General features: G+C 59.2%; 49 protein-coding genes, 2 tRNA genes, 3 rRNA genes and 1 pseudogene (2 of these 55 only partly in view). 27 read left to right on the top strand and 28 right to left on the bottom strand.

The window, feature by feature from the left end; all coding sequences use genetic code 11:
- On the top strand, positions 1 to 1455 hold the 3' portion of the coding sequence (locus AB7M23_RS21255; protein WP_454241954.1) for a TonB-dependent receptor family protein. It extends 645 nt beyond the left edge of the window; 1455 of the gene's 2100 nt are visible here — the last part of the coding sequence; its start codon lies beyond the left edge, outside the window; it ends in the stop codon at positions 1453 to 1455.
- A 124-nt stretch (positions 1456 to 1579) separates the two neighbouring features.
- Positions 1580 to 2899, top strand: a complete 1320-nt coding sequence (trhP, locus tag AB7M23_RS21260) for a prephenate-dependent tRNA uridine(34) hydroxylase TrhP (RefSeq protein WP_454241955.1) — start codon at positions 1580 to 1582, stop codon at positions 2897 to 2899.
- Between the two features lie 40 nt (positions 2900 to 2939).
- Here trhP and AB7M23_RS21265 read toward each other — a convergent pair whose 3' ends face one another.
- The gene (locus tag AB7M23_RS21265; protein ID WP_065758527.1) at positions 2940 to 3128 is read right to left on the bottom strand and encodes a hypothetical protein; all 189 of its coding nucleotides are present in this window, start codon (positions 3126 to 3128) and stop codon (positions 2940 to 2942) included.
- A gap of 149 nt (positions 3129 to 3277) precedes the next feature.
- On the opposite strand from AB7M23_RS21265, the gene AB7M23_RS21270 reads away from it, so the two are divergent.
- The 4 genes from AB7M23_RS21270 to AB7M23_RS21285 all read left to right on the top strand — a co-directional run bounded on the left by AB7M23_RS21270 (position 3278) and on the right by AB7M23_RS21285 (position 5761).
- Entirely contained in the window at positions 3278 to 3739 is a 462-nt protein-coding gene (locus tag AB7M23_RS21270; protein WP_454241956.1) for a hypothetical protein, read from the top strand.
- Between the two features lie 301 nt (positions 3740 to 4040).
- Positions 4041 to 4430: a Mor transcription activator family protein gene (locus tag AB7M23_RS21275; protein ID WP_454241957.1), complete on the top strand. Its 390-nt coding sequence runs from the start codon at positions 4041 to 4043 to the stop codon at positions 4428 to 4430.
- A 46-nt stretch (positions 4431 to 4476) separates the two neighbouring features.
- On the top strand, positions 4477 to 5121 hold the full coding sequence (locus tag AB7M23_RS21280; protein WP_454241958.1) for a DUF2589 domain-containing protein: 645 nt from the start codon (positions 4477 to 4479) through the stop codon (positions 5119 to 5121).
- 67 nt (positions 5122 to 5188) lie between these two features.
- Positions 5189 to 5761 (top strand): DUF2589 domain-containing protein, encoded by a 573-nt coding sequence (locus AB7M23_RS21285; RefSeq protein WP_065758523.1) that lies wholly within the window; start codon positions 5189 to 5191, stop codon positions 5759 to 5761.
- A gap of 1 nt (position 5762) precedes the next feature.
- Here the strand turns inward: AB7M23_RS21285 and AB7M23_RS21290 are convergent, their stop codons facing one another.
- The 3 genes from AB7M23_RS21290 to AB7M23_RS21300 form a co-directional block, all read right to left on the bottom strand.
- Positions 5763 to 9437 carry a translocation/assembly module TamB domain-containing protein gene (locus AB7M23_RS21290; RefSeq protein WP_454241959.1) on the bottom strand — a complete coding sequence of 1225 codons (3675 nt, stop codon included), beginning with the start codon at positions 9435 to 9437 and terminating at the stop codon, positions 5763 to 5765.
- Positions 9434 to 11173: an autotransporter assembly complex protein TamA gene (locus AB7M23_RS21295; protein ID WP_454241960.1), complete on the bottom strand. Its 1740-nt coding sequence runs from the start codon at positions 11171 to 11173 to the stop codon at positions 9434 to 9436. Before AB7M23_RS21295 ends, AB7M23_RS21290 begins: the two co-directional genes overlap by 4 nt.
- A 63-nt stretch (positions 11174 to 11236) precedes the next feature.
- A complete protein-coding gene (locus AB7M23_RS21300; RefSeq protein WP_330523553.1) occupies positions 11237 to 11887 on the bottom strand; it encodes a GNAT family N-acetyltransferase in 651 nt (216 codons plus the stop codon).
- Positions 11888 to 12047: 160 nt separating this feature from the next.
- On the opposite strand from AB7M23_RS21300, the gene xthA reads away from it, so the two are divergent.
- Positions 12048 to 12860 carry an exodeoxyribonuclease III gene (gene xthA, locus AB7M23_RS21305; protein WP_454241961.1) on the top strand — a complete coding sequence of 271 codons (813 nt, stop codon included), beginning with the start codon at positions 12048 to 12050 and terminating at the stop codon, positions 12858 to 12860.
- Between the two features lie 113 nt (positions 12861 to 12973).
- On the opposite strand, the gene AB7M23_RS21310 is transcribed toward xthA, so the two are convergent.
- Positions 12974 to 13396 (bottom strand): hypothetical protein, encoded by a 423-nt coding sequence (locus AB7M23_RS21310; protein WP_454241962.1) that lies wholly within the window; start codon positions 13394 to 13396, stop codon positions 12974 to 12976.
- A 307-nt stretch (positions 13397 to 13703) separates the two neighbouring features.
- Between AB7M23_RS21310 and AB7M23_RS21315 the strand changes: the two genes are divergently transcribed.
- Positions 13704 to 15026 (top strand): substrate-binding domain-containing protein, encoded by a 1323-nt coding sequence (locus AB7M23_RS21315; RefSeq protein ID WP_454241963.1) that lies wholly within the window; start codon positions 13704 to 13706, stop codon positions 15024 to 15026.
- On the opposite strand, the gene AB7M23_RS21320 is transcribed toward AB7M23_RS21315, so the two are convergent.
- Positions 15020 to 16252 carry an acyl-CoA dehydrogenase gene (locus AB7M23_RS21320; protein WP_454241964.1) on the bottom strand — a complete coding sequence of 411 codons (1233 nt, stop codon included), beginning with the start codon at positions 16250 to 16252 and terminating at the stop codon, positions 15020 to 15022. The genes AB7M23_RS21315 and AB7M23_RS21320 overlap by 7 nt on opposite strands.
- 139 nt (positions 16253 to 16391) lie before the next feature.
- Between AB7M23_RS21320 and AB7M23_RS21325 the strand changes: the two genes are divergently transcribed.
- From AB7M23_RS21325 to mapR, 5 genes are all read left to right on the top strand, one after another.
- Entirely contained in the window at positions 16392 to 17318 is a 927-nt protein-coding gene (locus tag AB7M23_RS21325) for a LysR family transcriptional regulator (RefSeq protein ID WP_099775301.1), read from the top strand.
- A gap of 94 nt (positions 17319 to 17412) precedes the next feature.
- Positions 17413 to 17838 carry a MerR family transcriptional regulator gene (locus AB7M23_RS21330; protein ID WP_065758515.1) on the top strand — a complete coding sequence of 142 codons (426 nt, stop codon included), beginning with the start codon at positions 17413 to 17415 and terminating at the stop codon, positions 17836 to 17838.
- Positions 17835 to 18734: a hydroxymethylglutaryl-CoA lyase gene (locus tag AB7M23_RS21335; protein WP_065758514.1), complete on the top strand. Its 900-nt coding sequence runs from the start codon at positions 17835 to 17837 to the stop codon at positions 18732 to 18734. The genes AB7M23_RS21330 and AB7M23_RS21335 overlap by 4 nt, the downstream gene beginning before the upstream one ends.
- A 766-nt stretch (positions 18735 to 19500) precedes the next feature.
- Complete coding sequence (gene ccoG, locus AB7M23_RS21340; RefSeq protein ID WP_454241965.1) at positions 19501 to 20913, top strand: cytochrome c oxidase accessory protein CcoG; 1413 nt, start codon at positions 19501 to 19503, stop codon at positions 20911 to 20913.
- 39 nt (positions 20914 to 20952) lie between these two features.
- Complete coding sequence (gene mapR, locus AB7M23_RS21345; RefSeq protein ID WP_454241966.1) at positions 20953 to 22362, top strand: GntR family transcriptional regulator MpaR; 1410 nt, start codon at positions 20953 to 20955, stop codon at positions 22360 to 22362.
- A 12-nt stretch (positions 22363 to 22374) separates the two neighbouring features.
- On the opposite strand, the gene AB7M23_RS21350 is transcribed toward mapR, so the two are convergent.
- The gene (locus AB7M23_RS21350) at positions 22375 to 23121 is read right to left on the bottom strand and encodes an SDR family oxidoreductase (RefSeq protein ID WP_454241967.1); all 747 of its coding nucleotides are present in this window, start codon (positions 23119 to 23121) and stop codon (positions 22375 to 22377) included.
- Between the two features lie 286 nt (positions 23122 to 23407).
- Between AB7M23_RS21350 and AB7M23_RS21355 the strand changes: the two genes are divergently transcribed.
- Together AB7M23_RS21355 and AB7M23_RS21360 are read left to right on the top strand one after the other, a co-directional pair.
- The gene (locus AB7M23_RS21355) at positions 23408 to 23836 is read left to right on the top strand and encodes a DUF411 domain-containing protein (RefSeq protein WP_065758511.1); all 429 of its coding nucleotides are present in this window, start codon (positions 23408 to 23410) and stop codon (positions 23834 to 23836) included.
- Positions 23837 to 23846: 10 nt separating this feature from the next.
- A complete protein-coding gene (locus AB7M23_RS21360) occupies positions 23847 to 24281 on the top strand; it encodes a YqaA family protein (RefSeq protein WP_065758510.1) in 435 nt (144 codons plus the stop codon).
- 13 nt (positions 24282 to 24294) lie between these two features.
- Here the strand turns inward: AB7M23_RS21360 and AB7M23_RS21365 are convergent, their stop codons facing one another.
- The 3 genes from AB7M23_RS21365 to AB7M23_RS21375 all read right to left on the bottom strand — a co-directional run bounded on the left by AB7M23_RS21365 (position 24295) and on the right by AB7M23_RS21375 (position 26410).
- Positions 24295 to 24876 (bottom strand): DinB family protein, encoded by a 582-nt coding sequence (locus AB7M23_RS21365; protein WP_454241968.1) that lies wholly within the window; start codon positions 24874 to 24876, stop codon positions 24295 to 24297.
- Between the two features lie 10 nt (positions 24877 to 24886).
- Positions 24887 to 26005 (bottom strand): cell division protein ZapE, encoded by a 1119-nt coding sequence (gene zapE, locus AB7M23_RS21370; protein ID WP_454241969.1) that lies wholly within the window; start codon positions 26003 to 26005, stop codon positions 24887 to 24889.
- Between the two features lie 78 nt (positions 26006 to 26083).
- Positions 26084 to 26410, bottom strand: coding sequence for a hypothetical protein (locus tag AB7M23_RS21375; RefSeq protein WP_454241970.1), 327 nt, complete (start codon positions 26408 to 26410; stop codon positions 26084 to 26086).
- 153 nt (positions 26411 to 26563) lie between these two features.
- On the opposite strand from AB7M23_RS21375, the gene AB7M23_RS21380 reads away from it, so the two are divergent.
- Complete coding sequence (locus AB7M23_RS21380) at positions 26564 to 27040, top strand: LEA type 2 family protein (protein WP_065758506.1); 477 nt, start codon at positions 26564 to 26566, stop codon at positions 27038 to 27040.
- Positions 27041 to 27081: 41 nt separating this feature from the next.
- Here the strand turns inward: AB7M23_RS21380 and AB7M23_RS21385 are convergent, their stop codons facing one another.
- The gene (locus AB7M23_RS21385; protein WP_454241971.1) at positions 27082 to 27336 is read right to left on the bottom strand and encodes a hypothetical protein; all 255 of its coding nucleotides are present in this window, start codon (positions 27334 to 27336) and stop codon (positions 27082 to 27084) included.
- A gap of 128 nt (positions 27337 to 27464) precedes the next feature.
- Between AB7M23_RS21385 and AB7M23_RS21390 the strand changes: the two genes are divergently transcribed.
- Positions 27465 to 27785, top strand: coding sequence for a DUF883 family protein (locus AB7M23_RS21390; protein ID WP_065758504.1), 321 nt, complete (start codon positions 27465 to 27467; stop codon positions 27783 to 27785).
- 27 nt (positions 27786 to 27812) lie between these two features.
- On the opposite strand, the gene AB7M23_RS21395 is transcribed toward AB7M23_RS21390, so the two are convergent.
- Together AB7M23_RS21395 and AB7M23_RS21400 are read right to left on the bottom strand one after the other, a co-directional pair.
- Positions 27813 to 28445, bottom strand: coding sequence for a response regulator transcription factor (locus AB7M23_RS21395; RefSeq protein ID WP_065758503.1), 633 nt, complete (start codon positions 28443 to 28445; stop codon positions 27813 to 27815).
- A 13-nt stretch (positions 28446 to 28458) separates the two neighbouring features.
- Positions 28459 to 30249, bottom strand: a complete 1791-nt coding sequence (locus tag AB7M23_RS21400; protein WP_454241972.1) for a PAS domain S-box protein — start codon at positions 30247 to 30249, stop codon at positions 28459 to 28461.
- 192 nt (positions 30250 to 30441) lie between these two features.
- Here AB7M23_RS21400 and AB7M23_RS21405 point away from each other — a divergent pair, with 192 nt between their 5' ends.
- Positions 30442 to 32064, top strand: a complete 1623-nt coding sequence (locus AB7M23_RS21405) for an acyl-CoA synthetase (protein WP_454241973.1) — start codon at positions 30442 to 30444, stop codon at positions 32062 to 32064.
- A 32-nt stretch (positions 32065 to 32096) separates the two neighbouring features.
- Positions 32097 to 33866, top strand: coding sequence for an acyl-CoA dehydrogenase C-terminal domain-containing protein (locus AB7M23_RS21410; RefSeq protein ID WP_454241974.1), 1770 nt, complete (start codon positions 32097 to 32099; stop codon positions 33864 to 33866).
- Between the two features lie 121 nt (positions 33867 to 33987).
- Here the strand turns inward: AB7M23_RS21410 and AB7M23_RS21415 are convergent, their stop codons facing one another.
- Positions 33988 to 35307 carry a Na+/H+ antiporter family protein gene (locus tag AB7M23_RS21415; RefSeq protein WP_454241975.1) on the bottom strand — a complete coding sequence of 440 codons (1320 nt, stop codon included), beginning with the start codon at positions 35305 to 35307 and terminating at the stop codon, positions 33988 to 33990.
- 575 nt (positions 35308 to 35882) lie between these two features.
- Here AB7M23_RS21415 and AB7M23_RS21420 point away from each other — a divergent pair.
- Together AB7M23_RS21420 and AB7M23_RS21425 are read left to right on the top strand one after the other, a co-directional pair.
- A pseudogene (locus tag AB7M23_RS21420) lies at positions 35883 to 36851 on the top strand (HAMP domain-containing protein); the annotation flags it as partial.
- Between the two features lie 102 nt (positions 36852 to 36953).
- A complete protein-coding gene (locus AB7M23_RS21425; RefSeq protein ID WP_371917235.1) occupies positions 36954 to 37709 on the top strand; it encodes a methyl-accepting chemotaxis protein in 756 nt (251 codons plus the stop codon).
- 29 nt (positions 37710 to 37738) lie between these two features.
- Here AB7M23_RS21425 and AB7M23_RS21430 read toward each other — a convergent pair whose 3' ends face one another.
- The 4 genes from AB7M23_RS21430 to AB7M23_RS21445 are packed head-to-tail and all read right to left on the bottom strand — an operon-like array spanning position 37739 to position 40360.
- On the bottom strand, positions 37739 to 39073 hold the full coding sequence (locus AB7M23_RS21430) for an ATP-binding protein (RefSeq protein WP_454241976.1): 1335 nt from the start codon (positions 39071 to 39073) through the stop codon (positions 37739 to 37741).
- Positions 39070 to 39738 carry a response regulator transcription factor gene (locus AB7M23_RS21435; protein WP_065758496.1) on the bottom strand — a complete coding sequence of 223 codons (669 nt, stop codon included), beginning with the start codon at positions 39736 to 39738 and terminating at the stop codon, positions 39070 to 39072. Before AB7M23_RS21435 ends, AB7M23_RS21430 begins: the two co-directional genes overlap by 4 nt.
- Positions 39738 to 40052: a PepSY domain-containing protein gene (locus AB7M23_RS21440; protein WP_454241977.1), complete on the bottom strand. Its 315-nt coding sequence runs from the start codon at positions 40050 to 40052 to the stop codon at positions 39738 to 39740. Before AB7M23_RS21440 ends, AB7M23_RS21435 begins: the two co-directional genes overlap by 1 nt.
- The gene (locus AB7M23_RS21445; RefSeq protein WP_454241978.1) at positions 40052 to 40360 is read right to left on the bottom strand and encodes a PepSY domain-containing protein; all 309 of its coding nucleotides are present in this window, start codon (positions 40358 to 40360) and stop codon (positions 40052 to 40054) included. Before AB7M23_RS21445 ends, AB7M23_RS21440 begins: the two co-directional genes overlap by 1 nt.
- 155 nt (positions 40361 to 40515) lie before the next feature.
- Between AB7M23_RS21445 and AB7M23_RS21450 the strand changes: the two genes are divergently transcribed.
- Entirely contained in the window at positions 40516 to 41598 is a 1083-nt protein-coding gene (locus AB7M23_RS21450; RefSeq protein WP_454241979.1) for a patatin-like phospholipase family protein, read from the top strand.
- A 50-nt stretch (positions 41599 to 41648) separates the two neighbouring features.
- Positions 41649 to 42005 carry a 6-carboxytetrahydropterin synthase QueD gene (queD, locus tag AB7M23_RS21455; protein ID WP_083199754.1) on the top strand — a complete coding sequence of 119 codons (357 nt, stop codon included), beginning with the start codon at positions 41649 to 41651 and terminating at the stop codon, positions 42003 to 42005.
- Between the two features lie 128 nt (positions 42006 to 42133).
- Here the strand turns inward: queD and rrf are convergent.
- The 5 genes from rrf to AB7M23_RS21480 form a co-directional block, all read right to left on the bottom strand.
- Positions 42134 to 42249, bottom strand: a 5S ribosomal RNA gene (gene rrf / locus AB7M23_RS21460).
- A gap of 136 nt (positions 42250 to 42385) precedes the next feature.
- Positions 42386 to 45276: ribosomal RNA gene (locus AB7M23_RS21465) — 23S ribosomal RNA — on the bottom strand.
- A 253-nt stretch (positions 45277 to 45529) separates the two neighbouring features.
- Positions 45530 to 45605 (bottom strand) — tRNA-Ala (locus AB7M23_RS21470).
- Positions 45606 to 45611: 6 nt separating this feature from the next.
- A tRNA-Ile gene (locus AB7M23_RS21475) sits at positions 45612 to 45688 on the bottom strand.
- Positions 45689 to 45772: 84 nt separating this feature from the next.
- Positions 45773 to 47309 (bottom strand): 16S ribosomal RNA (locus tag AB7M23_RS21480).
- Together the 16S, 23S and 5S rRNA genes with 2 tRNA genes alongside form the textbook arrangement of a ribosomal RNA operon.
- A gap of 603 nt (positions 47310 to 47912) precedes the next feature.
- Between AB7M23_RS21480 and rhtA the strand changes: the two genes are divergently transcribed.
- The gene (gene rhtA, locus AB7M23_RS21485) at positions 47913 to 48800 is read left to right on the top strand and encodes a threonine/homoserine exporter RhtA (protein ID WP_454241980.1); all 888 of its coding nucleotides are present in this window, start codon (positions 47913 to 47915) and stop codon (positions 48798 to 48800) included.
- A gap of 183 nt (positions 48801 to 48983) precedes the next feature.
- Positions 48984 to 49265 (top strand): hypothetical protein, encoded by a 282-nt coding sequence (locus AB7M23_RS21490; protein WP_065759932.1) that lies wholly within the window; start codon positions 48984 to 48986, stop codon positions 49263 to 49265.
- 61 nt (positions 49266 to 49326) lie between these two features.
- Here AB7M23_RS21490 and AB7M23_RS21495 read toward each other — a convergent pair whose 3' ends face one another.
- The 4 genes from AB7M23_RS21495 to AB7M23_RS21510 all read right to left on the bottom strand — a co-directional run bounded on the left by AB7M23_RS21495 (position 49327) and on the right by AB7M23_RS21510 (position 55007).
- On the bottom strand, positions 49327 to 51135 hold the full coding sequence (locus AB7M23_RS21495) for an aminopeptidase P family protein (protein ID WP_454241981.1): 1809 nt from the start codon (positions 51133 to 51135) through the stop codon (positions 49327 to 49329).
- A gap of 57 nt (positions 51136 to 51192) precedes the next feature.
- Positions 51193 to 52353 (bottom strand): aminotransferase class V-fold PLP-dependent enzyme, encoded by a 1161-nt coding sequence (locus AB7M23_RS21500; RefSeq protein ID WP_454241982.1) that lies wholly within the window; start codon positions 52351 to 52353, stop codon positions 51193 to 51195.
- A gap of 173 nt (positions 52354 to 52526) precedes the next feature.
- Positions 52527 to 53948: an FAD/NAD(P)-binding protein gene (locus tag AB7M23_RS21505; RefSeq protein WP_102051737.1), complete on the bottom strand. Its 1422-nt coding sequence runs from the start codon at positions 53946 to 53948 to the stop codon at positions 52527 to 52529.
- Positions 53949 to 54026: 78 nt separating this feature from the next.
- Positions 54027 to 55007 (bottom strand): GlxA family transcriptional regulator, encoded by a 981-nt coding sequence (locus AB7M23_RS21510; RefSeq protein ID WP_454241983.1) that lies wholly within the window; start codon positions 55005 to 55007, stop codon positions 54027 to 54029.
- A gap of 106 nt (positions 55008 to 55113) precedes the next feature.
- Between AB7M23_RS21510 and AB7M23_RS21515 the strand changes: the two genes are divergently transcribed.
- The gene (locus tag AB7M23_RS21515) at positions 55114 to 55671 is read left to right on the top strand and encodes a cysteine hydrolase family protein (protein ID WP_102051739.1); all 558 of its coding nucleotides are present in this window, start codon (positions 55114 to 55116) and stop codon (positions 55669 to 55671) included.
- Positions 55672 to 55686: 15 nt separating this feature from the next.
- Here AB7M23_RS21515 and AB7M23_RS21520 read toward each other — a convergent pair whose 3' ends face one another.
- Positions 55687 to 56250, bottom strand: a complete 564-nt coding sequence (locus AB7M23_RS21520; RefSeq protein WP_065759926.1) for a helix-turn-helix domain-containing protein — start codon at positions 56248 to 56250, stop codon at positions 55687 to 55689.
- Positions 56251 to 56332: 82 nt separating this feature from the next.
- Between AB7M23_RS21520 and AB7M23_RS21525 the strand changes: the two genes are divergently transcribed.
- Positions 56333 to 57155: the 5' portion of a DMT family transporter gene (locus AB7M23_RS21525; RefSeq protein WP_454241984.1), read on the top strand. Its footprint extends 119 nt past the window's final position; only the first 823 of its 942 coding nucleotides appear in the window; its start codon is at positions 56333 to 56335; its stop codon lies off the right edge, out of view.

A 57155-nucleotide genomic window follows, 5' to 3' on the forward strand; every position in this document is an offset into this window, starting at 1 on the left:
AGCGGCAGCAGCAAAGGCATCGCCGCCAACGTCGGCTACCGCTTCAACCCGAACCTGGAAACCCGCTTCTACCTGCGTTATCGGGAAACCGAGAACGACCTGGCCGGGCGCCTGACCAAAGCACAGATCAAGCATGATCCACGTGCTGCGAACCCGGTCTACCTCTCCCGTGACGCCAGCCGTCCACAGCCGGGCAGCACCTGGCTGGCGAACAAGACTACCTTCTTTCTGGATGACGATTCACGCCTGGAGGCCGGGTTGGTGTATCACGACTACCCGATGGACCTGCGTGAAGGCCTGAACCGCCTGAAAGTGGCCTACACCGATGTCAGTGGTACGTTGAACTACTTCCGTCGAGACACCCTGTTCGACCGCGAGAGCAACACCTCGATCGGCTGGCGGTCGACCAAGCACCTGCCCAATAGCGGCGCATCCGAGTATGTACGGGTGCAACAGGGTACTAACCTCAACACCCCAATCGGTACCAAAACCCGCGACTTCAGCTATCAGGGCTCTGACAACGTATTGCACGCCAGCAACGAGCTGGAGCTGGTGCCGGACCTGTGGCTGACCACCGGCATGGCGCTGATCTACACCCGCCGGGAAAGCGATGTCAGCTATCCCGCCGATGGCGGCAAGGTCAGCCAGCACGACTGGGACTATGCCCCGCGCGTCGGTCTGCGTTACGCCTTCAACCCGCAGTTGGAGGTCTACGGCAACCTCAGCCGCTCGGTCGAGCCGCCACACCCATGGGCGTTGATCTGGAGTGCCAACGAACGCTTCACCGGCGGCCCAGCCGCCAAACTTCAGAAAACCCCCGTCGAACTGCAGAATCAGACCGCCACCACCCTTGAACTCGGCGCTCGTGGCGACTCGGCACTGGGGCGCTGGGATCTGGCCTGGTACTACGCTGCGGTACGCCATGAGTTGCTGACAGTAGAGACTGGCCCCGGCACCTGGGCCGAAATCAACGCCAGCCCTACGATCCACCAGGGCATCGAAGCCGGCCTGAACAGCCTGCTCTGGGAGCGTGCTGCCGTGGGCAAGGTGTCGTTGCGTCAGGCCTACACCTTCAGCGATTTCCACTACCGTGATGACGACGCCTTCGGTGACAACCGCTTGCCCGGCATTCCGATGCATTTCTACCAGGCCGAAGTGCGCTTCGATCATCCGACGGGCTTTTACGCCGGGCTCAATACGCAGATGGCCTCCAAGGTACAGGTCGACTACGCCAACTCTTACCCCGCCGACGCCTATGCACTGCTGGGGGCGACATTTGGCTTCAACGCGCCGAAAAACGACTGGCAAACCTGGCTGGACCTGCGCAACCTGACCAACAAGCGGTATGCCGCCACCGTGACGCCGGTCTACAACGTCCACGGCAATGACATCGCCCGCTCGACACCCGGCGAGGGCTTCGGTGCCTACGTTGGCGTGTCCTACAGCCTGCGCTGAACCATTACCCATAGCGGGGCCACCTGATCCCATGGCGCCGCACCCGGGCATTGCTGTAGATCAATAAATGCGGCGGCGCAGTGAGGTAGCCTCTGCGCCTTTTTCAGCTGCGACCCGATCTCCCATGACCAGCCTCGCCAAACCCGAATTACTTGCCCCTGCCGGCACCCTCAAGAACATGCGCTATGCCTTCGCCTATGGCGCCGACGCGGTCTATGCCGGGCAACCGCGCTATAGCCTGCGGGTGCGCAACAACGAATTCGACCATGAGAATCTGGCCATCGGCATCAAGGAAGCCCAGGCCCAGGGCAAGCAGTTCTATGTGGTGGTCAACATCGCACCGCATAACGCCAAGCTGAAAACCTTCCTCAAGGACCTGGAGCCGGTGATCGCCATGGGCCCGGATGCACTGATCATGTCCGACCCCGGCCTGATCATGCTGGTTCGTCGGCATTTCCCCGAGATGCCGATTCATCTTTCCGTACAGGCCAACACGGTGAACTGGGCCAGCGTGGAGTTCTGGCGTGGGCTGGGCCTGACCCGGGTCATTCTGTCCCGTGAGTTGTCGCTGGAGGAGATCGAGGAAATTCGCCAGCAGGTTCCCGAAATGGAACTGGAGGTGTTCGTTCACGGCGCGCTTTGCATGGCGTATTCCGGGCGATGCCTATTGTCCGGCTACCTCAACAAGCGTGACGCCAACCAGGGCTCATGCACCAATGCCTGCCGCTGGAAGTACAGCGCCACACCGGCCACGGAAAATGTAACCGGGGAGATCGTCCGCGAAGTCGAGCCGACACTGGGCCTGGGCGCGCCGACCGATGAAGTCTTCCTGCTGGAAGAAAGCAACCGTCCTGGCGAAGAGATGCCGGCATTCGAAGACGAGCACGGCACCTACATCATGAACGCCAAGGACCTGCGGGCGGTACAGCACGTCGGGCGCTTGACCAAGATGGGCGTTCACTCGCTGAAAATCGAGGGCCGCACCAAGTCGCACTTCTATTGCGCACGCACCACTCAGGCCTACCGCCAGGCAATTGATGATGCCGTAGCAGGCCGCGAGTTCGACCGCTCGTTGATGCTTAATCTGGAGTCACTGGCGCAACGGGGTTACACCGAGGGGTTTCTGCGCCGCCATGTGCATGACGAGTACCAGAACTACCAACGTGGCAACTCGCAGTCTGATCGCCAGCAGTTCGTTGGCGAGTTGACCGGTGAGCGGGTCGATGGGCTGGCCGAAGTGCAGGTGAAAAACCGCTTTGGCCTTGGCGATCACCTTGAACTGATGACGCCACGTGGCAACTACCATTTCGACCTGCATCAGTTGCGCAATCGCCAGGGCCAACCGATCGAGGTTGCCCCTGGCGATGGCCATACCGTCTACCTGCCGATTCCTGAGCAGGTCAACCTGGAGTACGGCCTCCTGCTGCGTGACCTGACCCTGTAACGGCCGGTGTCGGCCAGCCTCAGCGCTGGCCGACCTGGAGTCAGAGTTTGACCTTGCGGCGCATGATGCCGTTGACGATGACCACGACGACCGCCACGCCGATGGCGATGTACTGGAACACCTTTTCGCTGATCACACCGTCTTTCTGCAGGTAGGACAGCCCCAGCATGGTTGCCAGCACCAGCAGGGACAACAGGATGGAGTATTTAAGGCGTTGGCCTTGAGTCATGTGGGTTTCCTTGACGCGTGGAAGACAAAAATCAAACGCGAATAATACAACGTCCAATCCTCTCACAAGGATATTTTCCCGGTTCTGCCCTACCGACCAACTTGCAAACATGAGCGCTCAAGCACTAACGTCCCTCGCGGAGCATCCTCATGCGCATACCCCACCTGCTCAGTACAGTCGGCCTGCTGGTCTGTATTGAGGCTCAAGCACTGCAAACCATAGACCTCGACCCCTCGCACCTGAAAGCACTCGGAACCGGCCTGGCGAACAGCGCAGGCAACAGCCAATGGCAGCAATTGTGGCAACGTTCTCGACAGGCCGGGCACCTGGGTAGCCCGGAAACACGCGAAGCCTTCACCATCCCCATGCAGGAAGTACCGTCACTGGTAAAAGCCACGCTGGCCTCGGCTGAACGGGTTCAAGGGTTGAAAAAAACCCAGGCGTTGTACCGACGCGACTTCGCACCTCAGGTCGTCGGCGCACGCGGCAACAGCCCACTCACCGCTGTCTGCCTATGGGTTGATTGGCGTTCCTTCCCCGACAATGCGCTGCCTCGCCAAACCGCATTGATGGCTCAGGTCAGCCTGTTGGTCACCCACCCTTGCGACTGACGCTGGTAGCGCCAAGCAGCGGCTATGCCGTTGTGGTGGCGGGCCGAAAACCGGGGCTTTGCGCCTGTTACGCCGCGGAATACCCACATCCCTTCGCCATTTTTCCCACCGAACATAAGCAGGAACAGCTACTGGTACAGACCCGCTTGCTACCTAGATCTTTTGTCGCGCAGTGCCCGAGAATCAACCCATGACGCCGACCAACGCAGCCAGCCGATACGGCACTGCTGATCACGCTGAATGCTGACGGCTAACACCTACTGCAGGCCCAAATGGCTTGCTCATTGACAAGGAAGTGATCATGGAACTCTGCGACCTGAACCGCATCGACATCACCCAACTGCCTCATTCCCTGCAAGCCTTGATCGCGTGTGTCGGGCTGGAAAGCGCGTATCGCTTGACCTGCATCTACGGCGGCAGGCCCAAGTACATTCCCAAGCACCCAGGCCGCACCACACTGGCCGACGTACTGCCCAATGAACAGCTTGAGGCCTTGATCAAACGCTATGCCGGTACGGCCCTGGAGATTCCCAAACCCGACCACTTCAACCGGCAACTGCGCAACCAACAGATTCAACAGGAAAGCTCGCACGGCCTGTCCCGTAGCGTGCTAGCCGACAAATACGGCCTGAGCCTGCGCCAGATCGGCAATATCCGGCGTCAAGAGGCTCACGTCCGCCACACCGCGTAACGGTAACCGCGCACTCACGCGCACTTCACGATAAGGAAATCTCAACATGGCAACTATCGATAACAGCCTCATCGGCTCGGTCATGAACGCACTGCCACTGGACCGGATGATCTCCGGGCCACTGCAGGCCATGATTCAGGCGCAGGTTAGCGCCAGTAAATCCTACGCAGACTTCCTCATGGGCGTCTGTATTCAAGATGGCAAGGCTGTCGCCATCCAATTCGACTATGAAGAAACCCTCACGGACGAACAGGGTGTCTATCAGGGTACCGTCGCCAAGAAAATGCAGATCCCTCTGCTGGCGGCCATCACCCACCCGAACATCGCCATTGAAGAAGGTAACATCGAGTTCGAGCTGACCATCAGCCAGCAGGCCGAAAGCAGCTCTGAAACCGGTGGCAGCGCTGAGTTTGGCGCCTCCATTGGCTGGGGCCCGTTCAAGATGAGCGTCAAAGGCCAGGTCAGCCACAAGTCAACACAAACCCGCAAGACCGACACCCGCGCGCGTTACGCGTTCAACACCCGCGTCAAACGCCAGGATCCGCCAGAAGCCTTGATGCGCGTCATCGACTTCCTGACCGATGCCGCCACCAAGCCGGTCATGCTTCCCAACACCGAGGCGCAGAACAAGGACGCCTTGCCTGAATCCAAACTGCCAATGCCAGACCAGGTACAACAAACCACTGTCTGACACGCGACAACAGGCTCCGCTCTGATGAGCGGAGCCTCCCCGTCCCTCGCCAAAGGAGCCCCGCCTCTTGGAACGCAGTCCTAACGACAAAGAGCCCCTTGCCACCTGCGACCTGGCTGACATTACCCGAGGTCTGCAGGACGCCGCAGCGGCGGCGAACAACCTGATCGCACAACAGTACATCAAGCTGTTTGACCAGTTTTTTGACTATGACGCCGAAGCCTTGGGCGCCCCGATGAAAGCCAAGATGGTTGATGTCGCCATGGATGACCGACATACCTTGAGCATCCCCCTGATCACGCTGGTGTCACCACGCGGCCTGGCCCTGGAGCGGATGCAAGTCGACCTCTCGGTAAAGATCCAGAACACCGAACTGGCCGATGCAAGTCATGTACTGGAGAACAGCGCACTCAAGCACGAACGCTTCATGGTCACCGTAGGCGCTCAGAACAAGCGCCAAGGCGATCATCGTGACCCGGACGAAGTACAGATTCGCATGCAGTTTCAGGCCTGCGAACCGCCCGAGGCATTGAATCGTCTGATCGAAGAGTACACCCAACTGATTACCCCCTGCCGCCAGCCCGATCCTGCACCGCCATCCGCGGACAACGAGTTCATCGCCGCTGCAACCGTTCGCTGACTCAGAAGTCGCGTTTGTAAAACAGATCAAGCGAACTGGCGATCCCACTGGCGGCTTCCAGGTAGAGCTTTTTACTCAACAGGTAGCGCAAGGCAATGGTGTTGGCCGGTTCGAATACGCCCACGCCATAACGCAAGCTCAGGCGTTCCGTCAGGTTGCCGCTGGCGACCACGCTGGTGCTGGCGCCGCTCCCCTGAGTGTCGAGCTGGAAGTCGTCGATACCGAGGCTTTTCGCCAGGCTACCGGTCAGGTCCGAACTGCCCGCCAGCCCCAAGCCCAGCGCCGCTTGTGCAAGCATGTTGTTGTCCTCACCGGTACTGCCCAATGGCCGCCCCAATACCAGATACGACAAGGCCTGCTCCTGGCTCATGGCCGGCTCGGAAAACACCTGGGTGGTCGGCTGTTCAGCACTGCCACTGAGGCGAATACCCGCGATCACGTCATCGGTTTTGCGTACGGCCTCGATGTCCAGATACGGCTGATCGATAGGGCCTGCAAACAGCAATCGTGCGCGGCGGATGGTCAAGCGCTGGCCATAGGCGCGATAACGGCCATCAACCAGGCTCAGCTCACCACGGGTGTCGAGGTTGTCGCCGATATGCACGGCACCCCGCAGGTTGGCACTCAAACCAAACCCTCTGAACGACAGCTTGTCCTGCCCTACCTCGACGTCGACGTTCATGGCCATCGCCAAGGGGGCCTGACCCGCTTCGGTCTGGTGGCCGACGATCACCGTATCATCGGATACCTTGACGGTGGATGGCGGCAACTCGCGGATGCTGATCTTGCCCTTGGGCACCAGCACTTTGCCTGTGATTGCCAACTTGTCGCCTTGCAGGCCGATGTTCAGGTCCGGGGCTACCTCCAGCACGGCGTAGGGCTCGACGTTGACTGGCAAGCGCTGACCATGAACACGCAGGTCGACCGCCAACGCGCGCGCCCAGCCGATCTGACCACTCAACTGTCCCTGGCCAGTCTCGCCACTTTTCCAGTCACCCTGCAACTGAACCTGCTCACCGGCGATCACGGCACGCAAGGTCAGCTCACGCAGGCTGATGGGCAGTTCTGCACCGCTGGCCTCGCCCTGCGAAAGGGTCAGGCTACCGTTGACCTGTGGCGCCAGCAACGTGCCGGACAACCTGCCGCTGCCATTCAACTGGCCGGCCAAGCGCTCGACCATCGGAACAAAAGGCCGGGCGATGGAAAGGTCCAGGCCATTCAAACTGAACGTACCACTGACAGGTTTGTTTTTCGCCAGCGGATCAAGACGCGTGTCCAAGGTCAGCTCACCCAGTCGCTCGGCACGAAACGCCAAACGGGAATCTACCCGCCGTGGGCCCAAGGTGCTGTCCAGGCGCAGGGTCTGGTAAGGGAAATCCAGCCACTGGCCTTTCTCGCGCAGCCTCAGGGTGCCACCACTGGCATCAACCTGAACCCGTCCTTTGGGCCCGCTGGCCGGCAGGTCAAGGTTGATATCGGCATTGAGTTGGCCGTTCCAGGCAAAGTCTTTCGGCAACCATTGGGCCAGGCTCTGCAACGGGAACTGCTTGAGGTGATAACGCAGCTTGGGCTCGGGGGCCAGGCGCTGGTCTTCGCCGCACAGGCTGGCATCACCCGAACGCCAGCAATGAGCAAAGAAGTCAATCTGGCCATTCGCCAGGCGCTGTAGCCGGGCCGGGGCCTGCAACTGCCAATCCTGGCCTCCGGCCTGGATACGCCCACTGGCCAGGCGCCCCCGCCAGTTGTCTTTGTCCAGCTGACCGTCCAATTCGAGGTCAAGCACCAGTTGCGGCCCCTTCAGGCCCAGGCGCAATTGCTGTTGACGCCTGTCGCCCTGCCCCTTGGCAGTAAGCGTACCCATTCCCGTTTCACCCAACTGGATCGCACCGGCCTCCAACTCAATCCGTACACGTTGTGCCGAGTCCATCTGCGCGCTGAGATCCAGGCGTTGCAGATGGTTCTGGGCCTGGGCCAACTGCTGCCCTTGCAAGGTCAATTTCCCTTGTGGGGCCTTGAGTGTGCCCGCAACGTCCAGGCGCCCTTTCAAACGCCCCTGCAGTTGCGGCCAGAGCTGCCCTAAACGGGGCATGTCGAGGTCGAGCTGGCCCGCAAGGCGCTGCTGAAGGCTGCCGCTACCGTTGATACGGTTGTCCCCCAGCCGAATTTCCAGGGTGCCCAAGGTCCACTGTTCCCCTGTACCGCCAGCCTTGGCCTGAAGCAGCGCCGGCTGGCCACGCAGGCGGCCCTTGAGGTTTACATCGGCATCCAGACGCAGGTGGCCATCCTTGAACTCGCCCGTGCTGCGCAACGGCCCAGCCAATGTACCGGGCAACTCGGCCAGCCAATACGCAGGATTAAGCGCGGACAACTCCAGTGCCGTATCCCAGGCAATGCCTTGAGCGAACTGCACCCGCAGGTTACCGGCGGCCTTACCCTGCCCCGCACTCAGAACAAGCTGCGGCAAGTCGATAGCCGTGAGGTCGCCCTTGAACGGGCTGCTGATCTTGAACGCACCGGCCGGGCCGTCCAGGTCACCGGCAAAATCCCCTTCGTAACGCCCTTCCTGGTAACGGACCTGGCCATTGAAACGACGCAGGGTGACTTGCGGCGCGTCATCCAGCGGGTAAAGGCGCAACCAGGGGAAGTCCAGCCACTCAAGCTGAGCACTAGCCTTGATGCTCTGTTGCCAGTCGGCGGTGGCCTTGAGCCTGAGGTACTGTTCTGCGGAAGCGTTCAGGTCGAGCGCTGACAGTTCGGCACCACGGGCATCGACCCGGCCTTGCAGGGCCAGGGCGATCGGGCCCTGCGAGGCCGGCAGGCTGGCATTGCCCGCGAGCCGGTAACCCCCGCTCAGGTCGCCTTCACCGGTCAGCGACACCTGATTGAGCTGCAGGGTATCCGGCAGGTCGGCGCTCGCCTTGAAGGCGTCGGCGCTGATACGCACCTTGGCCGGCAGGTTCGCCACCAGCGGCTGTAACTGCCCATCGAGGCGCCCCTGCAAATAGCCCGTACTGTCCGCGCTTACCCGCAACGTCTGCTGCAGGTCACCATCCACCTTCAGGGCCAATTGCCACGGCTGCCCATCCACTACAGGCAATTGCAGTTGGCCGCTGGCCTGCATGGGCCAGTCGCCTTCAGGCTTCAGCATCCCCTGCAGCGCCAGGTGCAAATCCTCGCGCTGAACCTGCAGGCGATCAATACGCAGGCCCTCGACGCTCCAACGCGCCGCCAGTTGCAACTGACTCAACTGTTCATTGCCATCCAGCGTCAGTCGACCAACCTGCAGCTCACCCAGCTCGATGTTCAGCGGCAATACCAAGGCCGGCAACTGCAGCGGGCCGCTGCCTGTCGAGGGCTCACCGGGGGCAAACGCCAGGTCCACCCGCTCGGCGCGTAGCTGGGTTACGCATAACGTCATCCGCAACAGGCAGGCGGGCGACCACGCCAGCAACGGCTGCGTCAACTCGACCCGGTTACCCGACTGCTCCCACAACAGGCGCTTGGCCTGCCACTGCCCTGCCAGCCGCCCTTGGAAGTCGTCCAGTTGCAACCCTGGCACCCGGTTCAGTACCCAACGGCTGCCCGCCTGCGTACCCAGTACAGCGGCCACACCGAAGACCACAATCAGCAGTAGGCCGACCAGGCCGATGGCAATCCCTTTAAACACACGACTCACAGTTCCGGCCCCATGGAAAAGTGCAAACGAATACCGCCATCGTCATCCAGCGCGTGGGCGAGGTCCAGGCGCAGTGGGCCCACCGGAGATACCCAGCGCACACCAAGACCAACACCGGTCTTGAGGCTGGGCAGTTCCAGACTGTTGAATGAGTTGCCTTGATCGACGAAGGTCGCCACGCGCCACTTCTCGGCAATCGAGTATTGGTACTCGACACTGCCGGCCACCAGGTAGCGGCCACCGATACGGTCACCGTCCGAGTTCTTCGGCGACAGCGTCTGGTAGTCGTAACCGCGCACGCTCTGATCGCCACCGGCGAAAAAACGCAACGACGGCGGCATTGATTTGTAGCCGTTGGTGGCGCTGCCGCCAAACTGTACCCGGCCCAGGAAGCGGTGGTTCTGCCCAAGGGTGGTCAAGCCCTTGAGCAGGACATTGCCATGCACCAGGTTGGTGTCCGAGAGCAGGCCTTCCTTCGCGACCTGCGTGTCGAACTGCAGGCGGTAGCCATTGTGCGGATCAATGCGGTTGTCGCTGCGCAGGTAGGCATAACTGACACCGGGCATCAGCAGGTTGCTCAACCCGGAGTCGTCACCCAGGCGATACTCTTCACGCTGCCATTTCAGCGAGATCACCCGCTGCCAACCACTGGGCAACTTGCTGTGCCATTCCGGGCCTACCGTCAGCAGCTTACTAAGGCTGTCGGTATTGGCGATTTCTTCGTTCTGGTAACCGCCGGCAAAACGAAACTTGTCGGTCAGCGGAGGATCCAGAGGCACGTCGTACCACAGGCCGACGTTCTGCCGGGGGGCCGATACCTCGGTCTCGATACCGTAGCTATGACCTTCAGGGTTAACCCAATGGCGCGTCCAGTTAGCCTTGGCACGAGGCCCGACGTCCGTCGAAAAACCCAGGCCCAAGCCCATGGTACGGGGCTTGCGTGTCTGCAACTGAACCGCCACCGGGATTGTCTGGCCGACGGCTGCCGTCGGTGCCGCATCGACACGCACCCCCTCGAAGTAGCCACTGGACTGCAGCGCATTGTTGAGCTCGGCGATCAGCTCGGAATCATAGGGCGCACCTTCCTGGAACGGCACCATCCTGCGCAGCAGGTCCTCATCGAAAGGGCTGTCACCGCTAAACTGGACCTTGCCCAGGGCGTAGCGCGGGCCACTGTCATAGACCAGCTCGATGTCAGCGACCCCAGCCAGTGGATCGACCGTCAGACGTTGCCGGAGAAACCGGCCACTGAAGAAGCCATAGCGGGAAGCCTGGTTCTGAATCAGCCGCTTGGCGTCCTCATAATGCCCATGGTTGAGTACTTCGCCCGAGCGCAAGTAACGGCTGTTGGGAATCCGAAAGGCTTTCAGTTCACTGGCCGGCCCTTCGATACGTACCGTGATGTCGCGAATCCGGATTGGCTCGCCCGGCTCAACGGTCATCACCAGGCGTGGCCCCTTGTTCGCCTTGGCCGGGGGTTTGATCTCGGTTTCGATATGGGGCTGGTAGTAACCCAAGGCCTGGGCCGCTTTTCTGGCCTGCTCGACGGCACCGCGACTGAAGCGCATCAAAGCCTCTTCGTCACGGTCACCCAGGCTACCAATGTAACCTTCGATATTGTCCTTGAGCTCGCTGTTGGCAGGCTTTATCCGAACGACCAGTTCACTTTGTGCACAGACGGCGAAGCTGGCGATGCATAGAATCAAACCACAGGTAAAAGGTGCTAAATACGTCATAAGCACCGATGCTACCAGAGCTTTACGGCAGTCGGGCGACCGCGGCCATCGCTCATTGCTCGATTACGCCCCGATTTGCCGGGAATGCTGGGGGTTCGGGTGAAAAAAAACGTGCTCACGAACAGGCCCTACCGCAATTTCACCAATCTCCTGATAGCCCTGCCGCGCATAAAACGCCAGGTAATGCTCATTGCCGGTGTCCAGAACAACCCCTTGAGAATGCTCATCCTCAGCACACCAGTCGTGCAATGCCTGCAGTAACTGTTCACCAAAGTGCTGGCCCTGAAATTGCGGATGGATACCCAGCAGCGGCAGCACGTGAACCGCGTCAGTGGGTAGGCAGGCCATCAGTGCCGCCTGGTAATCCAGGTAGCGGCGCGTGCAGTTGAACCCGGTGCTCAGCAACATGCGTATACGCCAGGCCCAGCTTTCCGTGACGCTGAGCCGACGTTGTGGTGGTGCAATCAGTGCAACGCCAATCAAGCGCTCCCCGATCAGCAACCCCAACGCGGGCAGTTCTTGATAAAAATGCTGCTGCACCAGCTCTCGCACCGTGGCGCGGATGCGGTGGTCGTAACCAGGGCGCGCCGCTTCGAACAGGTAGGCGAAGGTCGGCTCGCGGCGGTAGGCATGGTAAAGCAACGAGCGGGTCTCATGACTGTAGCCCCCATCGAGCAAGCGGACTTCAGCCGTAACAGCAGTCGATTCGGACATCGTGAAAACCTCCAGGCCTGGGCATTCATTGCCAGCGAGGTGCTCGCTACGCTGGCGCGCCCTCGTGAAGCACGTTAGCAGGCGATCGACAGGGCCGCCACGCTGGTCGTAGCCGACGATGTCAGCTAGCATCCTGACTTTTACCAGGATTGTTGCTTCCATGAAGATCGTCTCGTTCAACATCAACGGCCTGCGCGCCCGGCCCCATCAGTTGGCCGCGTTGATCGAAAAGCACCAACCGGACGTGATCGGCCTGCAAGAAACCAAAGTGGCTGACGAGCAATTCCCACTGGCTGAAGTTCAAGCGCTGGGCTACCACGTGAACTTCCATGGCCAAAAGGGCCACTACGGCGTCGCCCTGCTCTCGCGCCAAGCGCCATTGAGCCTGTTCAAGGGCTTCAGTACCGACGAGGAAGACGCCCAGCGCCGTTTCATCTGGGGCACCTTCGCCGACGCCGATGGCACACCGATCACCATCATGAACGGCTACTTTCCCCAGGGTGAAAGTCGCGACCACCCCACCAAATTTCCGGCCAAACAGCGTTTCTACAACGACCTGCAAACCCTGCTTGAAAGCCAGTTCCAGAACCAGCAGCCCTTGGTGGTGATGGGTGACGTGAACATTTCCCCTGAAGACTGCGACATTGGTATCGGCCCGGACAACGCCAAGCGCTGGCTCAAGACCGGTAAATGCAGCTTCCTGCCGGAAGAGCGCGAGTGGATGGCACGGCTGAAAAACTGGGGCCTGGTCGACAGCTTCCGCCACCTGAACCCTGACGTTTGCGACCGTTTCAGCTGGTTCGACTACCGCAGCCGTGGCTTCGAGGATGAACCCAAGCGTGGCCTGCGCATCGACCTGATCATGACCTCTCAAGGGCTGCTGCCAAGGGTCAAGGATGCAGGCGTCGACTACGAACTGCGCGGCATGGAAAAACCCTCGGACCACGCACCGATCTGGCTGGAATTGAGCTAAGCCCCGCCCCTGGCTTGCCTGCATCCCACATGTGGGAGTGGGCTTGCCCGCGATGCAAACACCGCGAACGCCATGGTACCCCACCGACAAGCTGTGGCAGACAACACCGATGTTCAGTCCAGCTTGAGCTGGCTGATCGTGTCTTTATCAGCGTCCTTGTACTGCTGCGCCGTCATCTCTTCAAGATTGTCGACCGTCCGTTCATAGTTGTCTGCGGACGCACACACGTGTGCCTCAAAGCGACTGGGGCCGCGGCTGTCCGGATCCTCGGCCAGGCGCTTGGTTTCAAGCGCTTCACAGTGTTCCGTGTACTGCGCAAGGTTCGCCTTCGATGACTCAAGATGAGCAGACTGATCCTTTTCGGCTTGCGCCAGGGCCGCCTCATCCTGTTTTTCACGGATATCCGCAGCAAGGTCCAGGACATCCTCGGCGTCCTTGCCATCCAACGCCTTGGCCATTCGCGCCCGGTCAAGCCCATATGCTTCCCTGACCACTGTCAGCGCCCGATCGAACGCCGCTTTCTGCTCCAGGTCCATGCCCTGACTCATGGCCACCATCGACGCAGAAAATGATGCCTCACTGGTACTGTCGACGTGTGTCGCACACGCCGCAAGCAGTGCAAAGGAAGAAACCAGTAACGTCACGCTTAACCGTTGCAGCATCGGTCGATCCTCACGTCAGGCGTTTGGCCACAGGGAACCACGCAAAATGCGTGTTTCTCAGAGGGTAGTACCAATGTTGCCGGCGTACCATTCAGCCAAATCCTCTGACCCTTCGTCATCTTGCGGTCATCGTACTGTCTTAATCTCCCGGCACGACCTCTAGCCGCGAGCACCCACTGGCATGTTCCCCCTTGTTTTTCGGCTGCTCCTCAGCCTGTTAGCCGCCCTCCCCATCGCCGCGCACGCCGGGCAAACGGTACTGCGCCTGCAGGGCTCCAACACCATCGGCAGTGTGCTGGCGCCAGCCTTGGTGCGCGGCATGCTGCAAGCGCAAGGCGTGCAGGACATCCAGATCCTGCCCGGCACGGTTGCCAACGAAGTCCAGGTACAAGGCCACACTGCTCAGGGCGAGTTGATCCAGGTGAATATTGCGGCCCACGGGTCGAGCACCGGTTTTACCGCGCTTAAAAACGGTGACGCCGACCTGGCGGCGGCCTCGCGCCCGATCAAAGACAGCGAACTGGTCGACCTGGAAGCGCTTGGCGATCTGAAAAGTGCCGAGGCCGAGCAGGTGATCGCCCTCGATGGCATGGCGGTCATCGTCCACCCGGACAATCCCTTGCCACAATTGACGACCGAACAGTTGGCAAAAATTTTCGCAGGCCGCATTACGACCTGGGACGCGCTCGGTCTCGGCAGCGGGCCGATCCGCTTGTACGCTCGCGACGATCGCTCCGGTACGTTCGAAACGTTCAAGAGCCTGGTGCTCGAGCCCCATGATCTGACGCTGGCAACCGGTACCGCACGGTTTGAATCGGGTGAGCAGTTGGCCGCCGAAGTCCGTCGTGATCGCCAGGCAATCGGTTTCAGCAGCCTGAGCTCAGTGCACGGCGCCAAAGTCCTGGCCATCGCCGACGGTGCGGCGAGTGCGATGTTGCCGACACCCGGGCTGATCGCCAGCGAAGATTATCCGCTGGCCCGTCGGCTGTATTTCTACCTGCCACCCGGCCAGCACAACCCCTGGGCCCAAGCGCTGATTCGCTTTGCACAAAGCGAACCCGGCCAGGCCATCGTCACCACCAGCGGCTTCATTGCCCAGACCGTCCAGGCGATGCCGGTACGGGCCAATGCCGAGATGCCTGCGGCTTATCGAGGTCTGCTTGAACAGGCACAACGGCTCTCGGTGAACTTTCGTTTCGCCGAAGGCAGCGCCACGCTGGACAACAAGGCGCAAGCCGATCTGCAACGGGTGGTCGCGTACCTCAAGCGCACCGGCAAGCTCGACCAGAAGATCAGCCTGGTGGGGTTCGGCGATGCCAAGAGCGACCCGGCGCGCGCCACCTTGCTGTCCAAGTTGCGCGCCATGGCCGTGCGCCGCGAGCTGGCCCGGCAAGGCGTGACCGCTCGGGAGATCCTTGGCCTGGGAGCCGAACTGCCGGTGGCGGCGAACGACCAGGACGAAGGCCGAATCCGCAACCGCCGGGTCGAGGTCTGGGTTTACTGAGGCTCGCTGCGAAGTGGCTCGCGCGGTACGTACTTGCCGATCTCGTACTTACCGATCGCGGCGCGGTGGACCTCATCCGGGCCATCGGCCAATCGTAACGTGCGCTGCATGGCGTACATGTAGGCCAGCGGGAAGTCACCGGAAACGCCAGCCCCGCCATGTATCTGAATGGCCCGATCGATCACCTTCAACGCAACGTTTGGTGCCACCACCTTGATCTGGGCGATCTCGCTGCGGGCCACCTTGTTACCCACCGTGTCCATCATGTAGGCCGCCTTGAGCGTCAACAGTCGGGCCATGTCGATCTCCATCCGCGAATCAGCGATCTTGTCGATGTTACCGCCCAGCCGCGCCAGCGGTTTGCCAAAGGCGTTGCGCGCCACTGAACGCTTGCACATCAGTTCCAGGGCGCGCTCGGCCATCCCGATCGAACGCATGCAGTGGTGAATGCGGCCTGGGCCGAGACGGCCCTGGGCAATCTCAAACCCCCTGCCCTCGCCCAGCAATACGTTGTCGTAGGGTACGCGGACATTCTCGAAGAGCACTTCAGCATGACCATGGGGCGCATCGTCATAACCGAACACCGGCAACGGCCTGACAATGTTCACCCCGGGGGTATCGGTAGGCACCAAAATCATCGAGTGCTGTTGATGACGTGGCCCTTCGGGGTTGCTCAAACCCATGAAGATCATGACCTTGCAACGTGGATCGCAGGCGCCGGAGGTCCACCATTTGCGCCCATTGATCACCCACGCGTCGCCATCGCGCACCGCCGTGGCCTGCATATTGGTGGCGTCAGAAGATGCCACGTCCGGCTCGGTCATGGCGAACGCAGAACGAATCTCGCCACGCAACAAGGGCGCCAGCCACTGCTGCTTCTGCGCCTCACTGCCATAGCGCACCAGTACTTCCATGTTGCCGGTGTCCGGCGCAGAGCAGTTGAATGGCTCCGGCCCCAGCAATGAGCGGCCCATGATTTCGGCCAACGGCGCATATTCCAGGTTGGTCAGCCCCGCCCCCAGTTCCGACTCAGGCAAGAACAGGTTCCACAGGCCTTCAGCCTGAGCCCTGCGCTTGAGTTCCTCCATGATTGCAGTCGGCTGCCAGCGATCACCCTCGGCGACCTGACGCTCGAAGACCGCTTCGGCCGGGTAAACATAGGCATCCATGAACGCCGTGACGCGCTCGCGCAATGCCTGGACCTTGGGTGAATAGGCGAAATCCATCGGCAGTACCTTCTGCGTAAAAAAGGGGGCTGAGCAGACTGTAGTTCACCGGCCAAAATCCACCTAGCCTATTCTCACCGTATATAAACATTCATAAGCGATATATGATCAGCAGATAACACCTACAAGAGCAGCGCCCATGAACCTGAACAAGGTCGATCTCAATCTGTTTATCGTCTTCGATGCGATCTACACCGAAGCCAACCTGACCCGCGCCGGGCAGATCGTCGGCATTACCCAGCCAGCGGTCTCCAACGCCCTGGCACGGCTGCGTGATACCTTCAACGATCCCTTGTTCGTGCGTACCGCTCAGGGCATGGTGCCTACCCCCATGGCTCAGAACATTATCGGCCCGGTGCGTAACGCCCTGTCGTTGCTGCGTGTGTCGGTACAGGAGAGCCGTATCTTCACCCCCCTGCAGGCGAACAAGACCTTCCGTATCAGCATGACGGACCTGACCGAAGCGGTGATTCTGCCCCCCTTGTTCCAGCGCCTGCGGCGTCTGGCCCCGGCCGTGGCCATCGAAAGTTTCCTCTGCAAACGCCGTGAGACCACCAAGGAGCTGGCGGCCGGGCGCCTTGACTTCGCCGTCGACGCGCCGCTCAACACAGACCCGCAAGTGCGTCATGTAAAACTGATGCAAGACCAGTACGTCTGCGCCATGCGCGAGGGCCACCCGCTGGCCAAAGACACGCTCAGCCTGGATGAATACATGGGCCTGACCCACATCCACATTTCCAGCCGCCGCAACGGGCTGGGCTATGTCGACCTGGCACTGGGCAAGATGGGCTTGCAACGCAAGATCGCCCTGCGTTCACAACATTACCTGATGGCCTCGCAGGTGTTGCAGCAGACCGACATGGTGATGACCGTGCCTGAACGCTTTGCTCGCCTCCATCATCTGAATTTCACACCACTGCCGGTCAACGATGTTCCGCCGCTGGAAACCCACCTGTACTGGCATGAGAGCACGGACCAGGACCCCGCCAACCGCTGGATGCGCGAGCAGATCATCGAGTTGTGCCAACGGGTCGTCGCGCAAGAAACGCAGCCCGTACACGCCTGAACTCAAACCCTGTCGCGTGCACAATCACGATCCAGCTTGACGTATACGTAAAGCTGCCTTTAGGTTTAGCGCATGCACCTAGCCGAGCCTTGCCATGAGTAGCCAGACCTACAGTATTTCCGACCTTTCCCGCGAACTGGACATTACCACTCGTGCCATTCGCTTTTATGAAGAGCAAGGACTGCTCAGCCCCGAACGCCGGGGCCTGGAGCGTATCTACACGGCCCGCGACAAAGTCAGCCTGAAGCTGATCCTGCGTGGCAAGCGAATCGGCTTTTCGCTGGCAGAATGCCGCGAGCTGATCGAGCTCTACGACCCCAGCAGCGGTAACCAGAAGCAGCTCAACAGCATGTTGGCAAAGATTGCCGAGCGGCGCGCCCAGCTTGAGCAGCAGTTACTCGACATCCAACAGATGCAACTGGAACTGGATACCGCCGAAGAGCGCTGCATACAGGCGCTGGCAACCACCCTGAACAATCAGAAAAGCGCCGTTGAGGCCTCACAGGAACCTTCCCAATGACAATGCCCGAGAATGTCCGCCTGGTCGAAGTCGGCCCACGCGACGGCCTGCAGAACGAAGCCCAGCCGATCAGCGTGGCAGACAAGGTACAGCTGGTCGATGACCTGACTGCTGCGGGGCTTGGTTACATTGAAGTCGGCAGCTTTGTCTCACCGAAGTGGGTACCGCAGATGGCGGGCTCCGCCGATGTGTTCGCGCACATCAAACAAAAAGCCGGCGTGACCTACGCCGCCCTGGCACCGAACCTGCGCGGTTTCGAGGACGCACTGGCCGCCGGAGTCAAGGAGGTCGCGGTATTCGCGGCGGCCTCTGAAGCCTTCTCGCAGCGCAACATCAACTGCTCGATCAGCGAGAGCCTGCAACGCTTCGTACCGATCATGGAAGCCGCACGACAGCACGGCGTGCGTGTACGTGGCTATGTGTCGTGTGTACTGGGCTGCCCCTATGAAGGTGCGGTAAGCGCCGAGCAAGTGGCCCCGGTGGCCCGCGAGCTTTACGACATGGGCTGCTATGAAGTCTCGCTGGGTGACACCATCGGTACCGGCACCCCAGGCGCAACCCGCCGGATGTTCGAGGTGGTTGGTGCGCAGGTCCCACGGGCACAACTGGCCGGGCACTTCCATGACACCTATGGCCAGGCACTGGCCAACGTCTATGCCAGCCTGCTGGAAGGGATTGCCGTGTTCGACAGCTCGGTCGCAGGGCTGGGTGGCTGCCCTTATGCCAAGGGCGCCAGCGGTAACGTGGCCAGTGAGGATGTGCTGTACATGCTTCAGGGCCTGGGCATCAAGACCGGTATCGACCTGGACGCACTGATTGCAGCCGGCCAGCGGATCAGCAACGTTCTGGGCCGCGCCAGCGGTTCACGTGTTGCGCGTGCACGTAACGCCCAGTAATCCCGTGGCGGTAACAGCCGGCCTCGCAGCCAGTGTTACCGCCCCCACATTTTTCAGGGAAAAAACGGGTAACACAGAAACAAATCGACAAATTCTCCCGGCCAACCTTTTCAACAAAATCTCTAAACCATTGATTTTATTGAGTTTTAAAAAGTTGGCACGCCACCTGCTATATGTTCGGTACAACAACAATAAAAAATGCGACAACCCAATAAAAATAAGACGTAACGACTCTGGCATAACAAGAACAACCACGGCAGAGACGCAGCTAACAGATTTTTTTGGAGATGATGTGCTTTTCGGGGGCGTGCCCCACGACCAGGCAGAGAACAATAAAACTACCCCAAGGTAGCGCCCGTCAGGTTGTATCAGCAATGATGAAAGCAGATCAGCGCTCAAAAAAATACGTTTGCTCTTGATCCCGGATGGGGATCGCCCGCAACACAGAGGTCGTGGCCGACAAAAACAACAAAAGGCCACCCTCACAATAATAAAAAGAGCACGCAACAATCTTTGAGGGGAGCCTAGGCTCCCCTCAGTGCTTCCTGCCTCCTCAAAAATCGCCCACAGATCCACGCCTCTGCAACGGGTGCGGTGGATAGTCGCAGGCACGTCGCGCACAACGGCCCGAGCCAGGTAATCTGCGGCCTGCGTGCCCACCCGACTGAATCTGATACGGTTTTTATCGCAATACCTGAGCCTGTTATGCAAACAGAACGCTCGCCATAGTGCTCTGGCCTGATCGAGGCCTGATGAGCGACGAACCATGAGCGATAGAATCCCCGTCCAGATCGTTGAGACTGCCGAGCCCTCCCCCTTCAAGAAGAAGGCCGCCAGCAGCGACGGACACATCCACACCCGCAGCTTCACCGGCCTGTTCCGCAACCTGCGCATCGGTGGTGCCGGCTTTCTTTTCCTGCTGTTTTTCGGCACGGTCTGGTTGAACTGGGGCGGTCGTCAGGCCGTGCTCTGGGACCTGGCCGAAAGCAAGTTCCATATTTTCGGTGCCACGTTCTGGCCGCAGGATTTCATCCTGCTTTCGGCATTGCTGATCATCTGCGCCTTTGGCCTGTTCGCCATTACCGTGTTTGCCGGGCGCATCTGGTGCGGCTATACCTGCCCGCAAAGCTCCTGGACGTGGATCTTCATGTGGTGCGAGAAGATCACCGAAGGCGAGCGCAACCAGCGAATCAAACTGGATGCTGCGCCCTGGAGCCTGAACAAGCTGGCCCGCCGTTCAGCCAAGCACACCCTGTGGCTGGCCATAAGCGTGCTGACCGGGCTGACCTTTGTTGGCTACTTCACGCCGGTCCGGCCACTGGCCGAAGAACTTTTCACCTTGCAATTGGGCGGCGTCAGCCTGTTCTGGGTGCTGTTTTTCACCGGGGCAACCTACATCAATGCTGGCTGGCTACGTGAAGCCGTCTGCATGCACATGTGCCCCTACGCCCGCTTCCAGAGCGTGATGTTCGACAAAGACACCCTGACCGTCGCCTATGACCCGCGTCGCGGCGAGTCACGCGGCCCACGCAAGAAAGACGTCGACCACAAGGCCAAGGGCCTGGGCGACTGCATCGACTGCCATATGTGCGTACAGGTTTGCCCAACCGGCATCGACATCCGCGATGGCCTGCAAATGGAGTGCATAGGTTGTGCGGCCTGCATCGACGCCTGCGACTCGATCATGGACAAGATGGGCTATGACCGTGGCCTGATCGGCTACAAATCCGAACACACCCTGCAAGGGGGCAAAACCCATTGGCTGCGCCCACGCTTGCTCGGCTACTGCACCGTGCTGGTGGTGATGATCGGTGCCCTGGTGATTGCCTTGAACCAGCGCCCAATGGTCTCGCTCGATGTCAGCAAGGACCGTGGTCTGTTCAGGGAAAACAACCTGGGGCAGATCGAGAACATCTACACCCTCAAGGTCATCAACAAAACCCAACAGCGCCAGCATTACCGCCTGCGCCTGGTCGACAGCGAAGGCTTCGTACTCCACGGCCAGACCGAGTTCAACCTGGCACCGGGCGAGATCAGCGACTTGCCGGTCTCGGTGGCCATGCTTGCCGACCGTCCGGACAGCAGCGCCCAGGAGATCAGTTTCGAGGTTGTCGACAGCGATGAACCCAGCGTACGCAGCGTGGCCCGCAGCCGCTTTGTTGCGCCTTTGAACCGCTGATCACATACACTCCGTGTACCCAGAACCTGCCGAGCCATGATGAAACGCTACGAGAAATTCGCCGACGATATTGCCGAACTGATCCGTTCCGGGGTGCTCGGCCCTGGCCAGCGAGTACCGTCGGTTCGCTATGCCAGCCAGACCCACGGCGTCAGCCCGTCCACGGTGTTCCAGGCGTATTACCTGCTGGAGCGTCGCGGGCTGATCCGCGCCCGGCCACGTTCCGGCTATTTCGTTAACGCCCACGCACCACGCCAGTTCAATGAGCCGCAGATCATCGAGCAGGCCACCGAGTCCACCGAAGTTGACGTCAGCGAACTGGTGTTCTCCATCCTCGACTCGATCAAAGACCCGCAAACCGTCGCCTTCGGCTCGGCCTTCCCCAGCCCGAACCTGTTCCCTCTGCCGCGCCTGGCCCGCTCGCTGGCCAGCGCCAGCCGGGAAATGGACCCACGCATGGTGGTCACCGACCTGTCGCCAGGCAACCCGCAACTGCGGCGGCAGATAGCCCTGCGTTATATGGTCGGCGGCTTGATGCTGCCGATGGAGGAGCTACTGATCACCAACGGCGCCCTGGAGGCGCTGAACCTGTGCCTGCAAGCCGTCACCGAACCCGGCGATCTGGTAGCGATCGAGGCACCTGCGTTCTACGCCTGTCTGCAGGTTCTTGAACGGTTGAAACTCAAGGCCGTGGAAATTCCCGTTCACCCACGCGAAGGCATCGACCTTGGCGTCCTCGCCCAGACACTGGAGCGGCATCCGGTAAAAGCCTGCTGGTGCATGACCAATTTCCAGAACCCGGTGGGCGCCAGCATGCCGGAGGAGAAGAAGAAACAGTTGGTGGAACTGCTGCGTCAGCATCAGGTGCCACTGATTGAAGATGACGTCTACGCCGAACTCTACTATGCCCAACAGGCACCGAAACCAGCCAAGGCGTTCGACACCGATGGCCTGGTGATGCACTGCGGCTCCTTCTCCAAAAGCCTGGCACCGGGGTATCGCATCGGCTGGGTGGCCGCCGGACGCTACGCCCAGAAAATCGAACGGCTCAAGCTGATGACCTCGCTGTGCGCCTCAATGCCGGCGCAGGCAGCCATTGCCGACTACCTGCAGCACGGCGGCTATGACCGCCACCTGCGCAAACTGCGCTATGCCCTGGAAGAACAGCAGAGCGCCATGCTCGCGGCCATTGCCCGGCATTTCCCGGCACAAACGCGGGTCAGCCACCCGGATGGAGGCTACTTCCTGTGGCTGGAATTGCCAGAGCAGATGGACTCCCTGAAGCTCTTTCAGATGGCCTTGGCACAAGGTATCAGCATTGCACCGGGGCCGATTTTCTCAGCCACTCAGCGCTTTCGTAACTGCATACGATTGAACTACGGCAGCCCTTGGACCGAGCAATCGGAAAAGGCCATGGAGACACTGGGGCGAATCGTCCGCTCGTTCTGATCTGCAGGCGCGTCAGCGCCCACCCCCCAACTCGATAAAACTGCCGGTGGCATAGGACGCCTTGTCCGACAGCAACCAGATAATGGCCTCGGCCACTTCTTCAGCCCGCCCGCCGCGCCCCATGGGGAGGCTGGCCTCCAGCGTGCTGACCCGGTCCGGGTCGCCACTGAGCGCGTGGAAATCGGTGTGAATGTAGCCAGGACGCACGGCGTTGACCCGCACACCTTCACTCGCGACCTCCTTGGCCAGCCCCACGGTAAACGTGTCCAGCGCACCTTTGGAGGCGGCATAATCGACATATTCGTTGGGCGAACCGAGCCGGGCGGCCACTGAAGATACGTTCACGATACTGCCCCCCAGCCCGCCATGGCGGGTCGACATGCGCTGCAGCGCATGTTTGGCGCAGAGCATAGGCCCCACCACATTGGTCTTCATCAGCTTGAGCAGACGGAACTCGGACATGTCCTCAAGCCGGCTCGTGTGCCCGATGGTCCCGGCGTTGTTGACCAGCGCCGTCACCCGCCCCAACTCACTGTCGACCCGATGAAACAACTGGATGACTTCATCTTCGACACTGACATCAGCGCGAACGGCAATCGCCTCGGCACCCAACTCACGGACCTCAGCCAACACACGCTCGGCGGCCTCATCGTCGGCGTGATAGTTGATGCAAACCCGATAGCCCTGAAGCGCCGCAAGACGTGCGGTAGCGGCACCGATGCCACGGCTTGCGCCGGTTATGACGATGACTTGCTGCATGAAAACCCCTTGCCCAAATAACCTTTGCTTAATTAAGGCTAACGCCCCGATCAGGCCGCTGACAACACCTTACAAACCTGTAATCCAACGCTCAGCTTTCTGACAGGCCAAACGGGCTAGAATCGAGCCCTCAGCGTGATCGCTGTCTCCCGCTTCGCCACACCGGGGGATGAGCCAGCGGCAACAGGCCACGCTGCACCTGAACGCCAATTCCGCTATTCTGCCGGCTAACCGCTGGGCACTCGAACACACGTGACACACCAGCGTCTGGATCTGGAGATTAACCATGCTGACCAAGAAAATCGCCCTGTTTGGCCTGCTGGCCTTCAGCACCCTGACTCAAGCCGGCCAGACCATTGATGTCTACCGCGACCCCAACTGCGGTTGCTGCAAGGAATGGATCAGCCACCTGCGTGACAACGGTTTCACGGTCAATGACCATGTCGAGCCGAACATGAGCGCGGTCAAGGAACGCCTGGGCGTTGCCCCCCGCCTGGCCTCATGCCACACCGGTGTGATCGACGGCAAGTTCGTCGAGGGCCACGTACCCGCCGAACAGGTCAAACTGCTGGCCAAGCGCTCCGACCTGAAAGGCCTGGCCGTCCCAGGCATGCCAATGGGGTCACCCGGCATGGAAATGGGTGACCACAAAGACGCCTACCAGGTCATCGGCCTGACCAAGGACGGCACTGACGAAGTGATCGCCACGTACTGATCGCGTGTTCATGCTCAGCCACTGGGGGCTGTTTCTCAGTGCTTTTGCGGCAGCGACGCTGCTGCCCATGCAGTCCGAAGCCGTATTGGTGGGCTTGCTGATTGGCGAGCCCGATGCGGTGCTCAGCCTGCTACTGATTGCCACACTCGGTAATGTGCTGGGTTCGATCGTCAACTGGTTGCTGGGCCGCGGTATCGAACAGCTACGCGACAAACGCTGGTTTCCGTTCAAGCCCGAGCAACTGGACAAGGCCCAGCAGCGCTACCAGCGTTACGGTCAATGGTCGCTGTTGCTGAGCTGGATGCCGGTGATCGGCGACCCGCTGACCCTGATTGCCGGGGTAATGCGTGAGCCGTTCTGGCGCTTCCTGTTACTCGTCAGTGTGGCCAAGGGTGGTCGCTACCTGATACTTGCGCTGCTCACCCTTGGCTGGATACACCGTTGATACTGGCACCGCACTAGCCCCAGATCTGCTCCTCTGTCCAGCCCAGTTCGGCAAAGTCCTGAGCCCTTAGCTCAGACTCCTGCGCACAGAAAAACTCATCGAGTTGCGGCGGCGGTACTTCGGTTTCGGCAAGCATCGCGTGCACCTGGCCACGGTGGTGGATCTGGTGCTGAAACAGGTGCGCCAGCAGACGCAAGCGCTGCTCGCACTGCACACGATCAGGCCGCACAATGCTGACTTCGCGCTGCAATTGATGATCGTGCAACTGGCTGCAGTAGGCGATCAGCCGATGATCGACCTGCGCCTGCTCGCGCTGCAACTGGTCACAGCTCTCAAACGCCTCCAGTGGCTCGAAGAGCCCTTCTGCCTCGCTGTCCGGTGGCTCACCACGGTGCTCACACTCCAAGGCCTGAAGGTAGAACGTGTCGACCTGCAGAATGTGCTCAAGCGTTGCCTTGATCGATGGAAAAAAACCGCAGCGTGGTGCGACGAAATCATCCTGAGTCAATTGCTGACAGGCTTTGTACAAGCGGTGATTGGCCCAGGCATTGTTGTAGGCCATGGTCAGCAGGTGGTGCGACAGTGGCTCGGCCATGATCGGCTCCTCAGCAGAAGCGTTGCAGTTGCATCTCCCGCAAGCGACTCAACGTACGCCGGAACGGGAACTCGAGATACCCTTGAGTGTAGAGCGCTTCCAGCGGTACCTGCGCCTCCAGGTACAACGCCACCCGACGGTCGTAACATTCATCGACCAATGCAATGAAACGCCGCACACCATCATCCTGCACCGATAACTGTGGCAACTCGCGGTCACCTGCAGCAACCCGCTCAACCCCGTCCTCAGTGCCCCGGGCAATTTTTGCCGGGCGCTGAGCCGCGCCGAGGGCAGGCACCTCGCCAAGCAGAATCGCCTGGAAGCGGTCGCACAAGGCCATGAATTCCGGCGCGGCCATCGGCTGCTCGCACAGGTCGGCGTAGCGACACCAGAGCACCTGGTCGCTGCGCTGCACTACCTGCACGCTACGGTGCTCTACGCGCAGGGGTTCGGCTGACCATTGGGCATCACCACAGAGGCTCGCAAACACTGCCCCCAGCACACTGCTCTCGCCAGGCTGGCGTACCCAATAGCGCTGCTTGGCCACCCCAGGGTGCAGGCGGTGATCCTGCCCACCGTCCACAGCGACGACCTGCATATGCTGCTCGATCGCCGCGATGGCCGGCAGAAAGCGCTCACGGTTGAAGCCATCATGGTAGAGCTGCTGCGGTGGCTGGTTAGAGGTGGCAACGATGACCACCCCCTCATCGAACAGCACCTGGAACAGTCCACCCAGAATGATCGCATCACCAATATCGTTGACGAACAACTCGTCGAAGCAGAGCACCCGGATCTCGTCAGCCAAGGCGCGCGCCAAGGCCCGTAGCGGATCAGCCGTACCGTTGAGCTGGAACAGACGCTGGTGCACCCAACGCATGAAGTGGTGAAAATGCTGGCGCCGTGCCGGCTGCTTCAGGCTGCGATGAAACTGGTCCATCAGCCAGGTTTTGCCACGCCCCACCGGCCCCCACAGGTAGACGCCACGTGCTGACGCACCCTGCTCTACAGCGTCGAAACAGGCTTGCAGGGCTGTCGCCGCCTGCAGTTGGGCTGCATCGGCGACAAAGCCTTTACAGGCGACCGCCTGTTGGTAGAACTGCAACGGTGAAGCTTCGCTGAAGCCAGACATCAGGAGCGTCTCAGGCAAAACGCCAAGCCTACCGCCGGGCAGTGCCTGAGCGCCAGCCTTCCCCTGCCCTCAGTGCAGTTACGGTGCACGAATGGAGTCGCGCGGCGGACGCGAAGGCTCCAGATTCGGCACCTGCTGTTCCCGGCGCAGGTTATCGCCATTACCGATGCCCCGGTTTTCCAGGGTAGGCGGGCGCGGATTGGGTTGGGTAGACGGCCCAGGAACTGGCGGCATGGCCGGCACGCTACCTTGTCGACTGTTCGGGTTGGCTCTGCGGATCGGGCTGTTATAAGGGTTATCGGGTTGCGCAGCCAGGTACAACGGAGCAGCCGGTTGCGCCTGCGCTGTTGCCGCCAGCAGCAGACTCAAGCCAAGTACCTGCACGCCTAGCCATGATGTGTTCATCGAATCACCTCCACAACGCATTGCGCCCAATCGTTGGATAGCCCGGAACACTACAGGTTCAGCGACAAACCTGTGGTTTGCTGTTCACATCAGCTACCACCACCCCGGTGTATTTGCCACACTGAGCCTGTGCCCTATTACCGAGGACTGCCCATGTTCCGTACCTTGCGTCAAACCTTGAGCGTGCTGCTGATCCTGGCCTTGAGCGCGTGCGCGCTGTTTCAGGGGCGTGACCCGGTAAACATCAGCGTAATCGGTATCGAACCGCTACCGGGACAAGAGCTTGAACTGCGCATGGCCGTCAAACTGCGTATCCAGAACCCCAACGAAACCCCTATCAACTACAACGGCATTGCCCTGAACCTTGAGGTCAATGGTCAACCACTGGCAGCCGGGGTCAGCAATCAGCGCGGCAGCGTTGCCCGCTACAGCGAGGACATACTGGTGGTACCGGTGAGCATCACCGCCTTTTCCATGCTGCGCCAGGCGTATGGATTAGGTCAGGCGCGCAGCCTCGATGGCCTGCCGTACGAGTTACGCGGCAAACTGGCCAGCGGGCCACAGGGTACGGTGCGCTTTACCAACCGCGGGCGCCTGAACCTGCCAGAACCCACAAGCAGTGTCTGGTAGCCGTAGGCTTTGCAAGGTTGTAGAGACGGCTGTCGCCAACGTCAGCGTGACGCAGCCATCAGCTTGTTGACTTCACTGCGCACCATGTTGGCGTATTCGGGCGGCGACATGCTGTCCAGCTCCGTACGCACCCACTCGGCCCACTTGCCCTTGCGGCGTGGCTTTTCGCCGATCAGTCGTGCAGCCTCGCCCTTGGCTTTGCCCAGGCTGGTCTGCCAGAGTTCGAACAGCCGGGACTTCTCGTCTTCGATCTGTGCCCGTTCGGCAAAACTCTTGTTGGCCAGATTGAAACTCATGAGGACTTCCTACCGCTTGAAAATGGGCGTTATCTTACACTGTAGCCGCTGGCGTCGGCCAAACCCCTGCAACTTTCCGCGACGCCAGCATCCATTGATCAATGTTCACCAAAATAGAGGAAGCGTTCATGGCCAGGAAAATCACTGTGCAAGCCGATACCGAGCAGATCAAGGATCAGGCCTTCAGTGAGTTGCAGGCGCTGATTGAAGAATCGGAAAGGCTGCTGAGAGACAGCGCCACGCTGGTTGGCGAAGAGGCCGAGACCTTGCGAACCCAGGTCGGCCAGAAACTCAAGCAGGCGCGCCATGCGATGAACGCTGTCGGTGAGCGTGCGAAACCGGTCGTCGAAGCGACTGAAACCTACATCGGTGGCCACCCTTGGCAGACCGTAGCGATTTCGGCCGGGGTCGGCCTGATCGTCGGCCTGCTGCTGGGACGTCGCGGTTAACGCCTGCAAGCAACAACTGCGCGACCGTCAGGGCCCGCGCAGTTGCAGCGGGTCGACCTGTGCACAGGCAATCGCCATGCCCACCAACTCCGGCAGGTGTTCGGCCTGCATACGCTTCATGACCCGAGAGCGGTACAAGTCGACCGTCTTCACACTGACAGCCAACTGCTCAGCAATTTCCCGGTTGGTAAACCCTTGCACCAACGGCAGGAACACATCACGTTCACGCGGGGTAAGGCTGTCAATGCGTGCCTGCACCGCATCACGCTGACTGCTGCCAGCCTGCGCCCGGTGAGAGCGCCCCAGGGCATCTTGAACGCTGTCCAGCAACAACTGATCGTTATAGGGCTTTTCGATAAAATCACAGGCCCCGGCCTTGAAGGCTCGTACCACGATCGGCACATCGGCATGGCCGCTGAGAAAGATGATGGGCAAATCGAGCCCACGCGCCCGCAAGGCTTCCTGCACGCTTAGCCCGCCCATACCTGGCATTCGCACATCAAGCAGCACACACGCTGGCAGACACGCGTCACAGGCATCCAGAAAGGCCTGGCCACTGGTGAACGGCAGTGCCTGAAGGCCCACCGACTCCAACAGCCAGACCGTGGAATCGAGCATGCCCTGATCGTCATCGACCACGTAAACCTTCGGTTCCTGCATCAAGACCTCTTGTTCAGACAGTAGCTGCCGGCGCCAGCCGACAACACAGAATCAATCCGCCGCCATCGCCCGGACTGGCCTGCAGCGTTCCACCAAAACCCTCGACGATACTGCGGCTCATGCTCAAACCCAAGCCAAGCCCCTCCGGCTTGCTGGTATTGAACGGGGTGAAGATGCCGTCGAGCCGCTCCGCAGCCACACCCGGCCCCTGGTCGCACACCCGGATCGTCAACCACCCTGCCTCTAGCACAGCACTCAGCAGCACATGAGAAGGCCGCCCGGGCTGTTGCTCGCGGTTAGCCTCGAACGCATTGCGCAGCAAATTGAGCAAGACCTGCTCAAGGAGGATTCGGTCGGCGTAAACCGGCGGCAGATTGTGCGCCATACGCTGGTCGATCGTCACCTGTGCTTGATTGGCTTCCCACGCACACAAGCGCACGGCTTCACGGGCAACCTCGGCGATATGCAAGGCTTGCAGGCGGCGCGGCTCCTTGCGCAAAAAGGCACGCAGGCGCTTGATCACTTCAGCCGCATGAGTGGCCTGTTCATTGATCCGCTGCAAGCCCTGGGCTACACGCTGCACAGCCTTGGGGTCGTGCTCCAGTGTCTGCAGATAGCGCTGACTGGCACTGGCGTAATTCACCACGGCGGCCAGCGGCTGGTTGATCTCATGGGCGATCCCCGACGCCAGCTCACCCAGGGTGACCAAGCGCGCAGTATGCGCCAGTTCGTCCTGATGTCGACGCTGCTGAGCTTCGCGCAGTTCGCGCTCCGTCATGTCCCGCGCCACCAGCGAGTAATAGCGCTCACCGCCGTTGGCACGATGAGCCAACAGTACCAGCGACACCGGAAACAGGCTGCCGCCGCCGCAAGGCTTGAAGGTCGCTTCGCACTGCCAGACGCCCTCGCGTTCGGCCTGTTGCCAACCTTCAGCATCCAGGCGCTGCACGGCCTCATCATCGAGCACATCACGAAGGCCCGGGGCCACCTGCTGCTCAACCAGCCCCAGTGCACGCCGTGCCGAACGATTGAGGTAGGTGAGTTGCCCCGCCGGGTCGGTAAACAACACCAGATCCGTGTTGGCTTCTACCACCTCGGCCAGTCGTCGCAAGTTCTCCTGAGCCTCAACACGAAGGGTAATCTCACGGGAAACACTGATCACTTCCACCACCGCGCCGGTGTAGGTTTCCCGGATCGCCCGGCTGGCAATCTCAAACCATCGGTAATGGCCATCCCGGTGGCGAACACGACAGGTCATGGTCTGATAACCATCCTGCTCCAGTGCCTCGCCAGCCTGGGGTAGCGACTGCAAGCAGTCATGAGGATGAAACAGGCTCTGCACGGCAACACCACGCAGCTCTTCAGGCCAGTAACCGAGCAAACGGTAGGATGCCGGCGACGCATCAAGGAAACACCCATCGGGCGTGTGCCGAGAAATCAGATCGGTAGTGTTCTCGGTAATCAGCCGATAGAGCCGTCGAGCCTGGCTGGCATCGCGCACGCTCTGGCGCTCGGCGGTCGCGTCACGGCAGCGGGCGATCACCTGACGGCAATCATCTGAAGGGATCAGCGTCCATAGCAGAATACGCTCGCCAACCTGCGCTTCTACCTCGGCAATGGCCCGATCCTGAAACAGGCAGGCCTGGATCAAGGCGGCGTAGTTGGAGGGCAGCACCGTCGCCGGGGAGCGCCCCTGGGCCAGCGCCTCAAACGCCGGATTAGCGCTGAGCAGCCGCGCCGCTGCATCGAGTATGAGCGTAGGCTGAGGGTCCTTGGCAAACAAGACAGTCGTCGATAGCGTCAAGAATAGGTCCGTTTTTTATAGTATAAGTACCATATTGCTATAGTCTAGCTTCCATATACTATGGCGTTTCGAGTAAAAAATGCGACACCCAGCGGGCCACGATCTCGCTGTAGAAACCTGATCAGAGCTAACAATCAGCCAACGGGGGTTTCAGTTCGCCAAGCGCGGCTGCCTCCTGCACAGGACACTGTCATGTCGATCTACGAACAAGGCCTCGCGCCCGCCTCTGTCAATCACACTGCCCTTACTCCCCTGAGTTTCATCGAGCGCACGGCCGCTGTCTATGGGCAATATCCTGCCGTCATCCATGGCTCGATCCGCCGTAACTGGCAAGACACGTATGCACGGTGCCGACGCCTTGCCAGCGCCCTGGCCGGCCGTGGCATCGGAAAAGGCGACACCGTTGCCGTCATGCTGCCCAACATTCCGGCAATGCTGGAGGCACACTTCGGCGTGCCAATGATCGGCGCCGTACTGAACACCCTTAACGTGCGCCTGGATCACGAGGCCATCGCGTTCATGCTTGAGCATGGCGAAGCCAAGGTACTGATCACCGACCGCGAGTTCCACTCGGTGATCACCGCAGCACTGGCCCTGCTGAAGAACCCACCCCTGGTCATTGACGTTGATGACCCGGAATATGGCGAAGGCTGTGCGGTCAGTACGCTGGATTACGAGGCCTTCCTCGCTGAAGGCGACCCGGAGTATGACTGGACCTGGCCGGAAGACGAATGGCAGGCCATCTCGCTCAACTACACATCCGGTACTACCGGCAACCCCAAAGGCGTGGTTTACCACCATCGGGGCGCCTACCTGAACTCGCTGGGCAACCAGATCACCTGGGCAATGGGCAACCACCCGGTCTACCTCTGGACCCTGCCGATGTTCCACTGCAACGGTTGGTGCTATCCGTGGATCGTCACTGCCCTGGCCGGCACCCATGTATTCCTGCGCCGGGTAGACCCACAGAAAATCCTGACCATGATTCGCGAGCATCAGGTCACTCACCTGTGCGGTGCCCCCATTGTGCTCAACGCACTGATCAACATGCCCGACACGGCCAAAGCCGCCATTGACCACCCCGTCAATGCCATGGTTGCCGGCGCAGCGCCACCGGCCAAGGTCATTGGCGCGGTCGAGGAAATGGGCATCAAGGTGACGCACGTCTACGGCCTGACTGAAGTGTATGGCCCGGTCACCGTGTGTGCCTGGCATAGCGAGTGGGACGAAAAGCCACTGTATGAGCGCGCCCGCATCAAGTCACGCCAGGGCGTTCGCTACGTCACGCTTGAAGGCCTGATGGTCGCCGACCCACAAACCTTGGAGCCTGTACCGCGTGATGGCAACACCATCGGCGAGATCTTCATGCGCGGTAACACCGTCATGAAAGGCTACCTGAAAAACCCGACTGCCACTGCCGAGGCGTTCCGTGGCGACTGGTTCCACACCGGCGACCTCGCCGTCTGGCACCCAGACGGCTATGTCGAGATCAAGGACCGGTTGAAAGACATCATTATCTCGGGCGGCGAAAACATCTCGACCATCGAGGTTGAAGACACGCTGTACCGCCACCCATCGGTACTTGAAGCCGCGGTGGTCGCTCGTCCCGATGAAAAATGGGGTGAAACCCCGTGCGCCTACATCACCCTGAAAGGCCACTGCCAGGACACCACCGAAGACGAGATCATCGCCTTCTGCCGCGAGCACCTGGCCGGTTTCAAATTGCCGAAGACGGTGATTTTCAGTGAGCTGCCAAAGACCTCAACCGGCAAGATTCAAAAGTACTTGCTGCGTGACTGGGCAAAAGCGCTCTGATCCCTATCCACCCGATTTCTGCGAGACCCGCGATGCCTGAGTTCAATGCACCACTGCGCGACATGCGCTTCGTCCTTCATGAGGTTTTCCAGGGCCCTGCCCTCTGGGCCCGCCTGCCAGCACTGGCCGGCGCGGTCGATGCAGAGACTGCCGATGCGATCCTCGAGGAGGCGGCGAAGATTACCGGCCAGTTGATTGCCCCGCTCAACCGCAGTGGCGATGAGGAGGGTGTCGGCTTCGAGGCAGGCGCTGTGACTACACCGCAAGGCTTCAAAGAAGCCTGGCAGACCTACCGCGACGGCGGCTGGGTAGGCCTGGCCGGGAACCCGGCGTATGGCGGCATGGGCATGCCGAAGATGCTGGCCGTGCAGTTTGAGGAAATGCTGTATGCCGCCAACTGCAGTTTCAGCCTTTACTCGGCCTTGAGTGCCGGCTGCTGCCTGGCCATTGACGCTCACGCCAGCGAAGCCCTGAAAGCCACCTACCTGCCGCCGCTCTACAGCGGCGAATGGGCTGGCACCATGTGCCTGACCGAGCCTCATGCCGGTACTGACCTGGGCATCATCCGCAGCAAGGCTGAACCTCAGGCCGATGGCAGCTACGCCATCAGCGGCACCAAGATCTTCATCACCGGTGGCGATCAGGACCTGACCGAGAATATCGTTCACCTGGTACTGGCCAAGTTGCCCGATGCCCCGGCTGGGCCAAAAGGCATCTCACTGTTCCTGGTGCCCAAACGCCTGGTTAACGCTGATGGCAGCCTGGGTGCAACCAACGCCGTCAGTTGTGGCTCGGTAGAGCACAAGATGGGCATCAAGGCCTCCGCGACCTGCGTCATGAACTTCGACGGAGCGATTGGTTACCTGGTCGGTGAAGAAAACCGTGGCCTGGCCGCCATGTTCACCATGATGAACTACGAGCGTCTGTCCATCGGTATCCAGGGCATCGGCTGCGCCGAAGCCTCATACCAGAATGCCGCCACCTACGCCCGCGACCGCCTGCAAAGCCGCGCCGCCGGAGGCCCGCAGGCGAAAGACAAGATTGCCGACCCGATCATCGTTCACCCGGATGTACGGCGCATGCTGCTGACCATGCGCGCACTGACCGAAGGTGGTCGCGCCTTCGCCACCTACGTCGGCCAGCAACTGGACATCAGCAAATACGGTGAAGACGCGGCCGAGTGTGATTCTGCACAGCGCCTGGTCGCACTGCTGACTCCCGTAGCCAAGGCGTTCTTCACCGACACCGGCCTGGAAAGCTGCGTACTGGGCCAGCAAGTGTTTGGTGGGCACGGCTATATCCGCGAGTGGGGCCAGGAGCAGTTGGTACGTGATGTGCGGATCGCACAAATCTACGAGGGTACCAACGGCATCCAGGCACTGGACTTGCTCGGTCGCAAGGTAGTTGCCGATGGCGGCCAGTCGCTGGCGATCTTCGCCCGGGAAATTCGCGCCTTCTGTGAGACCGCGGCACCGTTCAGCGAGCCATTGCTGCAAGCCTTGGCCCAACTGGAAAGTACCAGCCAGTGGCTTTGCCAGCAGGCCGTCAAGGACCCGAATGCGGTGGGTGCAGCGTCGGTTGAATACCTGCATATGTTTGGCTATGTGGCCTACGCCTACATGTGGTCGCGAATGGCAGCCACCGCACACGAGAACCGTGCGCAGGACCCGGCCTTCTATCAGGCCAAGCTCGCCACCGCAGCGTTCTACTTTGAGCGCCTGCTGCCACGCGTGCTCTCGCTGCACGCCAGCATTCGCGCTGGCAGCACGACGCTCTACACGCTGTCCGCCGAGCAGTTCTAAGGCGGGCCACCAACGGGGCCTTGGTGCGCAGGTACCAAGGCCCCGTTGTCTTGTCTGAAAGAGACGTCCATTTGATTGCCCGCTGTATCACGCGCAAGAATGATGGTCCGTCGCGTTCGACCTACAGCACCATGGCCGCCACCCAGCCAAAGGCCAACAGCGGCAAATTGTAGTGAATAAAGGTTGGAACCACCGTGTCCCAGATATGGTGATGCTGACCATCGACGTTCAACCCGGAGGTTGGCCCCAGGGTCGAATCCGACGCAGGCGAACCGGCATCACCCAGCGCGCCAGCGGTGCCAACAATGCACACGGTAGCCACAGGATCGAAGCCCAACTGCACGCACAGAGGGACGAAGATCGCCGCCAGGATCGGTACGGTCGAAAACGACGAGCCGATGCCCATGGTGACCAGCAGACCAACCAGCAGCATCAGTAATGCACCGACCCCTTTACTGTGATTGATCCAGACCGCCGATGCCTCGACCAGTGTTTTCACCTCGCCTGTGGCCTTCATTACCTCGGCAAAACCCGACGCCGCAATCATGATGAAACCAATCATGGCCATCATTTTCATGCCTTCGGTAAACAGACCGTCAGTCTCCTTCCAGCGGACAATGCCCGACAGCGAGAAAATCAGGAACCCGGCCATGGCACCGATGATCATTGAGTCCAGCCATAACTGGATAATGAACGCGGCAGCGATGGCACAGCCGGCTACCAGCAGTGTCAGCGGGTTGTAACGTACTGCGACCTGCTCGACCTGCTCGATCTTTTCCAGGTCATAGGCGCGTTTTTTTCGATAGCTGAAGAACACCGCCAGCAACAGGCCAAAAAGCATGCCGGCCGCCGGAATGGCCATGGCATGGGTCACGTTGACGCCACTCACATCCACACCACTGCGGCTGACATTCGCCAACAGAATTTCATTAAGGAAAATGTTGCCGAAACCAACAGGCAGGAACATGTAGGGCGTGATCAAGCCAAAGGTCATGACGCAGGCCACCAACCGACGATCAATCGACAACCGGGTCAGCACATACAACAGTGGCGGCACCAGCAGTGGAATAAACGCGATATGGATCGGCAGAATGTTCTGCGAAGAAATGGCCACCACCAGTAGCAGTGAAATCAGCAGCCATTTGACCTTGCCGCCTTCATTGCCACGCTGTTGATCGAACATTGCCAGCGCCCGGTCTGCCAGTGCGTGCGCCAACCCCGACTTGGCAATGGCCACGGCAAATGCCCCGAGCAATGCATAGGACAGTGCTACCGTTGCACCACCGCCCAGGCCACCGTTGAACGCCTTCAAGGTGCCCTCGATACCAAGACCACCTGCCAGCCCGCCGGCCAAGGCACCGATGATCAGCGCAATCACCACATGCACGCGGGACAGGCTCAATATCAGCATGATGCCGACCGCGGCAATTACTGCATTCATTCCAGAGACCTCTTGAAAACCAGACAAAAAGCGTGCGCTTCGGCAACGGGATGGCCCGGCCGAACGAATTAGTATTTTTATGGAGGGCGCACACTCTGAAGCAGAGACCCCGCCTTGTCAAAGCAGGGGCCCCGCACGGGGTCGCCTGAACATCCGAAAGTGACGCTTTTCAATTGAGCGTTTAAATAAAGAAACAGTATTGGCGGCCGTTACAGTCGATAGCCTCAATCATTTTTGATTCAAAGGACTTCGCCATGTCGCTCAGACAACTTTCCATTCAATGGAAAATCACCCTGCTGGCCGGACTTTGCCTCGCGAGCATTGTCACCCTGCTGGTAGGCCTTTCGTTGTACCGCATGGAACACAACTCCGACCTGGTCAAGGCCAGCAGCATGCAGATGCTGACTGAAGCTGCGCAGGCCCGCATCGAGTCTCAGGGCGAAGTCCAGGCCTCAAGCATCCGTCGTCAATTCATGGACGCCTACCAGTACGGTGCCGGCTTCGCCCGCCAGGTCCTGTTCCTGCGCGAGCAGTCCGAAAAGCGCTTCCTGGATGCGTTCGACCTGCGTGAAGACATGACCCGCCAAGTGCGCTCGGCATTGCAGGCCAACCCCGAACTGCTGGGCCTGTCGCTAGTCTTCGACCCCAATGCACTGGATAACAAAGACGCCCTGTTCATTGGCCAGAAGGACTTGGGCAGTAACGAAACAGGTCGTTTTGCGCTGTACTGGTCACAGCCGACACCAGGCAATCTGGTGTCCATGGCATTGCCCGAACATGACATCAACGACACCAGCGTCGGCCCGAGCGGGGAACCCGCCAACACCTGGTTCGCCTGCCCACGCAGCACTCGCCAGCCATGCGTGGTTGAACCGTACTTTTATGAGATCAACGGTCAACAGGTGCTGATGACCAGCATCGTCTACCCGCTGATCGTGGCCGACAAGGTCGTTGCCTCTCTCTCCGTCGACATCAATCTCAACAGCCTGCAAGGGCTCAGCCAGCAAGCCAGCCGCAGCCTGTATGAAGGCCGTACCCAGGTCGGGATCCTCAGCCCAGTCGGCCTGCTGGCAGGCTACAGCCCTGACGCGAGCAAACTGGCCCAGCGCTTTGAACAGGTCGACAGCGCCAACGGCGCCGAACTGGTTCGCCTGCTGGCCGATACCAGCGCCATGCACAGCATCCACCACAACAACCGCTTGAAGGTACTGGCATCGTTTGCCCCCATCCCAGGCGCCAAGTCATGGGGCGTATTACTGGATGTGCCTGAAAGCGCACTGACAGGCCCGGCCGAAGCACTTAAAGCGGAGCTGGATCAACGCAACACCAGCGGCACCTTGATCGAGCTGGGGCTTGGCCTGCTGGCGGCACTGGTGGGCCTGCTACTCGTCTGGTTGATGGCCCGCAGCGTCACCCGCCCTATCCTCAGTGTTGCAGCGATGCTCAAGGACATTGCCAGTGGCGAAGGCGACCTGACCCGCCGCCTGAACTACGACAAACGTGACGAGCTGGGTGAGTTGGCCGGTTGGTTCAACCGTTTCCTGGACAAGTTGCAGCCGACCATTGCAGAGGTCAAACAGTCGGTTCAGGCAGCCCGTAATACTGCCGACCAGTCTTCGGCGATTGCCAGCCAGACCAGTGCCGGCATGGAACAGCAGTACCGCCAGGTCGACCAGGTGGCTACCGCCTCCCACGAGATGAGTGCCACCGCGCAGGACGTCGCTCGCAGCGCAGCACAAGCCGCTCAAGCGGCCCGCGAGGCGGATCAGGCCACCCGCCAGGGCCTGGCAGTTATCGACCTGACAACCAGCAGCATCGACACCCTGGCGGCCGATATGAGCTCCGCCATGCGTCAAGTCGAAGGCCTGGCCGAAAACAGTGAAAAGATTGGTTCGGTGCTGGAAGTGATTCGCTCGATCGCCGAGCAGACCAACCTGCTGGCCCTGAACGCGGCCATCGAGGCGGCCCGGGCGGGTGAAGCCGGTCGTGGCTTCGCCGTTGTCGCTGATGAAGTGCGCAACCTGGCGCGACGCACTCAGGAGTCGGTCGAAGAAACCCGTCAGGTCATCGAACAGCTCCAGGCCGGTACGCACGACGTGGTGGGCGCGATGGACAGCAGCCACCGCCAGGCCCAGGGCAGCGTCGAACACGTCAGCCAAGCCGTCATCGCCCTGCGCCAGATCGGTGATGCCGTCACGGTCATCACCGACATGAACCTGCAGATTGCCAGCGCGGCCGAGGAGCAAAGTGCGGTAGCCGAAGAGATCAACAACAACGTCGCAACCATTCGCGACGTTACCGAATCGTTGGCCGGTCAGGCCAATGAGTCGGCACGGGTCAGCCAGTCACTCAACAGCCTGGCCAACCAGCAGCAAGGCCTGATGGATCAGTTCCGGGTGTGACAACCTACCCCGTAGCGGCTGCCCAGCCGCTACGGGGCGACCTGCCGCTTGCCTTGGCGTGGCAACTCAATACTGACACGCAATCCTCCCATGGGACTGTCCTGCAAGCTCATGCGCCCGCCCCAGGCGTCGACGATATCGCGCACAATGCCCAACCCCAGGCCATGACCATCGACCTGCTCGTCCAACCGAGCACCGCGGTTTAACACCTCGTCACGCAAATGTTCCGCGATACCCGGGCCATCGTCGTCGACCCACAGCACATAACCCTCGGCACACTCCTGAATAGTGACGCACACCTCTGCGAAAGCCCACTTGCAGGCGTTGTCCAGAAGGTTGCCGAGAAGCTCCAACAAGTCTTCACGGTCCCAGGGCAAGAGCAGGCCCGGCGCCGAGACATGATTGAGGATAAGCGCCTGGCCATGAATCATGTTCAAGGTAGAAAGCAGCCCCGGCAGTTCGGCATCACAATCGAACTGGGCCCCTGGCAAGGCATCACCCGCCAACCTTGCACGGTTCAGTTCCCGCCCCAACCGTTGCTGAATCTGCTCAAGTTGCTCACGCAGCTGCTCACGGATTTCGGGGTGATCGTTGAGCTTCTCGCTGGAGGCCAGGCTGAGCAACACCGCGAGGGGCGTCTTGAGCGCATGCCCAAGGTTTCCCAAGGCATTTCGTGAGCGCCTGAGGCTGTCTTCAGTGTGGGCCAGCAGGTGGTTGATCTGCGCAACCAGAGGCTCCAGCTCTGTCGGCACTTGCGTATCGAGCTGAGAGCGCTTGCCCTGCTGGAGCTGGGCAATCTGTTCGCGCGTACGCTCCAGAGGCCGCAGGGATCGGGTAACGGTTATTCGCTGAAGTATCAGGATCAGCAACAGGGCTATCAGCCCCATTCCCAATCCGATCTGCTGCATGCGCCGAAAGCCATCGCGTACGGGGGTGTAGTCTTGCGCCACGCTGATGGAGATCAGTTGGCCCAGGCGTCGATAGTCTGCACGCAGTACCAGCAGTTGCTGCCCCTCAGGGCCAAGCTGCAGCCCCGCGTGCAAGCCAGGAGTTTTCGGCATGGGCATGTCCATGTCCCACAGGGACCGGGACCTCCAGCTGCCGCCCTCGAAATCAACGCGGAAGTAATAGCCGGAAAATGGTCGTTTGTATGCAGAGGATACCCGTCGCTCATCCAGCTCCAGGCCGGACTGGCCGCGCCCCAATGCAACCAGAAGGTTCTCACTCTCTTTGCGCAACCCGGTTTCCAGGTAGCGTTGCAGCCCGACCTCGAACAACCACAAACTCAGCTGAGCCAGCACCAACCCCACGACGACCAATACGCCAACCAGGCCGAGGCTCAAACGCGCCTGAATCGACTTCACTGCCCCACTCCACCGAAGCGGTAGCCTTGGCCACGGCGGGTTTCGATCACACTGCGACCGAGCTTGCGACGCAGGTGATTGACATGAACCTCCAGAACATTGGAGTCGCGCTCGGTTTCACCATCGTAGAGGTGCTCAGCCAGGTGGCTCTTCGAGAGGATCTGCTGAGGGTGCAGCATAAAGTAGCGTAACAACCGAAACTCAGCCGCCGTCAGTTGCACGTCTTCACCATTGCGCGTCACGCACTGGCGACCTTCATCCAGGTGCAAACCCGCCGACTCCAGCTTTGGCTGGTTGGCCAGGCCACGCGCACGACGCAACAACGACTGAATGCGCAGTTGCAGTTCTTCGGGGTGAAAAGGCTTGGTCAGGTAATCATCGGCTCCTGCCTTGAGCCCTTCAATACGCTCAGCCCAGGAATCGCGGGCCGTCAGGATCAGAACAGGCGTAGCCAGCCCGCCGGAACGCCACTGTGCCAGAACCTCAAGCCCAGGCAGCCCGGGTAGGCCAAGATCCAGAATGATCGCGTCATAGGGCTCGCTCGCGCCTTGATACACCGCATCACGCCCGTCAGCCAGCCAATCGACTGCGTAGCCCTGACGCTGTAGACCCGCAGTCAGCTCATCGGCCAGCGGAACATTGTCCTCGACCAGTAGCAAACGCATCAGTCGTCTTCCTCATCTTTGAGCAGCGCACCGGTGGCCGCATCGAGTTTGATTTCACGCACGACACCTTCGGTGGTCAGCAATTCCACTTCATAGACATACTGGTTGTGTTTCTCCTCCAACTCGGCCTCCAACAACTTCGCCCCGGGATGTCGGCCCAGGGCTTGTTGCATCAGTTGCTCGAGCGGCAGGATGACGCCTTGCTGGCGTAGATGCAGGGCTTCATCCTGATCAAAGTCACGGGCCAGCACTTGCGCGCAGTACGCTGACAGTATGAGCAGCAGCGCCAAGCCCGTTCGAGAAACGTGTTTCATCACTTGTCCTGATGGTCCTTGAGGACTGCACCGGTAGTTGCATCCAGGTCCACATCCCACTCTATGTTCTGGGCATCACGCAGTTCGACCTTATAGATGTAACGGCCGTAGGCGTCTTCCAGTTCAGTGTCCGTCACCGTTGCACCTGGGTGCTTGGCCAAGGCGGCAGCGTTGAGCTTCTCGAAGGACTGAATCTTGTTCTCCTGAACCAGCTTCATCGCTTGGTCCGGCCCCAGGTCTTTCGCCATGGCAATGTTGGCGGTCAAGGCAAGGGCAGCGGTGGCGAACAGGGCAGTCAACGTTTTCATAGTGCATCTCCATTAAGGTTAATCTTGTCCACGGGGAGCAGAATAACGAACTGGACTTAATTCAAACTGAAAATGGCTGGCCCCATGATAGCGCAGCACTACCCCGCTAATGCCTGGCGTTTTCTATAATCAGCGCCTCTGACTGCGAGGTCCGTATGAGTGCGATCCATATCAAGTATCCGGCGCTAACCTTCAAAGCAGGCACGCAAGCCTTTGCCAGGTTACGTCAGCGCCCCTTGCAGGCAGCAGATGTGGGCATCGTGCCCGGCGCTGCGGGTGGCCCGAAAGCACTCGGTATTCAGGGCCTTGATCTGGCATTGTTCGGGCAATGGCTACCTTCAGCCCCGCGTGAGCGGTCATTGATCGGCGCTTCTATTGGCTCCTGGCGCTTCGCCAGTGCCTGCATCCCCCAGCCTGCGCAAGCGCTACGCCGTCTAGGAGCGCTGTACACAGCCCTGGACTTTCCAAAAGGTGTAACCCAGGAGAACGTCAGCCTGAGTTGCCATCGAATGCTTGATGAGCTGCTTGAAGGACGCGATGCACAAATCCTCGACAATCCGCTCTATCGACTGAATATCATGCTGGTCAAGAGCCATGGCTTGCTCGCGCACGATCAGCGCGCTCGATTGGGCGTAGGGCTATCCGCTGTGATTGCCGACAATCTACTCGGGCGCTCGCGCTTGGCTCGGCATTTTGAACGGATCATCCTCCATGATGCCCGCCTTACTCCGCCTCTACAGCCACTGAACGACTTTCCGTCACGGTTGCTGCCGCTGAGTACCACCAATCTACGCCAAGCCCTGCTGGCTTCTGGCTCGATTCCGATGGTGATGGAAGGTGTACGCGACATACCAGGTGTCGGCCGCGGGACCTTTCGCGATGGTGGCCTACTCGACTACCACCTCGACCTACCCTACAACGGTGACGACATAGTCCTGTACCCGCACTTCACTGATAAGGTTGTACCTGGCTGGTTCGACAAAGCCCTGCCTTGGCGGCGAGGCAATGCCGAGCATCTGAAAAATGTGCTGTTAGTGGCACCTTCAGCGCAGTACCTGGCCAGCCTGCCATACGGCAAATTACCCGATCGCAGTGATTTCAAACGTTTCATCGGTGATACCACCGCGCGACAACGCTACTGGCACAAGGCAATGGCTGAAAGCCAACGTCTGGGTGACGAGTTTCTTGAATGGGTAGAAACCGGCAAGCTGCATGAGCGTCTGCAACCACTGCACTAGCCTTGCTGTTAAACTGCTCGCCAGCATCGCTTCTAAGAGTTATAGACACCGTGGAAATTTTCAAAGAATTCACGTTCGAATCCGCCCACCGCCTGCCGCACGTACCCGACGGGCATAAGTGCGGGCGCCTGCATGGCCACTCGTTCAAGGTCGCACTGCACCTGACCGGCCCTCTCGATCCTCATACAGGCTGGATCCGCGACTTTTCCGAGATCAAGGCGATCTTCAAGCCGCTCTATGAACAGCTCGATCACAATTACCTAAACGACATCCCTGGCCTGGAGAATCCTACCAGCGAGGTGATTGCCAAGTGGATCTGGGACCAGGTCAAGCCGTTACTGCCGGAGCTTTCCAAGGTCCGCATTCATGAAACCTGCACCAGCGGCTGCGAGTATTACGGCGACTAAGTCGCACGTAACGAACAGCAAACCACCCGTGATGGGTGGTTTTTTTTGCCCGCAAAAACCGGCAATTTTTCCAAGCCAAAAAGACAAAACCCCTACCTGCATGTGCAGATAGGGGTTTCGGAATTTAATCTTGACGATGACCTACTCTCACATGGGGAAACCCCACACTACCATCGGCGATGCATCGTTTCACTGCTGAGTTCGGGATGGGATCAGGTGGTTCCAATGCTCTATGGTCGTCAAGAAATTCTGTGTACCAGACCGTCTTTCGACGCTCCAGCAAATCGGGTATGTGATAGTTGTGAGTCGCAAACTTTCGGTTCGTTTCGTCTTCACAACACCGCAATCTGGCCTTTCGACGCAAATTGCTTGGGTGTTATATGGTCAAGCCTCACGGGCAATTAGTATTGGTTAGCTCAATGCCTCACAGCACTTACACACCCAACCTATCAACGTCGTAGTCTTCGACGGCCCTTCAGGGAGCTCAAGGCTCCAGTGAGATCTCATCTTGAGGCAAGTTTCCCGCTTAGATGCTTTCAGCGGTTATCTCTTCCGAACATAGCTACCCGGCAATGCCACTGGCGTGACAACCGGAACACCAGAGGTTCGTCCACTCCGGTCCTCTCGTACTAGGAGCAGCCCCTCTCAAATCTCAAACGTCCACGGCAGATAGGGACCGAACTGTCTCACGACGTTCTAAACCCAGCTCGCGTACCACTTTAAATGGCGAACAGCCATACCCTTGGGACCGGCTTCAGCCCCAGGATGTGATGAGCCGACATCGAGGTGCCAAACACCGCCGTCGATATGAACTCTTGGGCGGTATCAGCCTGTTATCCCCGGAGTACCTTTTATCCGTTGAGCGATGGCCCTTCCATACAGAACCACCGGATCACTAAGACCTACTTTCGTACCTGCTCGACGTGTCTGTCTCGCAGTCAAGCGCGCTTTTGCCTTTATACTCTACGACCGATTTCCGACCGGTCTGAGCGCACCTTCGTACTCCTCCGTTACTCTTTAGGAGGAGACCGCCCCAGTCAAACTACCCACCATACACTGTCCTCGATCCGGATGACGGACCTGAGTTAGAACCTCAAAGTTGCCAGGGTGGTATTTCAAGGATGGCTCCACGCGAACTGGCGTCCACGCTTCAAAGCCTCCCACCTATCCTACACAAGCAAATTCAAAGTCCAGTGCAAAGCTATAGTAAAGGTTCACGGGGTCTTTCCGTCTAGCCGCGGATACACTGCATCTTCACAGCGATTTCAATTTCACTGAGTCTCGGGTGGAGACAGCGCCGCCATCGTTACGCCATTCGTGCAGGTCGGAACTTACCCGACAAGGAATTTCGCTACCTTAGGACCGTTATAGTTACGGCCGCCGTTTACCGGGGCTTCGATCAAGAGCTTCGCGTTAGCTAACCCCATCAATTAACCTTCCGGCACCGGGCAGGCGTCACACCCTATACGTCCACTTTCGTGTTTGCAGAGTGCTGTGTTTTTAATAAACAGTCGCAGCGGCCTGGTATCTTCGACCGGCATGGGCTTACGGAGCAAGTCCTTCACCCTCACCGGCGCACCTTCTCCCGAAGTTACGGTGCCATTTTGCCTAGTTCCTTCACCCGAGTTCTCTCAAGCGCCTTGGTATTCTCTACCCAACCACCTGTGTCGGTTTGGGGTACGGTTCCTGGTTATCTGAAGCTTAGAAGCTTTTCTTGGAAGCATGGCATCAACCACTTCGCGCTCTAAAGAGCACTCGTCATCAGCTCTCGGCCTTAAGATCCCGGATTTACCTAAGATCTCAGCCTACCACCTTAAACTTGGACAACCAACGCCAAGCTGGCCTAGCCTTCTCCGTCCCTCCATCGCAATAACCAGAAGTACAGGAATATTAACCTGTTTTCCATCGACTACGCTTTTCAGCCTCGCCTTAGGGACCGACTAACCCTGCGTCGATTAACGTTGCGCAGGAAACCTTGGTCTTTCGGCGTGGGAGTTTTTCACTCCCATTGTCGTTACTCATGTCAGCATTCGCACTTCTGATACCTCCAGCAAGCTTCTCAACTCACCTTCACAGGCTTACAGAACGCTCCTCTACCGCGTCACCTAAGTGACACCCGTAGCTTCGGTGCATGGTTTGAGCCCCGTTACATCTTCCGCGCAGGCCGACTCGACTAGTGAGCTATTACGCTTTCTTTAAAGGGTGGCTGCTTCTAAGCCAACCTCCTAGCTGTCTAAGCCTTCCCACATCGTTTCCCACTTAACCATGACTTTGGGACCTTAGCTGACGGTCTGGGTTGTTTCCCTTTTCACGACGGACGTTAGCACCCGCCGTGTGTCTCCCATGCTCGGCACTTGTAGGTATTCGGAGTTTGCATCGGTTTGGTAAGTCGGGATGACCCCCTAGCCGAAACAGTGCTCTACCCCCTACAGTGATACATGAGGCGCTACCTAAATAGCTTTCGAGGAGAACCAGCTATCTCCGAGCTTGATTAGCCTTTCACTCCGATCCACAGGTCATCCGCTAACTTTTCAACGGTAGTCGGTTCGGTCCTCCAGTCAGTGTTACCTAACCTTCAACCTGCCCATGGATAGATCGCCCGGTTTCGGGTCTATACCCAGCGACTAAACGCCCTATTAAGACTCGCTTTCGCTACGCCTCCCCTATTCGGTTAAGCTCGCCACTGAATATAAGTCGCTGACCCATTATACAAAAGGTACGCAGTCACCTAACAAAGTAGGCTCCCACTGCTTGTACGCATACGGTTTCAGGATCTATTTCACTCCCCTCTCCGGGGTTCTTTTCGCCTTTCCCTCACGGTACTAGTTCACTATCGGTCAGTCAGTAGTATTTAGCCTTGGAGGATGGTCCCCCCATATTCAGACAAAGTTTCTCGTGCTCCGTCCTACTCGATTTCATTGATAAGAGATTTTCGCGTACAGGGCTATCACCCACTATGGCCGCACTTTCCAGAGCGTTCCGCTAATCTCAAATCAACTTAAGGGCTAGTCCCCGTTCGCTCGCCACTACTAAGGGAATCTCGGTTGATTTCTTTTCCTCAGGGTACTTAGATGTTTCAGTTCCCCTGGTTCGCCTCTTGCACCTATGTATTCAGTACAAGATACCTAGGTTATCCTAGGTGGGTTCCCCCATTCAGAGATCTCCGGATCAAAGTCTGTTTGCCGACTCCCCGAAGCTTATCGCAGGCTACCACGTCTTTCATCGCCTCTGACTGCCAAGGCATCCACCGTATGCGCTTCTTCACTTGACCATATAACCCCAAGCAATCTGGTTATACTGTGAAGACGACATTCGCCGAAAATTCGCAATACTCTTAAGACTTAAGAGACACTCACAAATTTTACCTTAGCCTGAATAAACACCAGTGAAAGTGCTATTCAGTCTATTTCTATCACATACCCAAATTTTTAAAGAACGATTCTGAAAAAGTTCAGAAATCAACATTCACCATCATCACAATGGAATGCTCATTTCTAAGCTTTGACACGGTTGAGCAAGAGGGGTGGTGGAGCCAAGCGGGATCGAACCGCTGACCTCCTGCGTGCAAGGCAGGCGCTCTCCCAGCTGAGCTATGGCCCCAGCAATTGGTGGGTCTGGGCAGATTCGAACTGCCGACCTCACCCTTATCAGGGGTGCGCTCTAACCAACTGAGCTACAGACCCAATCGAAGGTTGCTAACCTAATCGTCTTCTTCAATGAATCAAGCAATTCGTGTGGGAGCTTATGAAGCAGCTGATGTCGTCGATTAAGGAGGTGATCCAGCCGCAGGTTCCCCTACGGCTACCTTGTTACGACTTCACCCCAGTCATGAATCACACCGTGGTAACCGTCCTCCCGAAGGTTAGACTAGCTACTTCTGGTGCAACCCACTCCCATGGTGTGACGGGCGGTGTGTACAAGGCCCGGGAACGTATTCACCGCGACATTCTGATTCGCGATTACTAGCGATTCCGACTTCACGCAGTCGAGTTGCAGACTGCGATCCGGACTACGATCGGTTTTGTGAGATTAGCTCCACCTCGCGGCTTGGCAACCCTCTGTACCGACCATTGTAGCACGTGTGTAGCCCAGGCCGTAAGGGCCATGATGACTTGACGTCATCCCCACCTTCCTCCGGTTTGTCACCGGCAGTCTCCTTAGAGTGCCCACCATTACGTGCTGGTAACTAAGGACAAGGGTTGCGCTCGTTACGGGACTTAACCCAACATCTCACGACACGAGCTGACGACAGCCATGCAGCACCTGTCTCAATGTTCCCGAAGGCACCAATCCATCTCTGGAAAGTTCATTGGATGTCAAGGCCTGGTAAGGTTCTTCGCGTTGCTTCGAATTAAACCACATGCTCCACCGCTTGTGCGGGCCCCCGTCAATTCATTTGAGTTTTAACCTTGCGGCCGTACTCCCCAGGCGGTCAACTTAATGCGTTAGCTGCGCCACTAAAATCTCAAGGATTCCAACGGCTAGTTGACATCGTTTACGGCGTGGACTACCAGGGTATCTAATCCTGTTTGCTCCCCACGCTTTCGCACCTCAGTGTCAGTATGAGCCCAGGTGGTCGCCTTCGCCACTGGTGTTCCTTCCTATATCTACGCATTTCACCGCTACACAGGAAATTCCACCACCCTCTGCCCTACTCTAGCTCGCCAGTTTTGGATGCAGTTCCCAGGTTGAGCCCGGGGATTTCACATCCAACTTAACGAACCACCTACGCGCGCTTTACGCCCAGTAATTCCGATTAACGCTTGCACCCTCTGTATTACCGCGGCTGCTGGCACAGAGTTAGCCGGTGCTTATTCTGTCGGTAACGTCAAAACAGCAAGGTATTAGCTTACTGCCCTTCCTCCCAACTTAAAGTGCTTTACAATCCGAAGACCTTCTTCACACACGCGGCATGGCTGGATCAGGCTTTCGCCCATTGTCCAATATTCCCCACTGCTGCCTCCCGTAGGAGTCTGGACCGTGTCTCAGTTCCAGTGTGACTGATCATCCTCTCAGACCAGTTACGGATCGTCGCCTTGGTGAGCCATTACCTCACCAACTAGCTAATCCGACCTAGGCTCATCTGATAGCGCAAGGCCCGAAGGTCCCCTGCTTTCTCCCGTAGGACGTATGCGGTATTAGCGTTCCTTTCGAAACGTTGTCCCCCACTATCAGGCAGATTCCTAGGTATTACTCACCCGTCCGCCGCTGAATCAAGGAGCAAGCTCCCGTCATCCGCTCGACTTGCATGTGTTAGGCCTGCCGCCAGCGTTCAATCTGAGCCATGATCAAACTCTTCAGTTCAATACTGCTTGGGTTTTGAGAAAACCCTAAACTTGGCTCAGCAATCTCAAATGACTATTTCGATTTCTCGTGTAGTCACTTGTGATGCTGATAATCTTTTTGACTATCAGTCTGATTTCACAAGCACCCACACGAATTGCTTGATTCGATTGTTAAAGAGCGGTTGGTTAAGAGCTTTTCATCTCAACCGAGGCGCGCATTCTACGCCTTCCTCTGTCCCTGTCAAGCGTTTATTTTGAAGTTTTTCAGAATTTTCCGTTCAACTTCAACCACTTGACTCGCTTCGATCTCTCGTTAGCGGGAGGCGAATTCTACAGCGTTTCAACTCGCTGTCAACCACTTTTTTCACCGCTGCCGATCTATTCGACCGAAGCACTTCCGACACTATCGCTAAACGTCTAACTCATTGATTACCAAGGAGTTTTCCGTTTCTACTGCGCCGGAAGAGGTGCGCATTATAGAGAGATGAAACGGGGCGTCAAGCCGTATTATTGAAAACAACCGATAAAAGAAAGATGCGCACTATATTGCTCATTGACAAAGGGTTCGCGCATCATACGACGACTCCCTCAGCTTATATATAGAAAGGACATCGTCCGCAGCATGAATGCCCAACCCCGCAGCCTGGCAACAACCCTCTTCCCCATTGCACTGCTAATGATTGCCATGGCCTCGATCCAGTCTGGCGCTTCACTGGCCAAGAGCCTGTTCCCCCTTATCGGGGCACAAGGCACGACCACACTGCGCCTGATATTCGCCAGCGTGATCATGTTGCTGTTGCTGCGCCCCTGGCGCGCCAAGCTAAACGCCAGCACACTCAAGACAGTGTTGATCTATGGCGCGGCACTGGGTGGCATGAACCTCCTCTTCTATATGTCGCTGCGCACCGTGCCGCTTGGCATCGCCGTAGCCCTGGAGTTCACCGGCCCTCTGGCGGTAGCGCTGTACGCATCACGGCGCGCGGTAGACTTCCTCTGGATTGGTCTTGCCGTGCTTGGTTTGGCGCTGCTTATCCCGGTGGGCCAGACAGGTACAGGCATCGATCTGGTAGGTGCCAGCTATGCGTTGGGGGCGGGCGTCTGCTGGGCACTCTATATTCTGTATGGCCAGAAAGCAGGCGCCGATAATGGCATTCAGACTGCCGCGCTGGGGGTGGTGATCGCCGCTTTCGTCGTAGCGCCTTTCGGCATTGCGCATGCAGGCACAGACTTGCTATCCCCTGCACTCATCCCCGTAGCACTTGGCGTCGCGATCCTCTCCACCGCCCTGCCCTACAGCCTGGAGATGGTGGCACTGACACGAATGCCCGCCAAGACCTTTGGCACGCTAATGAGCATCGAGCCAGCCTTTGGCGCGCTTTCCGGCCTGCTGTTCCTCAATGAGGTGCTCAGCCTGACCCAGTGGCTGGCCATCGCGGCGATCATCACCGCGTCTGCTGGCGCCACACTGTCCTTGCGTAGAGAGCCGCAACCCTTGGTTGCCGCCGACTGACATGAGAAATACTTTCATCTAAATCGATGCAGGTCATTGTGTCGAATACCTGCCATCTTTAAGCTGTAACCTGACGCCAAGCTTGAAGTTTTTCATTTATCAGACAAGGATGCTGTAGGCGCCAGGAAGGATGCATCGGCTATGTAGACGGCTCGAAGGCTCGGGCACGCAGTAAGGACAGGAATGAAACGAATTTTGCTCATCCTAGCCATTTTGGCCATCGCAGGCTGTGCCGCGACCGCCAAGACAGAGGTCAAGCGCGGGAAAAAAGGGCTGCACATCAATTGTTCCGGCCTGTCGTCATCGTGGAGCAAGTGCTACAGCAAAGCCGAAAGCTCATGCGGCAGCAAAGGCTATAAAGTCCTCGCTAAATCTGGCGATGATGAAGGAGAGCCTGGGGATTTTGTCTTTGGAATAAACCCGGCGGGATACACCAGTCGCAGCATGATCGTGATCTGCCGCTGACCCGGACACGGTAGAAGGCTACCCTCAGGCGACCTTCTACCGTTGCTGCACGGTCAATCAATCAGATTGCCGCCGTGCGCACCTGCAACCATTGCAGCGCATCGCCTCCGAGCAAAGGCGACAATCGCTGACACACCTCGTCGTGATACGCGTTGAGCCACTGCCGCTCCTCGGCGCTCAGCAACTCAGGCAGCAAGCAACGCGTATCAATCGGGCACAACGTCAGGGTTTCAAATTCGAGGAAGTCACCAAACGCGCTCGTCCCCGACTCCCGATTGAACACCAGGTTCTCGATACGGACGCCCCACTGCCCTGGTCTGTAGGTTCCCGGTTCAATCGAGGTAATCATGCCCGCTTGCATTGCCGTCTGCGGTGCAGGCGCAGCCTGATAGGCAATGACCTGTGGGCCCTCGTGCACATTCATGAAGTAGCCAACGCCATGCCCGGTGCCATGCCCATAGTCGACATGCTCAGCCCAAAGTGGCGCCCGTGCAATGGCGTCGAGCAGGGGTGAAAGCACCCCACGCGGAAACCGCGCACGTGAAAGCGCGATCATCCCCTTGAGTACGCGGGTGCAGTCCTGCTTCTGTTCGACGCTTGGCGAGCCGATGGGCACCATCCGCGTAATGTCGGTGGTACCGCCCAAGTACTGTCCACCTGAGTCGATCAACAGCAGCCCATCCCCCTCGATTGTTGCATGGGATTCCTCGGTTGCCCGGTAATGCGGCATGGCACCATTACTGTTGAAGGCGGCAATCGTCGCAAAGCTGGGCGAGACGAAACCGGGGCGACGGGCTCGAGCCGCGCCCAGCTTTTCGTCAACGGTCACTTCGGTGATGCACTCACGCCCCAACGCCGACTCGAACCAGGCAAAAAACTCGCACAACGCCGCGCCATCCTGCTCCATGGCCTGGCGGACGTGAGCCAGATCAGCTTCACTTTTGCGCGATTTGGCCAGGGTCGTCGGATTGATCTCCTCCACAAGCCGCACATCGTTGTTCAGGTTCGCCACAAGACCGAGAGTGACCTTGGCTGGATCAATCAACAACGAGCAGCCTGGGGCAATTTCGGCCAAAGCCGCACCTGCGGTGGTGTAGTCCCGCAAATGAACACCATCGGCTTCGAGCACCTGACGCAGGTTTTCGTCGACCTTGCTCAGGGCCACGAACAGGATTGCCTTCTCCTGGCTGACCAAGGCAAACGACACAAACACCGGGTTGTAAGAGACATCACTGCCGCGCAGGTTGAACAGCCAGGCAATGTCATCCAGCGTGGCGAGGAAATGCCAGTCGGCGCCACGCGCCTGAAGCGTCTGACGCAGGTTTTCCAACTTTTGCACCCGACTGACCGTCGCATACGGTGGCAGATGTGGGTAAACCGGGTTGGCTGGCAATGGCGGGCGCTCATCCCACACATCAAGCAACAAGTCTTTATCTGCCAACAACCGCACATTGCGCAGTTTGAGTCGCGCCTCCAGTTGCCGGGCTGATGCCAATGCCATGACCGTACCATCGACAGCAACTGCACCGCCCTCAGGCACCTGCTCAGCGAGCCAGTCCAGCGGGCCGGGCTGACCGGGCAGCAACTTCATCAGCGCTATACCACTGCCACTCAACGCTTTTTCGGCCTGCTCCCAGTAGCGGCTATCCACCCAAAGACCAGCGAAATCCGCTGTGATGATCAGCGTCCCCACCGAGCCATGAAAACCGGAGAGCCACTGCCGTCCCTGCCAATACCCTGGCAGGTACTCGGAAAGATGCGGGTCGGCCGACGGCACCAACAGCGCATCGACACCTTCCCGGCTCATCACGTCGCGCATACGCGCCAAACGCGTCGTTACTGCCACCTGCGTTGAAGACTCACTGTTCATGCTGACTCCTGCTACCACGACATCCATTGGTCTTGGTCGCAGATAATGGAACAGCCCTCAGCCCTGGGCAACTGCCCAGAAGGGCGCTGCCTGCGATGAGGCCTTGATGGCCGCTGCAGCCTGGTCGATGTCGGCCTCACTGGTGTAGCGCCCCAGGCTCAGGCGAAGGGTTCGGCGCGCGGCTTGCTCGTCATGCCCAAGAGCGAGCAGCACATGGGACGCTGCACTGCTGGCTGAATTGCATGCAGACGTGGAGGAGAACGCCAATCGCGTGGCCAGAGCGTGCAGATCGACGCTATTGTCGGCGAAGGTCAGGCTCAACGTATGAGCAATGCGCTGCTGGGGGCTTCCGTTCAAGCCTAGCCCCGGCACGCCAGCCAACTGCTCCAGCAAGCGAGTACGCAAGCGCCTGATTCGCGCAAGCTCCTCGTCGAACAGTTCGCCGGCCAACGCGAAGGCCGCGCCCATCGCAACGATTTGATGGGTCGCCAACGTTCCTGAGCGCAACCCACCTTCATGCCCGCCGCCATGCATTTGAGCCTGAAGCGCGGGGCGAGCACGCTCACCGACATACAATGCCCCGATACCTTTCGGACCGTAGACCTTATGCGCAGAGAAGGACACCAGATCCACCGGCCAACGCACTAGGTCAATCTCGACCTTGCCGGCTGCCTGTGCAGCATCGACATGCAGGAATGCACCATGACCACGCACGTGTTCGCCAATGGCCTGCACATCGTTGAGCGTTCCCAGTTCGTTGTTGACCAGCATCAGCGAAACCAGAAAGGTGTCGTCTCGCAGCGCACCTGCAACGGCCTGCGGCGTAATGAGCCCTTGAGCATCCGGCGCCAGCCAGGTGACCTCGAAGCCGGCCAGTTCAAGTTGCCTGACACTATCAAGTACAGCTTTGTGTTCGATCAGGCTGGTGATGATGTGCCCGCCACTGCGCCCCTGCGCCAGGCCCTTGAGCGCCAGGTTGTTCGACTCGGTAGCGCCGGACGTCCAGACGATCTGCTCGGGTTGAGCGCGCACCAGACTGGCAACCTGAGCACGCGCTCGCTCCACCGCCTGACGGGCCTGCTGCCCATAACAATGAGAACTGGACGCGGGGTTGCCAAAATTTCCAGATACGCCCAAACACTCGACCATCACCTGAATGACCCGCTCGTCGACAGGTGTCGTGGCGGCGTAGTCGAAATACAACGGTAGATTGCTCATAGGTCAAGCCCTTGCTTGGCGCCGCGCCGCTGCAGAGCGAGCACTGCGCCAATCCTTCCTGGTAAGTTCACCCGGATAGTGCCTCAAGACCTCTTAGAACAATAAATTATTAATTATTATATTTATATTCCAATAATCCCGTTACTAACACCTGACAGCAACCCTCAGAGAGGTCACATCGCCAAGCGCTGCGCCAAGGCTTTCGCCTGCAGCGCCACATCAGTGACAGCAGTACTTTCCCACCACATACCGCGCAACGGCGGCCCAATGGCGAACAAGCGCTCACTGGCATGCCCTTGAGCATCCAGCACAGCGCCGTCCGGGTTGGCAGCAATGCCCAGCGCCAGTGGCCCAGGCTGAACAAGGCCACGCGCAAGCAGGTTTTGCGGCAGGGGCCGATCAACACGGCGCCAATCGTATTCGATACCCATTGAATTGATCAGTGCCGCCCCCGTCACACGCGTCGTCGCCTGCTGACCGCGGAAACGCAAACGAATACCCACCGCCTCGCCCTCAACAGCGTCGACGCCTTGCCAAGAGGCAGCATGAATGCGCAAGCGCCCCTCGTCACGCAGACGTTGGAGCAATGCCGCGCCAGGCGGCGCTGAACGGTGGTGATGACTCTCCCACCAGGGCCGTACATGACGCACAAACTGGCGCCGCTCACGATCGCTGGCCTGGCTCCAGAGCCTGGCGATATGTTGTCGGACGGTATCCAGCGGCGCCTGCCAGTCGACACCCTGAGCAATCGCCAAGCGGCATTGTTCACGTACAGCTCGAAGCAGTTGGCGTGGGCTGCGCAAGCCAGGGTCAGTTGCCAGGAAGTCGACCCAGGTCGGGGGCTGCCGACGGACATGGGGTAGCAGGCCATGGCGGGAAAACACCTCGATAGGTCCCCGATGCCCAGCCTGCTGCAACGACACCAACGCATCGATCATGGTCAGGCCGGAGCCGATGATCAACACTCGCCCTTGAGGATCAAGCCCACGCATGGCCGAGACATCCCAAGGGTCAAGGGTGGTCTGCTCCAACGCCTCTGCACCAAGGCGCGGGGTACGTGCGGCAGTAAACATGCCCGTAGCCAGCACAGCGCGCTCAGCCCGCAGCCGGCGCCCGTCGGCACACTGTATAAGCACGCCCTCGTTGTCGACGTGCAGGTCGTCTACCTCGCTACGCAAGTGCTCGACTCTGGAGCCTGAACGCGCACCCATGACCTCAGCGTCAGCCAGACGTTGGCGCGCATAACAGCCGAACAGGCCACGGGGCGGAAACAACTCGGCAATCGGTACCTGTTGCTCGGCAGACTCAGGCCAACCGCCCTCCCGAATACACTGCGTAAGCCACTGGGTCAGGTCATCGGGGTTATCTGGGTCGACACTCATCCGCGCGGCATTGCCATTGAGGGTATGCCCTGGTTCAGTCGCACTGTAGGCCTCGCCACGACCAAGCTCGGGCCGAGGTTCAACGACGACGATACGTCGTTGACCAGGCTGGCGTAGCAGTTGCGCAGCAAGCATCGCGCCACTGAGGCCACCCCCAACAATGAGTACATCAATGACTGTATCCGGGTACGTCGCAGCGTATGGTGCGTGCATTCGCGTCTCCTTGCGCAATTATCTGGATGATAAGCGGCAAACGGCGGCAAACGCAGCCACACCGGTACTAAAGTAGGTTCATGCCGACGGCGCGCCAAAGCGCTTGCGATAGTCGCTCGGCGCCAACCCCATGACCTTGTGGAACACTTTGCGGAAAGCCCCAGGGTCTTGATACCCGACACCCCAGGCAATCTGCTCGACATTGCGATTGGTGAACTCCAGCATGCGACACGCGCGCCCGACGCGAACCTGCTGGCAGTACTCGGTCGGTTTCAGTCCGGTAGCACGACGAAAACGGCGCAGAAAGGTACGCTCCTCAAGGCCGGCATAACCGGCCATCCCTTCGAGGCTGACATCCTTGGCGCCGGTGCCTTGCAACCAGTGCTGAACCTTGAGAATCGCTTCGTCTCCATGGTCCAGGCAGGGGCTGAAGACACTGCCTGGACGCTGCCCGGTCACCACCCGTTCCACGGCCAGAAACCGGGCGGTTTCCGTCGCCAATGTAGCCCCCAGAAAGCGCTCGACCAGGTTCAAACCCAGCTCGGTCCAGGCCATCAACCCTGCGGAAGTAATAATGTCGCCGTCATCCAGCAACGGCAAATGGGTCTCGACCTTCACCTGTGAAAAGCGCTGAGCCAGGGATGGCGCAAAGTTCCAATGCGTGGTTGCCGGGCGGCCGTCGAGCAAGCCGCTTGCCGCAATAAAGAACACCCCGACGCATACCGACACCAGCACGGCGCCCTCACGGTGCCACTGCCTGAGGTCGCCACAGAACCGCTCAAGCAACTCAGGATCCGGCGCCTGGGTGAGGCTTGGCGGAATGATAATGGCGCGCGGCTGGTGAGCGCGCTGCGGATGCGTATCAAAGCTGACCGCCAGCCCTCCGCCATCGACCTCACACCAGTGAGTGACACGCAACAACGGCCGCTCCAGCGCGCCGAGCTCGACGGACATGCGATTCGCGACCGCCAGCAAGTCGGTAACACCCTGCACGGCCGCCATCTGCGCGCCCGGGTACACCAGAATGCCGATCTCCAGCGTGTCGCGTACGGTAGTCATTGTCAGTTTTTCCAGCCAATTTGTCGGTTGCGCCAATCTGCAAGCCTGTCGATCAAGCCTATAACTATCGCCACGTCACAACCACTCCCAGTACAAGGAAAGCGACATGACCCGACACGCGCTGATCGTCATTGATATTCAGAACGACTATTTTCCCGGCGGCAAATGGCCCCTCGACGGTGTCGAGGCTGCTGCCGATAACGCAGCACAGGTATTGGCAGCAGCGCGGGCCCGGAACGACCTGGTGGTTCACGTGCGCCATGAGTTCGAGTCCGCGGACGCACCGTTCTTCACGCCCGGCTCAGAGGGTGCTCAGATACATCCCAAGGCAGAAAACCAGGCAAATGAACCGGTGGTTCTCAAGCACAAGGTAAATGCCTTCCTGGATACCGAGCTCAAGGCACTGCTGGATGATCACCACGTCAGCGCCATTACCCTGGTCGGCAGCATGAGTCATATGTGCATCGACGCGGCAGCACGCGCGGCGGCCGACTTTGGCTACGCGACCACAGTCATTCACGATGCCTGCGCTACCCGCGCACTGGTGTTCAACGATATGACAGTACCCGCTGAGCAGGTGCATGCCGCCTATATGGCGTCGCTGGCATTCGGTTATGCGCAGGTCGTGTCGACAGCCGAATACCTCGACGCCCAACGCGACTGACCTACCGGGCAGCGCTCAGATCACGACATTGCGTACAAAGCGTACCGCCACCTCACCATCGTTGCGATAGACGTGCATCCGGTTGCTGGCGAAGGTAAAAAATTCGCCAGCGGCCAGGCTGTGTACCTGATCCTCGATCAACAAGGTCAGGCAACCTTCAAATACGTAGAGTTGCTCGCTCCACCCGTCAGCATCGGCCTCGGAGGGGTACACTTCGCCGGGCTCCAGGCGCCACTCCCACAACTCGACCTCGCGGCTGGCCGCGGAGCTGGCCAACAGAATCGCCTTGCTGCCCGGATGAACGCCCGTCCAGGCCAGTTCGTTGATTCGACTGGGATCGCGATTGTCCGGTGCCTGGATCAAATCGCTGAATGCGACATCAAGTGCTTCGGCTATTCGATCCAGTGTCGTCAGGCTGACGTTCTTTTCGCCAGCCTCGATGGCAACCAGCATGCGACGACTCACACCCGATTTTTCCGCCAGTGCAGTCTGGCTGAGGCCGGCAGCATGACGCAGGCGACGGATGTTCTGACTGACGTGCTGCAACACAGACGCCCTGTGATTCGAATCTTTGTGCACTATATTGCTCGCTGGTAGAGTGTGCGCAGTATACTGCCCACTTTGGCGCATTGTGCGTCGCCCATCATTCGTGTGCAAGACCATGACCTCAAGCGCCCCGCAACACGCGACCGTGACCTTCCGGCCAAGCAAAGCCGAGTGGGTACTGATCTTCATCACTGTCCTCTGGGGCGGCACTTTTCTGCTCGTGCACAAGGTGATGACCGTCAGTGGCCCGATGTTCTTCGTGGGCCTGCGTTTTGCGGCTGCCGCACTGTTCGTTGCCATGGTATCGGCCCGCTCGCTGTCCGGCCTGACCACCACCGAACTCAAGGCCGGCTTCTTGATTGGCGTCTCCATCATGCTTGGCTATGGCCTGCAGACAGTTGGCCTGCAAACCATCAGCAGCAGCCAATCGGCGTTTATCACAGCCTTGTATGTGCCATTCGTGCCCTTGCTTCAATGGGTGATTCTGAGCCGTCGCCCCGGGCTCATGCCAAGCATCGGCATCAGCCTGGCATTCATCGGGCTCATGCTGCTGGCAGGCCCGAACGGCCGTTCGTTGCAGTTCAGTCCCGGCGAGATCGCCACGGTGGTCAGCGCGGTCGCCATTGCAGCCGAGATCATTCTGATCAGCCGCTTTGCTGGCAAGGTCGATGTGCGCCGCGTCACTGTCGTACAACTGGCAACGGCCTCGGCCCTGTCATTCCTGATGATTGTTCCGACCCAGGAAGCATTGCCAGACTTTTCCTGGCTACTGGTGCTCAGCGCCGTCGGCCTGGGTGCGATGAGCGCAGCCATCCAGGTGGCAATGAACTGGGCACAGAAATCGGTTTCGCCTACCCGCGCCACCCTCATCTACGCGGGCGAACCCGTGTGGGGCGGCGTCTTCGGACGGCTGGCGGGAGAGCGCCTGCCGGGCGCCG

Source organism: Pseudomonas sp. HLS-6 TE3448, assembly GCF_053629555.1.

Coding starts and splice junctions, on each gene's coding strand:
- trhP (WP_454241955.1), top strand. CDS start 1,580: ATGACCAGCCTCGCCAAACCCGAATTACTTGCCCCTGCCGGCACCCTC.
- AB7M23_RS21265 (WP_065758527.1), bottom strand. CDS start 3,128: ATGACTCAAGGCCAACGCCTTAAATACTCCATCCTGTTGTCCCTGCTG.
- AB7M23_RS21270 (WP_454241956.1), top strand. CDS start 3,278: ATGCGCATACCCCACCTGCTCAGTACAGTCGGCCTGCTGGTCTGTATT.
- AB7M23_RS21275 (WP_454241957.1), top strand. CDS start 4,041: ATGGAACTCTGCGACCTGAACCGCATCGACATCACCCAACTGCCTCAT.
- AB7M23_RS21280 (WP_454241958.1), top strand. CDS start 4,477: ATGGCAACTATCGATAACAGCCTCATCGGCTCGGTCATGAACGCACTG.
- AB7M23_RS21295 (WP_454241960.1), bottom strand. CDS start 11,173: ATGACGTATTTAGCACCTTTTACCTGTGGTTTGATTCTATGCATCGCC.
- AB7M23_RS21300 (WP_330523553.1), bottom strand. CDS start 11,887: ATGTCCGAATCGACTGCTGTTACGGCTGAAGTCCGCTTGCTCGATGGG.
- xthA (WP_454241961.1), top strand. CDS start 12,048: ATGAAGATCGTCTCGTTCAACATCAACGGCCTGCGCGCCCGGCCCCAT.
- AB7M23_RS21310 (WP_454241962.1), bottom strand. CDS start 13,396: ATGGACCTGGAGCAGAAAGCGGCGTTCGATCGGGCGCTGACAGTGGTC.
- AB7M23_RS21315 (WP_454241963.1), top strand. CDS start 13,704: ATGTTCCCCCTTGTTTTTCGGCTGCTCCTCAGCCTGTTAGCCGCCCTC.
- AB7M23_RS21320 (WP_454241964.1), bottom strand. CDS start 16,252: ATGGATTTCGCCTATTCACCCAAGGTCCAGGCATTGCGCGAGCGCGTC.
- AB7M23_RS21325 (WP_099775301.1), top strand. CDS start 16,392: ATGAACCTGAACAAGGTCGATCTCAATCTGTTTATCGTCTTCGATGCG.
- AB7M23_RS21330 (WP_065758515.1), top strand. CDS start 17,413: ATGAGTAGCCAGACCTACAGTATTTCCGACCTTTCCCGCGAACTGGAC.
- AB7M23_RS21335 (WP_065758514.1), top strand. CDS start 17,835: ATGACAATGCCCGAGAATGTCCGCCTGGTCGAAGTCGGCCCACGCGAC.
- ccoG (WP_454241965.1), top strand. CDS start 19,501: ATGAGCGATAGAATCCCCGTCCAGATCGTTGAGACTGCCGAGCCCTCC.
- mapR (WP_454241966.1), top strand. CDS start 20,953: ATGAAACGCTACGAGAAATTCGCCGACGATATTGCCGAACTGATCCGT.
- AB7M23_RS21350 (WP_454241967.1), bottom strand. CDS start 23,121: ATGCAGCAAGTCATCGTCATAACCGGCGCAAGCCGTGGCATCGGTGCC.
- AB7M23_RS21355 (WP_065758511.1), top strand. CDS start 23,408: ATGCTGACCAAGAAAATCGCCCTGTTTGGCCTGCTGGCCTTCAGCACC.
- AB7M23_RS21360 (WP_065758510.1), top strand. CDS start 23,847: ATGCTCAGCCACTGGGGGCTGTTTCTCAGTGCTTTTGCGGCAGCGACG.
- AB7M23_RS21365 (WP_454241968.1), bottom strand. CDS start 24,876: ATGGCCGAGCCACTGTCGCACCACCTGCTGACCATGGCCTACAACAAT.
- zapE (WP_454241969.1), bottom strand. CDS start 26,005: ATGTCTGGCTTCAGCGAAGCTTCACCGTTGCAGTTCTACCAACAGGCG.
- AB7M23_RS21375 (WP_454241970.1), bottom strand. CDS start 26,410: ATGAACACATCATGGCTAGGCGTGCAGGTACTTGGCTTGAGTCTGCTG.
- AB7M23_RS21380 (WP_065758506.1), top strand. CDS start 26,564: ATGTTCCGTACCTTGCGTCAAACCTTGAGCGTGCTGCTGATCCTGGCC.
- AB7M23_RS21385 (WP_454241971.1), bottom strand. CDS start 27,336: ATGAGTTTCAATCTGGCCAACAAGAGTTTTGCCGAACGGGCACAGATC.
- AB7M23_RS21390 (WP_065758504.1), top strand. CDS start 27,465: ATGGCCAGGAAAATCACTGTGCAAGCCGATACCGAGCAGATCAAGGAT.
- AB7M23_RS21395 (WP_065758503.1), bottom strand. CDS start 28,445: ATGCAGGAACCGAAGGTTTACGTGGTCGATGACGATCAGGGCATGCTC.
- AB7M23_RS21405 (WP_454241973.1), top strand. CDS start 30,442: ATGTCGATCTACGAACAAGGCCTCGCGCCCGCCTCTGTCAATCACACT.
- AB7M23_RS21410 (WP_454241974.1), top strand. CDS start 32,097: ATGCCTGAGTTCAATGCACCACTGCGCGACATGCGCTTCGTCCTTCAT.
- AB7M23_RS21415 (WP_454241975.1), bottom strand. CDS start 35,307: ATGAATGCAGTAATTGCCGCGGTCGGCATCATGCTGATATTGAGCCTG.
- AB7M23_RS21425 (WP_371917235.1), top strand. CDS start 36,954: ATGGAACAGCAGTACCGCCAGGTCGACCAGGTGGCTACCGCCTCCCAC.
- AB7M23_RS21435 (WP_065758496.1), bottom strand. CDS start 39,738: ATGCGTTTGCTACTGGTCGAGGACAATGTTCCGCTGGCCGATGAGCTG.
- AB7M23_RS21440 (WP_454241977.1), bottom strand. CDS start 40,052: ATGAAACACGTTTCTCGAACGGGCTTGGCGCTGCTGCTCATACTGTCA.
- AB7M23_RS21445 (WP_454241978.1), bottom strand. CDS start 40,360: ATGAAAACGTTGACTGCCCTGTTCGCCACCGCTGCCCTTGCCTTGACC.
- AB7M23_RS21450 (WP_454241979.1), top strand. CDS start 40,516: ATGAGTGCGATCCATATCAAGTATCCGGCGCTAACCTTCAAAGCAGGC.
- rhtA (WP_454241980.1), top strand. CDS start 47,913: ATGAATGCCCAACCCCGCAGCCTGGCAACAACCCTCTTCCCCATTGCA.
- AB7M23_RS21490 (WP_065759932.1), top strand. CDS start 48,984: ATGAAACGAATTTTGCTCATCCTAGCCATTTTGGCCATCGCAGGCTGT.
- AB7M23_RS21495 (WP_454241981.1), bottom strand. CDS start 51,135: ATGAACAGTGAGTCTTCAACGCAGGTGGCAGTAACGACGCGTTTGGCG.
- AB7M23_RS21500 (WP_454241982.1), bottom strand. CDS start 52,353: ATGAGCAATCTACCGTTGTATTTCGACTACGCCGCCACGACACCTGTC.
- AB7M23_RS21505 (WP_102051737.1), bottom strand. CDS start 53,948: ATGCACGCACCATACGCTGCGACGTACCCGGATACAGTCATTGATGTA.
- AB7M23_RS21510 (WP_454241983.1), bottom strand. CDS start 55,007: ATGACTACCGTACGCGACACGCTGGAGATCGGCATTCTGGTGTACCCG.
- AB7M23_RS21515 (WP_102051739.1), top strand. CDS start 55,114: ATGACCCGACACGCGCTGATCGTCATTGATATTCAGAACGACTATTTT.